General features: G+C 66.7%; 54 protein-coding genes (1 of these 54 running past the window's edge). 28 read left to right on the top strand and 26 right to left on the bottom strand.

The features are described from left to right. Positions 1-927, top strand: the 3' portion of a protein-coding gene (gene selD, locus ACUH78_RS10510; protein WP_418362648.1) for a selenide, water dikinase SelD. 114 nt of this gene lie to the left of the window's left edge; only the last 927 of its 1041 coding nucleotides appear in the window; its start codon lies beyond the left edge, outside the window; the stop codon is at positions 925-927. A 48-nt stretch (positions 928-975) separates the two neighbouring features. Here selD and ACUH78_RS10505 read toward each other — a convergent pair whose 3' ends face one another. Beyond that, a complete protein-coding gene (locus tag ACUH78_RS10505; RefSeq protein ID WP_435749804.1) occupies positions 976-1605 on the bottom strand; it encodes an arylesterase in 630 nt (209 codons plus the stop codon). Here ACUH78_RS10505 and ACUH78_RS10500 point away from each other — a divergent pair. Next, positions 1589-2296, top strand: a complete 708-nt coding sequence (locus ACUH78_RS10500; RefSeq protein WP_418363339.1) for an ABC transporter ATP-binding protein — start codon at positions 1589-1591, stop codon at positions 2294-2296. The two genes, ACUH78_RS10505 and ACUH78_RS10500, sit on opposite strands and share 17 nt — an antisense overlap. A 74-nt stretch (positions 2297-2370) precedes the next feature. Here the strand turns inward: ACUH78_RS10500 and serB are convergent, their stop codons facing one another. Together serB and ACUH78_RS10490 are read right to left on the bottom strand one after the other, a co-directional pair. Then, positions 2371-3204, bottom strand: coding sequence for a phosphoserine phosphatase SerB (serB, locus tag ACUH78_RS10495; RefSeq protein ID WP_445333433.1), 834 nt, complete (start codon positions 3202-3204; stop codon positions 2371-2373). Next, the gene (locus ACUH78_RS10490; protein WP_435749805.1) at positions 3201-4280 is read right to left on the bottom strand and encodes a 3-deoxy-7-phosphoheptulonate synthase; all 1080 of its coding nucleotides are present in this window, start codon (positions 4278-4280) and stop codon (positions 3201-3203) included. The genes serB and ACUH78_RS10490 overlap by 4 nt, the downstream gene beginning before the upstream one ends. 256 nt (positions 4281-4536) lie before the next feature. On the opposite strand from ACUH78_RS10490, the gene ACUH78_RS10485 reads away from it, so the two are divergent. The 3 genes from ACUH78_RS10485 to ACUH78_RS10475 are packed head-to-tail and all read left to right on the top strand — an operon-like array spanning position 4537 to position 6302. Next, the gene (locus tag ACUH78_RS10485) at positions 4537-4995 is read left to right on the top strand and encodes a YaiI/YqxD family protein (protein WP_445333434.1); all 459 of its coding nucleotides are present in this window, start codon (positions 4537-4539) and stop codon (positions 4993-4995) included. A gap of 44 nt (positions 4996-5039) precedes the next feature. After that, positions 5040-5627, top strand: a complete 588-nt coding sequence (locus ACUH78_RS10480; protein ID WP_445333435.1) for a DNA-3-methyladenine glycosylase I — start codon at positions 5040-5042, stop codon at positions 5625-5627. Positions 5628-5672: 45 nt separating this feature from the next. Further along, complete coding sequence (locus ACUH78_RS10475) at positions 5673-6302, top strand: LysE family translocator (protein ID WP_418362654.1); 630 nt, start codon at positions 5673-5675, stop codon at positions 6300-6302. 160 nt (positions 6303-6462) lie between these two features. Here ACUH78_RS10475 and corA read toward each other — a convergent pair whose 3' ends face one another. The 3 genes from corA to mfd all read right to left on the bottom strand — a co-directional run bounded on the left by corA (position 6463) and on the right by mfd (position 12842). Next, positions 6463-7428: a magnesium/cobalt transporter CorA gene (corA, locus tag ACUH78_RS10470; protein ID WP_445333436.1), complete on the bottom strand. Its 966-nt coding sequence runs from the start codon at positions 7426-7428 to the stop codon at positions 6463-6465. 20 nt (positions 7429-7448) lie between these two features. Further along, positions 7449-9218 (bottom strand): putative bifunctional diguanylate cyclase/phosphodiesterase, encoded by a 1770-nt coding sequence (locus ACUH78_RS10465; protein ID WP_445333437.1) that lies wholly within the window; start codon positions 9216-9218, stop codon positions 7449-7451. 171 nt (positions 9219-9389) lie between these two features. Beyond that, entirely contained in the window at positions 9390-12842 is a 3453-nt protein-coding gene (gene mfd, locus ACUH78_RS10460; RefSeq protein WP_445333438.1) for a transcription-repair coupling factor, read from the bottom strand. A 219-nt stretch (positions 12843-13061) separates the two neighbouring features. Between mfd and ACUH78_RS10455 the strand changes: the two genes are divergently transcribed. Continuing rightward, entirely contained in the window at positions 13062-13754 is a 693-nt protein-coding gene (locus ACUH78_RS10455; RefSeq protein WP_445333439.1) for a nitroreductase, read from the top strand. An 8-nt stretch (positions 13755-13762) separates the two neighbouring features. Here the strand turns inward: ACUH78_RS10455 and ACUH78_RS10450 are convergent, their stop codons facing one another. The 4 genes from ACUH78_RS10450 to amrB are packed head-to-tail and all read right to left on the bottom strand — an operon-like array spanning position 13763 to position 16932. After that, complete coding sequence (locus ACUH78_RS10450; protein ID WP_445333440.1) at positions 13763-14419, bottom strand: alpha/beta hydrolase; 657 nt, start codon at positions 14417-14419, stop codon at positions 13763-13765. Further along, the gene (gene amrS / locus ACUH78_RS10445; RefSeq protein ID WP_445333441.1) at positions 14416-15558 is read right to left on the bottom strand and encodes an AmmeMemoRadiSam system radical SAM enzyme; all 1143 of its coding nucleotides are present in this window, start codon (positions 15556-15558) and stop codon (positions 14416-14418) included. The genes ACUH78_RS10450 and amrS overlap by 4 nt, the downstream gene beginning before the upstream one ends. Next, positions 15555-16121: an AmmeMemoRadiSam system protein A gene (amrA, locus tag ACUH78_RS10440; RefSeq protein ID WP_445333442.1), complete on the bottom strand. Its 567-nt coding sequence runs from the start codon at positions 16119-16121 to the stop codon at positions 15555-15557. The genes amrS and amrA overlap by 4 nt, the downstream gene beginning before the upstream one ends. Beyond that, on the bottom strand, positions 16108-16932 hold the full coding sequence (gene amrB, locus ACUH78_RS10435) for an AmmeMemoRadiSam system protein B (protein WP_445333443.1): 825 nt from the start codon (positions 16930-16932) through the stop codon (positions 16108-16110). The genes amrA and amrB overlap by 14 nt, the downstream gene beginning before the upstream one ends. 101 nt (positions 16933-17033) lie before the next feature. On the opposite strand from amrB, the gene ispD reads away from it, so the two are divergent. Genes ispD through thpR form a run of 3 tightly spaced genes read left to right on the top strand, consistent with a single transcriptional unit; the run spans position 17034 to position 18893 of the window. Next, positions 17034-17744, top strand: coding sequence for a 2-C-methyl-D-erythritol 4-phosphate cytidylyltransferase (ispD, locus tag ACUH78_RS10430; RefSeq protein ID WP_418362663.1), 711 nt, complete (start codon positions 17034-17036; stop codon positions 17742-17744). Next, the gene (ispF, locus tag ACUH78_RS10425; RefSeq protein ID WP_418362664.1) at positions 17741-18235 is read left to right on the top strand and encodes a 2-C-methyl-D-erythritol 2,4-cyclodiphosphate synthase; all 495 of its coding nucleotides are present in this window, start codon (positions 17741-17743) and stop codon (positions 18233-18235) included. Before ispD ends, ispF begins: the two co-directional genes overlap by 4 nt. Beyond that, on the top strand, positions 18228-18893 hold the full coding sequence (gene thpR, locus ACUH78_RS10420) for an RNA 2',3'-cyclic phosphodiesterase (protein ID WP_445333444.1): 666 nt from the start codon (positions 18228-18230) through the stop codon (positions 18891-18893). Before ispF ends, thpR begins: the two co-directional genes overlap by 8 nt. Positions 18894-19089: 196 nt before the next feature. On the opposite strand, the gene ACUH78_RS10415 is transcribed toward thpR, so the two are convergent. From ACUH78_RS10415 to ACUH78_RS10405, 3 genes are all read right to left on the bottom strand, one after another. After that, positions 19090-19527, bottom strand: a complete 438-nt coding sequence (locus ACUH78_RS10415) for a host attachment protein (RefSeq protein ID WP_418362666.1) — start codon at positions 19525-19527, stop codon at positions 19090-19092. Between the two features lie 161 nt (positions 19528-19688). Continuing rightward, positions 19689-20162, bottom strand: a complete 474-nt coding sequence (locus ACUH78_RS10410) for a flavodoxin family protein (protein ID WP_445333445.1) — start codon at positions 20160-20162, stop codon at positions 19689-19691. Beyond that, the gene (locus ACUH78_RS10405; protein WP_445333462.1) at positions 20159-20932 is read right to left on the bottom strand and encodes a M90 family metallopeptidase; all 774 of its coding nucleotides are present in this window, start codon (positions 20930-20932) and stop codon (positions 20159-20161) included. The genes ACUH78_RS10410 and ACUH78_RS10405 overlap by 4 nt, the downstream gene beginning before the upstream one ends. 106 nt (positions 20933-21038) lie before the next feature. Between ACUH78_RS10405 and ACUH78_RS10400 the strand changes: the two genes are divergently transcribed. Continuing rightward, complete coding sequence (locus tag ACUH78_RS10400; protein WP_445333446.1) at positions 21039-23243, top strand: RelA/SpoT family protein; 2205 nt, start codon at positions 21039-21041, stop codon at positions 23241-23243. A gap of 54 nt (positions 23244-23297) precedes the next feature. Here the strand turns inward: ACUH78_RS10400 and ppk1 are convergent, their stop codons facing one another. Then, complete coding sequence (gene ppk1 / locus ACUH78_RS10395; RefSeq protein ID WP_445333447.1) at positions 23298-25382, bottom strand: polyphosphate kinase 1; 2085 nt, start codon at positions 25380-25382, stop codon at positions 23298-23300. A gap of 187 nt (positions 25383-25569) precedes the next feature. Between ppk1 and ppx the strand changes: the two genes are divergently transcribed. From ppx to ACUH78_RS10360, 7 genes are all read left to right on the top strand, one after another. Beyond that, on the top strand, positions 25570-27075 hold the full coding sequence (gene ppx / locus ACUH78_RS10390; RefSeq protein ID WP_418362670.1) for an exopolyphosphatase: 1506 nt from the start codon (positions 25570-25572) through the stop codon (positions 27073-27075). Positions 27076-27093: 18 nt separating this feature from the next. Then, complete coding sequence (locus ACUH78_RS10385) at positions 27094-28194, top strand: MlaE family ABC transporter permease (RefSeq protein WP_418362671.1); 1101 nt, start codon at positions 27094-27096, stop codon at positions 28192-28194. Positions 28195-28202: 8 nt separating this feature from the next. After that, entirely contained in the window at positions 28203-28979 is a 777-nt protein-coding gene (locus tag ACUH78_RS10380; RefSeq protein WP_418362672.1) for an ABC transporter ATP-binding protein, read from the top strand. Position 28980: 1 nt separating this feature from the next. Then, entirely contained in the window at positions 28981-29919 is a 939-nt protein-coding gene (locus ACUH78_RS10375) for an MlaD family protein (RefSeq protein ID WP_418362673.1), read from the top strand. Between the two features lie 52 nt (positions 29920-29971). Beyond that, a complete protein-coding gene (locus ACUH78_RS10370; protein ID WP_418362674.1) occupies positions 29972-30607 on the top strand; it encodes an ABC-type transport auxiliary lipoprotein family protein in 636 nt (211 codons plus the stop codon). A gap of 64 nt (positions 30608-30671) precedes the next feature. Continuing rightward, positions 30672-31472: an enoyl-CoA hydratase gene (locus tag ACUH78_RS10365; protein ID WP_418362675.1), complete on the top strand. Its 801-nt coding sequence runs from the start codon at positions 30672-30674 to the stop codon at positions 31470-31472. A gap of 47 nt (positions 31473-31519) precedes the next feature. Further along, complete coding sequence (locus tag ACUH78_RS10360; RefSeq protein ID WP_445333449.1) at positions 31520-32290, top strand: TatD family hydrolase; 771 nt, start codon at positions 31520-31522, stop codon at positions 32288-32290. 1 nt (position 32291) lies between these two features. On the opposite strand, the gene ACUH78_RS10355 is transcribed toward ACUH78_RS10360, so the two are convergent. After that, positions 32292-32888: a TetR/AcrR family transcriptional regulator gene (locus ACUH78_RS10355; RefSeq protein ID WP_418362677.1), complete on the bottom strand. Its 597-nt coding sequence runs from the start codon at positions 32886-32888 to the stop codon at positions 32292-32294. Positions 32889-33057: 169 nt separating this feature from the next. Here ACUH78_RS10355 and ACUH78_RS10350 point away from each other — a divergent pair, with 169 nt between their 5' ends. From ACUH78_RS10350 to ACUH78_RS10335, 4 genes are read left to right on the top strand one after another with little or no spacing between them, the layout of a single operon-like run. Then, complete coding sequence (locus ACUH78_RS10350; RefSeq protein ID WP_418362678.1) at positions 33058-33807, top strand: electron transfer flavoprotein subunit beta/FixA family protein; 750 nt, start codon at positions 33058-33060, stop codon at positions 33805-33807. Positions 33808-33811: 4 nt separating this feature from the next. Further along, on the top strand, positions 33812-34741 hold the full coding sequence (locus ACUH78_RS10345) for an electron transfer flavoprotein subunit alpha/FixB family protein (protein ID WP_418362679.1): 930 nt from the start codon (positions 33812-33814) through the stop codon (positions 34739-34741). A 22-nt stretch (positions 34742-34763) separates the two neighbouring features. Next, entirely contained in the window at positions 34764-35429 is a 666-nt protein-coding gene (locus ACUH78_RS10340; protein ID WP_418362680.1) for an energy-coupling factor ABC transporter permease, read from the top strand. Positions 35430-35463: 34 nt separating this feature from the next. Further along, positions 35464-37260, top strand: a complete 1797-nt coding sequence (locus ACUH78_RS10335; protein WP_418362681.1) for an acyl-CoA dehydrogenase — start codon at positions 35464-35466, stop codon at positions 37258-37260. A 173-nt stretch (positions 37261-37433) separates the two neighbouring features. Here the strand turns inward: ACUH78_RS10335 and ACUH78_RS10330 are convergent, their stop codons facing one another. Genes ACUH78_RS10330 through ompR form a run of 6 tightly spaced genes read right to left on the bottom strand, consistent with a single transcriptional unit; the run spans position 37434 to position 41632 of the window. After that, a complete protein-coding gene (locus ACUH78_RS10330; RefSeq protein ID WP_418362682.1) occupies positions 37434-38216 on the bottom strand; it encodes a peptidylprolyl isomerase in 783 nt (260 codons plus the stop codon). A gap of 10 nt (positions 38217-38226) precedes the next feature. Further along, the gene (locus tag ACUH78_RS10325; protein WP_435749823.1) at positions 38227-38514 is read right to left on the bottom strand and encodes a BolA family protein; all 288 of its coding nucleotides are present in this window, start codon (positions 38512-38514) and stop codon (positions 38227-38229) included. Further along, positions 38511-38810 (bottom strand): YciI family protein, encoded by a 300-nt coding sequence (locus tag ACUH78_RS10320; protein WP_445333450.1) that lies wholly within the window; start codon positions 38808-38810, stop codon positions 38511-38513. The genes ACUH78_RS10325 and ACUH78_RS10320 overlap by 4 nt, the downstream gene beginning before the upstream one ends. Further along, positions 38810-39418 (bottom strand): septation protein A, encoded by a 609-nt coding sequence (locus ACUH78_RS10315; RefSeq protein ID WP_418362685.1) that lies wholly within the window; start codon positions 39416-39418, stop codon positions 38810-38812. The genes ACUH78_RS10320 and ACUH78_RS10315 overlap by 1 nt, the downstream gene beginning before the upstream one ends. Further along, a complete protein-coding gene (locus tag ACUH78_RS10310; protein ID WP_445333451.1) occupies positions 39415-40842 on the bottom strand; it encodes an ATP-binding protein in 1428 nt (475 codons plus the stop codon). Before ACUH78_RS10310 ends, ACUH78_RS10315 begins: the two co-directional genes overlap by 4 nt. A 10-nt stretch (positions 40843-40852) precedes the next feature. Beyond that, on the bottom strand, positions 40853-41632 hold the full coding sequence (gene ompR, locus ACUH78_RS10305; protein ID WP_418362687.1) for an osmolarity response regulator transcription factor OmpR: 780 nt from the start codon (positions 41630-41632) through the stop codon (positions 40853-40855). Between the two features lie 241 nt (positions 41633-41873). On the opposite strand from ompR, the gene ACUH78_RS10300 reads away from it, so the two are divergent. From ACUH78_RS10300 to ACUH78_RS10285, 4 genes are all read left to right on the top strand, one after another. Further along, the gene (locus tag ACUH78_RS10300) at positions 41874-42245 is read left to right on the top strand and encodes a hypothetical protein (RefSeq protein ID WP_418362688.1); all 372 of its coding nucleotides are present in this window, start codon (positions 41874-41876) and stop codon (positions 42243-42245) included. A gap of 123 nt (positions 42246-42368) precedes the next feature. Next, positions 42369-43061 (top strand): tRNA (adenosine(37)-N6)-threonylcarbamoyltransferase complex dimerization subunit type 1 TsaB, encoded by a 693-nt coding sequence (gene tsaB / locus ACUH78_RS10295; protein WP_445333452.1) that lies wholly within the window; start codon positions 42369-42371, stop codon positions 43059-43061. Continuing rightward, entirely contained in the window at positions 43058-43507 is a 450-nt protein-coding gene (gene rimI / locus ACUH78_RS10290) for a ribosomal protein S18-alanine N-acetyltransferase (protein ID WP_445333453.1), read from the top strand. The genes tsaB and rimI overlap by 4 nt, the downstream gene beginning before the upstream one ends. Next, a complete protein-coding gene (locus tag ACUH78_RS10285) occupies positions 43507-44358 on the top strand; it encodes a uracil-DNA glycosylase (protein WP_445333454.1) in 852 nt (283 codons plus the stop codon). Before rimI ends, ACUH78_RS10285 begins: the two co-directional genes overlap by 1 nt. Before the next feature lie 117 nt (positions 44359-44475). On the opposite strand, the gene lplT is transcribed toward ACUH78_RS10285, so the two are convergent. Next, a complete protein-coding gene (gene lplT, locus ACUH78_RS10280) occupies positions 44476-45726 on the bottom strand; it encodes a lysophospholipid transporter LplT (protein ID WP_445333455.1) in 1251 nt (416 codons plus the stop codon). 235 nt (positions 45727-45961) lie between these two features. On the opposite strand from lplT, the gene ACUH78_RS10275 reads away from it, so the two are divergent. Genes ACUH78_RS10275 through ACUH78_RS10265 form a run of 3 tightly spaced genes read left to right on the top strand, consistent with a single transcriptional unit; the run spans position 45962 to position 50143 of the window. Continuing rightward, complete coding sequence (locus ACUH78_RS10275) at positions 45962-46879, top strand: LysR family transcriptional regulator (RefSeq protein WP_445333456.1); 918 nt, start codon at positions 45962-45964, stop codon at positions 46877-46879. 4 nt (positions 46880-46883) lie between these two features. Further along, positions 46884-48299, top strand: a complete 1416-nt coding sequence (gene radA / locus ACUH78_RS10270; protein ID WP_445333457.1) for a DNA repair protein RadA — start codon at positions 46884-46886, stop codon at positions 48297-48299. Between the two features lie 50 nt (positions 48300-48349). Beyond that, positions 48350-50143, top strand: a complete 1794-nt coding sequence (locus ACUH78_RS10265) for a M61 family metallopeptidase (protein WP_445333458.1) — start codon at positions 48350-48352, stop codon at positions 50141-50143. 27 nt (positions 50144-50170) lie between these two features. Here ACUH78_RS10265 and ACUH78_RS10260 read toward each other — a convergent pair whose 3' ends face one another. The 4 genes from ACUH78_RS10260 to lexA all read right to left on the bottom strand — a co-directional run bounded on the left by ACUH78_RS10260 (position 50171) and on the right by lexA (position 53998). After that, positions 50171-50791: a hypothetical protein gene (locus tag ACUH78_RS10260; protein ID WP_445333459.1), complete on the bottom strand. Its 621-nt coding sequence runs from the start codon at positions 50789-50791 to the stop codon at positions 50171-50173. Positions 50792-50992: 201 nt separating this feature from the next. Then, entirely contained in the window at positions 50993-52579 is a 1587-nt protein-coding gene (locus ACUH78_RS10255) for a Y-family DNA polymerase (RefSeq protein ID WP_445333460.1), read from the bottom strand. Further along, the gene (gene imuA / locus ACUH78_RS10250; protein ID WP_445333461.1) at positions 52480-53364 is read right to left on the bottom strand and encodes a translesion DNA synthesis-associated protein ImuA; all 885 of its coding nucleotides are present in this window, start codon (positions 53362-53364) and stop codon (positions 52480-52482) included. Before imuA ends, ACUH78_RS10255 begins: the two co-directional genes overlap by 100 nt. 25 nt (positions 53365-53389) lie before the next feature. Then, positions 53390-53998 carry a transcriptional repressor LexA gene (gene lexA, locus ACUH78_RS10245; RefSeq protein ID WP_418362699.1) on the bottom strand — a complete coding sequence of 203 codons (609 nt, stop codon included), beginning with the start codon at positions 53996-53998 and terminating at the stop codon, positions 53390-53392. Positions 53999-54467 lie beyond the last annotated feature (469 nt).

The following is a 54467-nucleotide window of genomic DNA, read 5'->3' as shown; positions in this document are numbered from 1 at the left end:
GAGCTGCTCGTGGGCACCGATACCGCCGACGACGCCGCGGTGTACAAGCTCAACGAGCGCCAGGCCATCGTCGCCACCACCGACTTCTTCACCCCCATCGTCGATGATCCGCGCGATTTCGGCCGCATCGCCGCCACCAACGCGCTTTCCGACGTCTACGCGATGGGCGCGACCCCCATCCTCGCGCTCGCGATCGTCGGCATGCCGCTGGACAAGCTGCCGGCGGAGGTGATCGGCGAGATCCTGAGGGGGGGCGCGGACGTGTGCCGCGACGCGGGCATCCCGCTCGCGGGCGGGCACTCGATCGATGTGCTGGAGCCGATCTACGGGCTCGTGGCGCTGGGTGTTGTCGACCCCGAGCGGGTGCGTACCAATGCGGGGGCGAAGCCGGGCGACGTGCTGATCCTCTCCAAGCCGCTTGGCATCGGCATCCTGTCCGGTGGCCTGAAGAAGGGCATGCTGTCCGCTGAGGGCTACGCGCAGATGGTGCGCTGGACGACGACGCTGAACCGCGCCGGCGGCAAGCTCGCGGACATCGATGGCGTGCATGCGGTGACCGACGTCACCGGCTTCGGACTGGCCGGTCATTTGCTCGAGATGTGCCGCGGCGCTTCCCTGACGGGCGTGGTGCGATTCGATGCGCTGCCAGTGATCGACGAGGCGCGTGCGCTGGTCATGGCGGGCGTGGCCACCGGCGCGTCGACGCGCAACTGGGCGAGCTACGGCACGGGGGTCGAACTGGCCGCGGATGCGCCGGAATGGCAGCGCAAGCTGATCACCGACCCGCAGACCTCGGGCGGACTGCTGATCGCGTGCGCGCCCGGGGCGGTCGAGGCGGTGCAGGCCGCAATCGTGGAAGCGCAGGGCGAGCCGGGGGTGGTGATCGGCGAGATGCAGGCGGGCGTGGCGCGGGTAGTGGTCCGCTGAAGGTAGCCTCGCGGCCGATGTGCCTTGGAGGCCTCCCGCGCGGCAACTTCAGCGGGCTTTCGCGTGGGGGCTAGAGAGCATCGGCTGCAATCCTGCCCAGACGGTGTCCAGGATCAGCGTCTGCGCCTCGGCCGTGGGGTGGATGCCGTCGGCCAGGAACAGCTCCGGGCGGTCGGCGAAGCCGTCCATCAGGAAGGGAACGAAGGGTACGTCCTCTTTTTTGGCCAGGTTCTGGTAGACGGCAGCAAAGCGGCGGGTATAGAAGGGGCCGTAGTTGGGGGGCATCTGCATGCCGACGAGCAGCACACGGGCGCCGGCCTCGCGTGCCTCGGTGATCATCGCGCGCAGGTTGTCCTCCAGCACTTGCGGCTGGAGGCCGCGCAGTCCGTCGTTGGCGCCGAGTTCGAGGATCAGGATGTCGGGGGCGTGCTCGGCAAGTGCGGCGGGCAGGCGCGAGCGGCCGCCGGAGGAGGTCTCGCCCGAGACGCTGCCGTTGGCGACCTGATGATTGAAACCTTTCTCGGCCAGGCGCGTCTGCAACAGGGCTGGCCACTCCTGGCCCCTTTCCAGTCCGTAGCCGGCCGACAGGCTGTCGCCCCACACGAGGATGGTCGCCGCCTGAACGGTGGCGGCGAAGAAGAACATGAACACGAAGGTAGCGATGAATCGCAGCGGCATTGAGCACTCCAGTCCGGTCATCGAGGTCGATGGCCTGAGCAAACAGGTGAGGCTGGCCGATGGCCAGGGCGACCTGCATATTCTGCAGGACATCCGGTTTGCGGTGTCCGCGGGCGAGTCGGTCGCCATCGTGGGCGCCTCCGGTTCGGGTAAGTCGACGCTGCTGGGATTGCTCGCCGGGCTGGATGTTCCCGCCCGCGGCACGGTGCGCTTGCAGGGGCAGGACCTGTTCGCGCTCGACGAGGATGCGCGCGCCGCGTTGCGCGGCGAGGCGATCGGCTTCGTGTTTCAGTCCTTTCAGCTACTGCCGGCGCTGACCGCGCTGGAGAACGTGATGCTGCCGCTGGAGCTGGCCGGTGCGGATGCGGCACGCACGGTGGCCACGCAGTGGCTCGAGCGGGTGGGCCTGGGCAGCCGGCTTCGCCACTATCCGAAGCACCTTTCCGGTGGTGAGCAGCAGCGCGTCGCCCTGGCGCGCGCCTTTGCACCCAATCCGCGCGTGCTGCTGGCCGACGAACCCACCGGCAACCTCGATGCGGAGACCGGCAAGTCGATCATCGAACTCATGTTCAGCCTCAACCGCGAGGCGGGGACCACGCTGATCCTCGTCACCCACGACGAATCGCTCGCGCGCCGCTGCGGGCGCATGCTGCGCATGCAGGCCGGGCGCTTGATGGAGGAGGGGCACTGAGGCAGGGGGGGCTGAGGCAGGGTGCGCGCTGAGGCGGATTGCGCTGCCCACGAAACGCCCGTCGCGCGCGAGCGTCAGCCGCCGAAAATGTCGAGGATGCCGTCGAGCCCGGTGTGATCCAGGCAGCAGTGCGCCACGTCACGCAGCACGGGTTTGGCGCGGAAGGCGACGCCGAAGCCCGCTGCACGCAGCATGGGGATGTCGTTGGCTCCGTCGCCCGCTGCGATCACCTGCTCGGGTTTGAGCCCGAGCTCGTCGCGTACGCGCTCCAGATGGGCCGCCTTGGCCTCGCCATCGATGATGTCGCCAACGACCTTGCCGGTGAGCTTGCCGTCGATGATCTCAAGCTCGTTGGCATAGGCGTGATCGAAGCCCAGCCGCGCCTTCAGGCGCTCGGTGAAGTAGGTGAATCCGCCCGAAACCAGTACGGTGCGGATGCCGGCGCGCTGCAAGCCCTGCAGCAGGCGCTCGGCGCCCGCGTTCAGCTGCAGACGGTGATCGAACACCTCGGCCAGCGCCGTCTCCGGCAGCCCGGCGAGCAGCGCCACGCGGCGGGTGAGTGATTCGCGGAAATCGATCTCGCCCTGCATTGCGGCCTCGGTGATCGTCGCAACCTCGTGCTTGAGACCCTGCATGTCGGCGATCTCGTCGATGCACTCGATGTTGATCAGGGTCGAGTCCATGTCGGTGACGAAGAGGCCGAAATCGCCCAGCTTGCGACCTTCGGGCAGCCACACGTGGTCCAGTCCGCCCTCGGCGCATGCGGCCACCAACCCCTCGTGGGGCTTTGCGCCCACGAGGCGGAAGGAGCGCGTGGTGATCTGCTCGACCTCGCGTGCCTCGGTGAGCTTGGCGACGTTCTTCAGCGCGGCGCTGTCGACGTCGCCGGCCAGCACGACCAGGTTCATGCGTGTCGCTCCGCGCGGGGCAGCACGTCGCGCAGTACGGCCGCGGCGTTGCGGATCATCTCTTCGGTGGTTTCCCAGCCCACGCAGGCGTCCGTGACCGAGCAACCGTACTTGAGCTGCGATAGATCAGCCGGGATGGGCTGGTTGCCCGCCTCGAGGTTGCTCTCGATCATCAGCCCGACCACGGATTGGTTGCCTTCGCGGATCTGGTGCATCACGTCTTTCATCACCAGCGGCTGGAACTCCGGTTTCTTCCACGAGTTGGCGTGCGAGCAGTCGACCACGATGTTCTTTGGCAGCTTGGCCTTGGCCAGCGCTTGCTCGGCGAGCGAGATCGACACGGTGTCGTAGTTGGGGCGGCCGCCACCGCCACGCAACACGGCGTGGCCGTACCGGTTGCCGCGGGTGCGGGTGATCGCCGACTGTCCCTTGCCGTTGATGCCGAGGAAACTGTGCGGGCTGCCCGCCGAGAGGATCGCGTTGATCGCCACCTCGAGGTCGCCGTCGGTGGCGTTCTTGAATCCGACCGGTGTCGACAGGCCCGAAGCCATCTCGCGGTGGGTCTGCGATTCCGAGGTTCGCGCGCCGATCGCGGTCCACGAGATCAGGTCGCCGTAATACTGCGGTGCGATCGGGTCGAGCGCCTCGGTGGCGGTGGGCAGGCCGATCTCGCACACGTCGAGCAGAAACCTGCGTGCGCGCTCCATGCCCACGTCGATGCGGAAGGAGTCGTCCATGAACGGATCGTTGATGAAGCCCTTCCAGCCGGTGGAGGTACGCGGCTTCTCGAAGTACACGCGCATCACCAGCAGCAGCACGTCCGAAACCTCGTCGGCCAGCTTCTTCAGCCGGCGCGCGTAGTCGAGGCCCGCCTCGGGATCATGGATCGAGCACGGGCCGACCACCACGAACACCCGCGGATCCTTGCGGTCGAGGATGTCCATGACCGCCCGCCGCCCGGCCACGACCGAAGCGGCCGCGGGCTCGGTGAGCGGCACGTGCGCCTTGATCTCGTCGGGCGAGGGCATGTGGTCGAACGCGAGGACGTTGAGGTTTTCGGTCTGGGTGAGCGGCATTGCTGAGGGCTCCGGATTGCGGCCTGGAAAGCCTGCAATTGTAGCGCCCGCGATGGGCGATGTCGTTGCGGATTTGACGCGGATTTGGCGGCGCCTCGACGCGCGCGCGAGGGTGTCCAGGTGGGTGGGCGCTGGCGGGCCGGATGCGAGGTATGTGCCTTTGGGATAAAGTTCAGCCCTCATTGGGGCGAGTGGCCGCCCTCCCGGGGCTGTGCCGGAGCGGAGCAGCCTGCCAGTCGATCATGAAGGGAATGCCGTGCATATCTGGGTAGACGCCGACGCCTGTCCCGCCGTCATCAAGGACATCCTGTTCAGGGCCGCCGAGCGCACCGGAGGTGCGCTCACTCTGGTCGCCAACCAGTACCTGCGCGTACCCGCCTTGCCCCAGGTCCGTATGATTCAGGTGCCCGGCGGCTTCGATGAGGCCGACAAGTACATCGCCGCCCACGTGCAGGCTGGCGACTTGGTGATCACGTCCGACATCCCGCTCGCTGCCGACGTCGTCGCCCGCGATGCCCACGCCCTGTCGCCCAAGGGCGAGTTGTATGGCAAGGAGAACATCCGCGAGCTGCTCGACCTGCGCAACTTCATGGACACCCTGCGCAGCACCGGGGTCGATACCGGCGGCCCCCCGCCGTTCAGCATGGCCGACCGGCAGAGCTTCGCGAACCGCCTCGATCGCCTGCTGCATGCATCGGCGCAGCGCAGGGGCTGAGCGCCCCACAGGATCGCCTCGCTTCGTTTCCGGAGAGATCTACCATGTCCCAACGCTGCGCCTGGTGTGGCACCGACCCCCTGTACGTGGCTTATCACGACGCCGAGTGGGGCGTGCCCAATCACGATGACCGCCACCTGTTCGAGATGCTGGTGCTCGAAGGGGCGCAGGCGGGGTTGAGCTGGATCACGATCCTTAAGAAGCGGGCCCACTATCGCCGGGTGTTCGACGATTTTGACGCCGAACGCGTCGCACGCTACACGGAAGAGGATGTGGCGCGGCTGCTTGCCGACCCGGGGATCGTGCGCAACCGGCTGAAGGTCGAGGCGGCGATTGCGAATGCACGGGCAACGCTCGCGGCGCGTGAGCGTTTCGGTTCGCTCGATGCGCTTCTTTGGCGCTTCGTTGATGGCGCGCCACAGGATGGTGCGCGGGAGACGCTCGCCGACGTGCCGGCCGAGACGGCCGAATCGAAAGCCATGAGCCGCGAGCTCAAGCGGATGGGCTTTCGCTTCGTCGGGCCGACCGTTTGCTACGCTTTCATGCAGGCGGTGGGCATGGTTAATGACCACGTGGTGGATTGTTTCCGCCATGGTGAGATCCGGGCGCTGCATGCCGCAGGCGAATGGTGAGCCTGTGGCCGTGCGCTATACTCCGCGGCGGATTTCCTGCTCGCCATGACCGTAGAACAGAGCCTCTTCGCCTTCACGCTTGCCGCCCTCGTGCTGGCGGCGACGCCCGGCATCGACACCGCGCTGGTATTGCGCATGTCGATTTCTGCCGGTGCGCGGCGCGGACTGGGCGCAGCGCTCGGGATCGCGGCCGGCTGCCTGCTCTGGGGGGCGGTCGTGGCGACCGGGCTGGGGGCGCTGCTGGCGGCGTCGGACACGGTGTTCACCATCGTGAAGCTGCTCGGTGCCGCCTACCTCGTGTGGCAGGGCGTGCTGCTGCTGCGGAGCCGGGGCTTGCGAGCCGACGCGCCTGCGCTTGCGGCAAGCGGTGAGACCGTGGGCTCGGCCTTCGCCAAGGGTTTCCTGACCAATGCGCTCAATCCCAAGGTCGGCATTTTCTATCTGACCCTGCTGCCGCAGTTCGTGCCGGCAGGGGCAGGTATGGCTGGGTTCAGCTTCCTGCTCGCGGCGATCCATGTGGCGATGTCGGTGCTGTGGTTCGTGCTGCTGATTGCACTTGCACGGCGCTCGGTCCGCTTCCTGCAGAAGCCTGCCGTAGTTGCCGCGCTCGATCGGCTCGCCGGCGTCGTGTTCCTCGGCTTCGGGCTCAAGCTGGCGGTGTCTCAGCCAGGCTAGTGTTTCGTACCCCGTGCGCCAGGGCGCATGACGAAGTGCCCCAGGCCGAGAATGTCCGACTTGCGTACTTGTTGGTGTGTAGCCCAAGGCATGGCCTCGGCGTTGAGCAAGCGCCCCACGCATCAAGGAAGGCAACTCGGCGTGCAGCGCTGCGGTCTTTCTACAGCCACTTCGCCTTGCGGAAGCGCCACCAGAGAAATCCGCTTGCGCTGGCGATGATGCCAAGGCCGAACAGGTAGCCGTATCTCCACTCAAGCTCGGGCATGTGGGCGAAGTTCATGCCCCAGATGCCGGCGAAGGCCGTGGCGACCGCGAAGATGCCGGCCCAGGCTGCGAGCCGCTTGCTGATCTCGGTCTGGTCGATCGTGACCATGGACAGGTTCACCTGGATTGCGGTGCCGATGGTCTCGCGGATGCTTTCGAGCGAGGCGTTGATGCGGGCGAGGTGGTCGTACACGTCGCGGAAATAGTGCCGGCTCTTGGCGCAGACTTCGGGTACGCGCCCGCTGTGCAGCTTGCCGGCGGCTTCCAGCAGCGGCATCACCGCATGCTTGAGCATCGTGACCTTGCGCTTGAGCCGGTACAGGCGCCGGATGTTGGAGCGGGCCGCGCCCTTGGTGAAGATCCGGTCCTCCAGTGTCTCGACCTCGGTCTCGAGCCTTTCGATGAGCGGGAAATAGCCGTCGACCACGGCGTCCATCAGCGCGTAAAGCACGTAGCCGGGGCCCTTGGCGAGCATCTTTGGTTCGCGCTCGCAGCGCGCCCGCACGCCGAGGAAGTCGCGCGCATGGTTGTTGCGCACTGAAAGGACGTAGTTGGCGCCGACGAAGACGTGCACCTCGCCGACCTCGAGCTTGCCTTCCTTCTCCTCGATCAGATGCATGACCGCGAACAGTTCGTCGTCGTACTCCTCGACCTTGGGGCGCTGGTGGCGGTGGTTTGCATCCTCGATGGCGAGTTCGTGCAGGCCGAACTCTTCCTTCATCCGCGCAAGCTCTTCCGGCGTGGCGTCCTTGAGCGCGACCCAGACAAAGGTGTCGCCCTGCTGGAGGGTTTCGCGGATGGCTTCGACCGGGATGTCGGCGAGCTTGTGGCCGCGCTGGTAGGCGGTACAGTTGATGAGCATCTGTCGGGTGTGCGCGTGTGTCAGGCTGGGGCGGCGCACCCTGGGTGAGATGCGCCCGTTTGTGGCGGGCAACTCTCCGGGAGAAAGTGACCAGGGTGCTTGAGGTCCTGAAGGATCAGCATCTCGGCCTGGGAGGCCGTGACCGGGCGCGAGTACATGAAGCCTTGGACATGGCTTGTGCCGAGCGCGTGCAGGAGGGTTTCCTGCTCGACGCGCTCGACGCCTTCGCAGATCACCTCGAGGTTGAGCTGCCGGGCAAGACTGAGGATGGTCTCGACGAAGCTGCGATCGGTGGGGCGGGTGTCGATGTGCTCGATGAAGGAACGGTCGATCTTCAGCGCATCGATCGGCAGTCGGTGAAGGTAGGACAGCGAGGAATACCCGGTGCCGAAATCGTCGAGCAACAACTTCAAGCGCGAACGCTTGAGCGCAACGAAGAGTTCGATGGCACGCTCGGCGTCATCCATCATCGCGCTTTCGGTGATCTCCAGCTTCAGATGGCGCGGTGCGAGCCCGCTTTGGCGCAGACTCTGGCGGATGTCCTTGAGCAGGTCGGGATAGGCAATCTGGCGTGCGGCAAGGTTCACGCTGACGGTCAGCGCCGGGCGGCGAGGATGCGCGCTCTGCCAGCGCTTGAGGTCGGTACAGGCGCGCTCCAGGATCCAGCGCCCGATCGGTACGATGAGGCCGCTTTCCTCGGCCAGCGGGATGAAGCGGGCCGGCGCGATGAGGCCTCTTTCGGGGTGGTTCCAGCGTGCCAGGGCCTCGAAGCCCACCAGCCGCCGGTCTCTCACCCGTACGATGGGCTGGTAATACACCTCGATCTGGTTGCGCTCCAGGGCGCGTCGCAGATCGAGTTCGAGATCCAGCCGGTTGAACGCCTCTTCATGCAGCTTGCGATCGAAGATCACATGGGCGCCACCTCCTTGCGTCTTGGCGCGCTTGAGGGCCATGCCCGCGTCGCGCAGCATTGCATCGGCCTCCTCATACTCCGGTGCGGACAGGGTCATGCCCGCCGACAGGCTGGCGACGACCTCCTGCGCGTGGAGTTCGAAGGGCAGCGTGCACTGCGCTTGCAGGCGCTTGATCACGCGGATGGGCGAGGTCTCGTCGCGGATGTCCTCCAGCAGGATGCCGAACTCGTCGCCACCCAGCCGGGCCACCATGTCGGTGGGACGAGTGGAGCGCCGCAGCAGGTTCGCGAGTTCGACCAGCAGCAGATCGCCGATGCGGTTGCCCAGGCTGTGATTGATGACGCTGAAGCGGTCGATGCCGCAATGGATGACTGCAAACCGGGAGTCGTTGTCCCGCCGGGCACGCTGGATGGCGTGTCCGATGCGATCGACGAAGAGCCCACGGTTGGGAAGCCCTGTGAGGCCGTCGATCAGCACCTCCGGCAGACCGCCCGCATCGGTGCTCAGGCGCACGCCGGTTTCGTGCGCGGAGACATAGTAGAGACGGTGTTCGCGGTCGAGATTGACGCTCCAGGCGAGACCGACGTAGTGGCCATCGGCGTGGCGGCAACGGCAGGAGAAACGCAGGGTGGTCTTGTTCTCGTCGAGTTGCGAGAGGCGGTCACGGACGCCGTTGCGGTCAGCGTCGTGGATGAGTGCGGCAAATGGGCGCCAGCGCAGGGCCGTCTGATCGATTCCGAGGACATCGTTCCAGGCCTCACTCATCATCTGAACGTTCCAGTCCTCGTCCAGGACCATCAGCAAGGTGCCGGGCAGGCGGAAGAAGGCGCTTTCTGTAGGGAAGGCTTGAGGTGGTTTGCGGTAGACCTTGATCATCGGGGGCGCACCGGTGCGCAACGAAACGGTAACGCCGCGATGTTAAGCGCTTCCCGCCGGGTCCGGCTAGCGAATGGTGTCAGAGAGCGTGGCTCTGGGAAGGAGGGCGGGTCCGATGCGCGCCCTCATCCGCAGTGTCTGCCAGGCGCCAGACCGGCGCCTGCGCCCGGGCTATCCCGCCTTCACCGCATCCAGCAGGTCCTTCACCGCCTTCACCCGCTCCTTGAGGTTGGGCAGGCTCACGCGACGCACCAGCTTTTCGGGGCCGGCCATCTTGGTGCTGCGGTCCTTCTGGATCAGGAAGATGACTTTGACCGGGTCGATCGGTGCGTCCTTGGCGAACTGCACGCTGATCTGCGCGTCCGAGGCGTCCAGCTTGTTCACCCCGTAGTCCTTCACCAGCATGCGCAGGCGGTGGGTCTCGATGAGTGCGGCGGTCTGGGGCGGCAACTCGCCGAAGCGGTCGATGAGTTCCTCCTGCAGCGCGCGCAGGTCTTCTTCCAGCTCGCAGTTGGCCAGGCGCTTGTAGAGCGTCAGGCGCTCCTGCACGTCGGGGCAGTAGTCGGTGGGGAGCAGGGCGGGGGTGTGCAGGTTGATCTCGGACACCACCTCCAGCGGCTGCGACAGGTCGGGCTCCTTGCCGGCCTGCAGGTCCTTGACCGCGCGCTTGAGCATTTCGGTGTACAGGCTGAAGCCGACCTGCTGGATCTCACCCGACTGGTTCTCGCCCAGCACCTCGCCGGCGCCGCGGATCTCGAGGTCGTGCATCGCCAGGTAGAAGCCCGAGCCGAGGTCTTCCATCATCGCGATCGCCTCCAGCCGTTTTTGCGCCTGCGCGGTGGGCTTGGCGCCCGGCATGGTCAGCAGGTAGGCGTAAGCCTGGTGATGGCTGCGGCCGACGCGGCCGCGCAGCTGGTGCAATTGCGCCAGGCCGAAGCGGTCGGCGCGGTTGATGAGGATGGTGTTGGCGGTGGGGATGTTGATGCCGGTCTCGATGATGGTGGTGCACAGCAGCAGGTTGGCGCGCTGCTGGGTGAAGTCCCGCATCACACGCTCGAGCTCGCGCTCGGGGAGCTGGCCGTGGCCGACGACGATGCGCGCCTCGGGCAGCAACTCCTCGAGGTCGTCCTTCATGTTGTCGATGGTGTCGACCTCGTTGTGCAGGAAGTACACCTGCCCGCCGCGCTTGAACTCGCGCAGCACCGCCTCGCGGATCACGCCGCGGCTGGACGGCTGCACGAAGGTCTTGATCGACAGCCGCTTCTGCGGCGGTGTGGCGATTACCGAGAACTCGCGCAGGCCCTCCATCGCCAGGCCCAGCGTGCGCGGGATCGGGGTGGCGGTGAGGGTAAGGATGTCGACCTCGGAGCGCAGCTGCTTCAAGGCCTCCTTCTGGCGCACGCCGAAGCGGTGCTCCTCGTCGATGATCACCAGTCCGAGGCGCTTGAAGAGGACGTCCTTCTGCAGCAGGCGGTGGGTCCCGATGATGATGTCGACCTTGCCTTCGGACAGTTGCTGCAGGGCTTCGGCCTGTTCCTTGGCGGACTTGAAGCGCGACAGCTCGGCGAGCTTGATCGGCCAGTCGGCGAAGCGGTCGGCGAAGGTCTGGTAGTGCTGCTCGGCGAGCAGGGTGGTCGGGCACAGCACCACCACCTGCTTGCCGTCGGCGACCGCGATGAAGGCGGCGCGCAACGCGACCTCGGTCTTGCCGAACCCGACGTCGCCGCACACCAGGCGGTCCATCGGGCGGCCGGACTTCATGTCGCTCACCACCGCGTCGATGGCCGACTGCTGGTCGGGTGTGGTCTCGAAGCCGAAGCCCTCGGCGAAGGCCTCCAGGTCGTGCTGCTTGAAGTCGAAGCGGTGGCCCGGGCGCGCGGCGCGCTGGGCGTAGAGCGCGAGCAGCTCGGCGGCGGTGTCGCGCACCTGCATCGCCGCCTTCTTCTTCGCCTTCTCCCACTGGCCCGAGCCGAGGCGGTGCAGGTCCACGGCCTCTGGGTCGGCGCCGGCGTAGCGGGTGATCACGTGCAGCTGCGACACCGGTACGTAGAGCTTGTCGCCGCCGTTGTATTCCAGGTGCAGGAACTCGGTGTCGCCCTCGCCCAGGTTCATGTGGAGGAGGCCGAGGTAGCGGCCGATGCCGTGCGAGACGTGCACCACAGGGTCGCCGACCTTCAGCTCCGACAGGTCGCGCAGCCAGCCCTCCATGGTGGCGGCCTTGCGCGCGTCGCGGCGCACGCGGTTGCGCGCGGTGGCGGCGTAGAGCTCGGTCTCGGTCAGCACCGCGAGCTTGGCAGCCGGCAGTACGAAGCCGCGCGCGAGCGGCGCGACGCCGAGCGCGAGGCGGGCGTCGCCATCGAGGAAGGCGCCGAAATCGGTGCTGGCCTCGGGCTTGACGCCGTATTCGGCAAAGAACTCGGCCATGGTCTCGCGCCGGCCGGGCGAGTCCGATAGCAGCAGCACGCGGCCGTCGAAGCCGTCGAGGAAGGTCTTCAACTTGTGCAGCGGGTCGGTGGCCTTGCGCTCGACCGCGACCGCGGGCGGGGGCAGGGCGAGCGCATCGGGGGTTTCGGCGCTCGCCTCGGCACCGATGCTCAGGCGCGAAAGGTTCTTCAGCGCGACGAAGAACGCCTCGTCGGTGAGGAAGAGCTGCTCGGGTGCCAGCACAGGGCGGGTACGGTCGCCCTTCAGCAGGTCGTGGCGCGAGCGCGTGTCCTTCCAGAACTCGGCGATCGCCGCCGGTACGTCGCCGTGCAGCAGCACCGGTGTCTCGGCGGGCAGGTAGTCGAGCAGGGTCGCAGTCTCGTCGAAGAACAGCGGCAGGTAATACTCGATGCCGGCGGGCGCGATGCCGTTGGAGACGTCCTTGTAGATCGAGGCGCGCGTCGGATCGCCCTCGAAGGTCTCGCGGAAGCGGCTGCGAAAGCGCGTGCGGCCCTTGTCGTCGAGCGGGAACTCACGCGCCGGCAGCAGGCGGATCTCCTTGGTCGGGTAGACCGTGCGCTGGGTGTCGGGGTCGAAGGTCTTGATGCTCTCGACCTCGTCGTCGAAGAGGTCGATGCGGAAGGGCAAGGGCGAGCCCATCGGGAAGAGGTCCACCAGCCCGCCGCGCACCGAGAACTCGCCCGGGCTCACCACCTGCGTCACGTGTGCATAGCCGGCGAGCGCCATCTGTGCCTTGAACTGCTCCACATCCAGCCGCTCGCCCTGCTTGAGGAAGAAGGTGTAGGCGGCCAGATAGTTCGGCGGCGCCATGCGGTAGAGCGCGGTCGAGGCCGGCACCAGCACGAGGTCGGTCTCGCCGCGGCTGATCGCGTAGAGCGTCGACAGGCGCTCGGAGATCAGGTCCTGGTGAGGGGAGAAATTGTCATAGGGCAGGGTCTCCCAGTCGGGCAGCAGGTGCGCGCGCAGGCCAGGGGCGACCCAGGCGATCTCGTCTTGCAGGCGCTGGGCGTCGAGCGGGTTGGCGGTGATCACCACCAGCATGCGGCCGCGGCTGGCGAGCTGGGCGATCGCGAGCGCGTCGGCGGAGCCTGCGAGCGGAGCAAGGTCCAGGCGGGCGCCCGGCTTGGGCAGCTTGTCGGTGGCGAGGCGTGACAGGAGAGAGTCGAGGGTGTTGGGCATGAGGGCTGCGTCTAAAGCACGGCACGACGCCCGCGTAGGGCGTGGGGGTCGTGCGATCGGAATGCGTAATTATAGGAGAGCCACAGCTCGTTCATGCGCGATTGCGCGTCCCGCCCTCCGCCTCACGCTCACGTTGACGTGAACGGCATGTGGACACACCATAGGTCTTCGCGCCAAGAAGGCTTTCATTCATCACAGGCTCAACGAGAGATTGCAATCATGACCACTCCGCTTCAGTCCGCCGTCGACCAGGTCATCGACAGCCGCCATTCCTGCCGCGCCTTCCTGCCGCGCACCGTTCCGAAAGAAACCATCGCCGAGATTCTTGCCGTGGCCTCGCGTGCGCCCTCGGGCACCAACATCCAGCCCTGGAAGGCCTGGGTGCTGACGGGCGACGCCAAGGCGAGGGTCACGGCCAGACTGCTCGCGGCCTTCGACGACCCTGAAGAGGCGGCCACCCACACCGATCCGTACCAGTACTACCCGAAGCAGTGGATCTCCCCCTACATCGACCGTCGGCGCAAGGTCGGCCTCGATCTGTATGGCTTGCTCGGGATCCAGAAGGGGGATGCGAAGCGGATGCACGAGCAGTTCGCGCGCAACTACAAGTTTTTCGATGCGCCGGTCGGGCTGATCTTCACGGTCGATCGTGTCATGGAACAGGGTTCCTGGCTCGACTACGGCATGTTCCTGCAGAACGTGATGCTGGCTGCCAAGGCGCGCGGCCTCGATACCTGCCCGCAGGCGGCGTTGATCCAGTTCCACCGCATCCTTCGCCCGGAACTCGGAATTCCCGACAACGAAACCCTGATCTGCGGGATGTCCCTGGGCTACGCGGACCCGGACGCGCCCGAGAACAGGCTCAGAACCGAGCGTGCGCCGCTTGAGGAGTGGGTGGTGTTCCGCGACTGAGGTCCGGCTCAGTCCGGGGCGGCACCTTCCTCCGGAGGCAGGTGCTGCCGCAGCCAGGCCGCGGCTGCTCTTGCGGCAAACAGCTCCTGCTCGTGTGCATCTCGTGCCGGTGGAAGGGCGAGCCAGTGGTGGGCGCCCTTCATCAAAGGGTAGGCCGTTTCCAGGATGCTCGCCTCCGCGCTGCCGGGGCGGATGATCAGGCGCACGGGCGTGCGCACCGCGCGCAGGGGCTCTGCACCGGCCAGATCGGCGCGGCCATCCAGGCAGGAGATCGCGATGAAGGCGTCCGGGGCGCGCACCGCAGCGCGTACCGCGGCGGCGCAGCCTGTGCCGCTGGCCACCAGGCCGAGCGGTAGGCTGACCAGGGGCGGCTGATGCGCAGCCCATTCGACCGCGGAGAGGATGCGATCGGTGAGGCGGGGGATGTTGTAGGGGGCATCCGCGTCGCGCATCGCCTCCTGCCGTGTGAGCAGATCCACCGTCATGGTGGCAAAACCCGCTGCCTGCAGCGCAAGTTCGAGCGGGCGCGGCGGCGCATCGGGCGAAGGGTGGCCGAGGGAATGGATGCACAGCGCGAGTCCGCGAACGTCCGGCGCATGGGCGAGCACGCCGTCGAGCCAGGCGCCGTTCGATGAAATGCTGACCGGGGTGTGGCGAAGTTTCACGAAAGCTGCCTGCCAGCGCTGGGCTGGCGGTGGATGGAGACGGGGATGCGGCGGGCGCCGAAGGCTTCGTCTATCGCTGCGCCGACCGGGCCGAACCGGCCTGCGAGCCGCTCGCCGCAGCGCGGACAGGCGCCCTGCGCGTTCAGGCGGTAGCTGCGAATCTCGTACCAGTCGCGCACGATCACGGGCTCACCGCAGGCGGCACAGCGAGTGGTGTCGCCCTCCGTGTCATGGACGTTGCCGGTGTAGACATGGCGAAGGCCGGCATCGAGCGCGATCTGCCGCGCCCTGCGCAGGGTTGCGGGTGGCGTGGGGGGAAGGTCGACCATCTTGAAGTCGGGGTGGAAGGCGCTGAAGTGTAGTGGCACCTCGGCCCCGAGTTCGTCGTACACCCAGTTCGACAACGCCCGCAACTCGGTATCGGAATCGTTCTGTCCCGGAATCAGCAGGGTGGTCAGTTCCACCCACACGTCGGTCTCGTGACGCAGCCAGACCAGCGTGTCGAGCACCGGCTGCAGGTGCGCGCCGCACAGCTTCACGTAGAAGTCGTCGGTGAAGCCCTTGAGGTCGACGTTGGCTGCGTCCATACGCGAGAAAAAATCCTTGCGTGCGCATTCGCTGATGTAGCCTGCCGTCACGGCTACGGTCTGCAGCCCGACCGCATGGCAGGCGTCGGCTACATCCATGGCGTACTCGGCGAAGATCACCGGGTCGTTATAGGTAAAGGCGACGCTGTGGCAGCCCCAGTGAAGCGCGGTATCGACGATCTCCTGCGGTGAGGCCTGGTCCATCAGTGTGTCCATGTCGCGAGACTTGGAGATGTCCCAGTTCTGACAGAACTTGCACGCCAGGTTGCAGCCCGCCGTGCCGAAGGAGAAGACCTTGCTGCCGGGGTAGAAGTGGTTGAGCGGTTTCTTCTCGATCGGGTCGATGCAGAAGCCCGAGCTGCGGCCGTAGGTGGTGAGCAACATCTCGTCGCCTACGCGCATGCGCACGAAGCAGGCACCGCGCTGGCCGTCGTGCAGCTTGCACAGGCGCGGGCACAGGTCGCACTGGAAGCGGCCGTCGTCCAGACGTTGCCAGTAGCGCGCAGGAAAACGGCTGCCGATCACGTTGGCAGGCTCGGGCTGGGTGTTCATGAGGCCTCCTGTTCGGTCTCCTTCCATTTCTGTACGTGGTAGCGCGCGGCCATCAGCTCGACCACCTCGCGGTCCATCGGCAGACCGGCCTTGTGCTTGAGCGCAGCGAGGAACTGGCGTGGCTCGGGCAGTTGATCCCACACCTGTGGCAGGAAGGTCGCGCTGCGGCAGCCGGAGAAGATGATCAGGCCGTCTTCGCCTGGGCGCAGTTGGGCGAGGAGTTCCTCTTCACCGAAGAAATCGAGGAACTCCGGCTCGGACAGGACCGACACCTCGATCGTGATGGCGCTGAACTCGTCCGTGCCGAGCGGCCCGAAGCGCGTGTCTTCCATGGCGGCGGCTACCGCGTTGGCGATCACGTCCTCCCCCAGTTCGCGCGAGCGGCGCAGGCTGCCAATGCAGCCGCGCAGTTCGCCGTCCTTGAGCAGGGTGATGAAGGTGGCGCCTTTCTCGTGCAGGCGCGGATCTTCGGGGCCTGCCGGCGCGGGACCAAGCCCCAGGCGGTGTGCGATGGCCGCGCGGGCAAGTCGCAGCAGGATGGAGCCGAAATCAGTGTCGGGCATGGCTGGGGGGTTCCAGTTCACAAAAGGCGATGCTGGTGTAGCCGACGACCTGGGAGCGGTCGCCGGCCGTGTCGCCGGAGTTGCGCAGGTCCAGCAGATGGGCCTGCAGGGGATGGCTGTGTGCTGCGAGCAGCAAGCCGTTGATCGGGGTGGCGCCGCAGGCCTGTTGGTGGTCGAGCCCGGGTCGTAGTGCCAGCACTTGCTCGACGGCGGCACGGTCGGATGCCTGCGCTTCGCGGTAGCCGAGATAGTGGGAGAGATCGGAGCTGATGAGGATCAGCGTCTCGGGACCGCCCCAAAGGCTGTCGAGCACGCTGGCGGTCGCCTCGGTGCTGGCGTCGCCCACCAGTATCGGAACAATCTCGAAGCGCTCGAGCACCATCTGCAGGAAGGGCAGCTGTACCTCGAGACAGTGCTCGAAGGCGTGCGGGCGGTCGTCCACGATCACGTCGCGCCGGGCTTGCAGCGCGAGCCATGCCTGGCGAGAGAGCGGCACTTCGCCGAGCGGGGTGGCGAATACCTGCGCGGCGGGCAGGGCGAAGCCTGGCACGGCCATGCGGTGCGTGGGGCCGAGCATGACGACGCGGCGGATACGCTCGCGCAACGGCGTGAGCAGCGCGTACGCGCTTGCTGCGACCGGGCCGGAATAGATGTAGCCCGCGTGCGGCACGATGATCGCCTTGGGTGCGCCGGGAGCGTCCAGCCCCACTGCAGTGTTGAGCAGTTCGGCGAGCTGGGTGCGCAGCACGCGTTCGTCACGGGGGTAGAACTGGCCGGCCACCGCCGGCGGCCGGATCGCTGCGAGCGCCATGATGGATCCTGCGGAAGGTTGCCTGAATGAAAACGGGGTGTTCGTGCCCATTATAGGCGCGCCGCGCGCGATCGCTCGCGTGCGCGGCTAGAATGCGCGCCATGCAGAATCATCGCCCCCGCCACTACGCCATTGTGCCTGCCGCCGGTAACGGTTCGCGCATGGGCTCGCCGCAGCCGAAGCAGTATCTCGAACTGCTCGGCCGCCCGCTCATCCATCACACCCTTTCGGTGCTGTGCGAGGCGCCGGAGATCGACGTGGTCTACGTCGTGCTCTCGGTCGATGACGCGCAATGGGCCCACTACGACTGGTCGGCGCTCGGATCCAAGCTCAGGCCGTTGTTCTGCGGCGGCGCCACGCGTGCCGACAGCGTGCTGGGCGGCTTGCGCGCGATTGCCGCCGAGGCCGCGCCGGGTGACTGGGTGCTGGTCCATGATGCGGCGCGCCCCTGCCTGGCCGCCTGGCACGTGGACAAGCTGATACGAGAACTCGCGCACGAGGAGGTCGGCGGGCTGCTCGCCGTGCCGGTGGCCGATACGCTCAAGCGCGCCGATGCGCATCGGCACGTGCTCGAGACCGTGGCGCGCGACAGCCTGTGGCAGGCGCAGACGCCGCAGATGTTCCGCTATGTGATGCTGCGTCGGGCGCTGGAGGCGCACAAGGACGTGACCGACGAGGCGAGCGCGATCGAAGCTGCCGGCCTGCGCCCGCGACTCGTCCAGGGCGATGCGACCAACCTGAAGGTGACTTATCCCCTCGACCTGCATCTGGCCGAGTGGATTCTCCAGAACCGAAGAGGTGATACCCCATGAATGTTCCATTCCGGGTCGGACAAGGTTTCGACGTGCATGCCTTGGTGCCGGGGCGCGCGCTGATCGTCGGTGGGGTGACCATCCCCTTCGAGCGTGGCCTGCTGGGCCACTCGGATGCGGACGTGCTGCTGCATGCGCTGACCGATGCCATTCTCGGCGCGGCCGGGCTGGGCGACATCGGGCGCCTGTTTCCGGACACCGATCCCGCGCATGCGGGTGCGGACAGCCGGGTGCTGCTGCGTGAGGCGTTTGCGCGCGTGCGCGATGCAGGCTGGAAGGTGGTCAACGTGGACGCCACGCTGATCTGCAAGGCCCCGCGCATCCTCCCCCATGCACCGGCCATGGTCGCGAACATCGCGGCCGACCTCGCCATGGATGCCGCAGCGATCAACATCAAGGGCAAGACCACCGAGAAGCTCGGTTTTACCGGGCGGGGCGAAGGCATCGCAGCCCAGGTGGTCGCCTTGCTTGCCCGCACGCAGGATGCCTGAGGGCGGCGCCGGCAAGGCGTCCCGGACCAGACGGGAGGCCGCGCCGGCAGCGCAGGCATCCGAGCGGGAGCGGCCGGGCGTCCGCCCTGTCTCCGCACGCCTGCGGCTTTTCCTCGCGCTGTGGCCCGCCGCCGCCACCGCCGCTGCGCTCTACGCACGCGGATGCGGCCTGCAGGAGGACTGCGGCGGACGGCTGATGCGCCGCGACACCCTGCATCTGACCCTGGCCTTCCTGGGCGACGTACCCGCGGATTCGGTCATGCGCATCGAGGCGGCGGTCTCGGGCGTGCGGGGAGAGTGCTTTGCGATCGAACTCGATTGCGTCGGAAGCTGGCACGGACATCGCGTACTGTGGACCGGCACGTCCCGCACACCCGCGGCGCTTGCGAAGCTGGCAGACGATCTCGCTGGCCGCCTGCGCGCCGCCGGCTTTTCCCTTGAGGCGCGCGGGTTCGCGCCTCATGTGACGCTGGTCCGCAATGCCCGTCGCGCTCCGGTGACCGAAGTGGTGGCGGGCTTGCGCTGGCCGGTCGACAGTTTCGTGCTGGTGTCCTCCGAGCGGCTGCCCAGCGGGGCGCACTACCGCGTCCTGCAGCGCTGGCCGCTTTCCTCCTCCAGCGGTGGGGAGGCTTCGTCGGAGCAAGGTGTAAACGGGTGACGGGGCGCCCAGCGCCCCGTCCGGATCGGCCCGATCGGCCGGTGTCTCACGAGTGGAGACATGATCACCCTTCAGGTGTTGTTCACTTCAGTGAAGATTCAGCCTCTGCGCTACCTTCAAACACGTCCTCCTTTGCACCGGCCCGTGGCCTGCAGCATGTGGTCCATGAAGTTCGAAGCGTTCGCGAGTCCCTCCCTCACAGAAAAATGGTGGAACCAAGGTGCTTCCCGAGTTCTCCTTCGGGCGTCTTGGTGTAGTCCTTTTCGAAACGGTCGGTGACCATCTGCGCGGTCGGGCCGTCGAGGACGGCGTTGAGCAGCCCCATAAATGCGGGCGGTGCGATCAGGATGGCACGCTTGAATGCATTGGCGGTACGGCCGTCGTAGAGCGTTTGGGCAATCTCCTGTGCAAAGACCTTGGCCTCGTGCTGCTTGGGTAGCGTCTGCGGCTGCATCGAGCCGCCGCCTCCGTTACCGGCCATCGCGCCTGCGCGGTCTGAGACGAGATCGCCGTTTTTCTGCCTGCTTTCCGGGTGGATCAGTTCCTTCACCAGCTGCAACCCCTTGTTGGGGCCGTGATTCGCATAGAGCTTCGCCAGGCTGGCGTTGGCAACCAGAATCCAGGTGATGGCCATAAGACCTCCTTCGTTGCTGAAAGACCGTTGCATTCGACCTCGGGTGCCGCCCGGGGACGAATACGGTTCAAGCTTAGGCCAGCGATGTCCGGTGTGCAAAGGCGAATTGTGACGAACCGGTGACGACGGTCGTCCGAGGTGTGCGCCGCGGGGGCTGGCCCTCAGAACACACCCATCGCCAGTCCTGCCGCCATCGCCTCGCCGAGCGCCTCGGCCTGCAGCAGATCCCCGGTGCTGACGCCCTTGCGCACGATCAGCGGCTCGGCGACCGTCTTCCAGCCATACCCCCGGGCGATCCGGTCGATCTCGCGCACGGCGCCGGTGCCGTCGTTGCCTGCGCTGACGAAAACCGCGTAAGGCAAGCCGGTGAGGCGGCCTTCGCAGGGGTAGTAGGTGCGGTCGAAGAAATCCTTGAGCGCGCCCGACATGTAGCCGAAGTTCTCCGGGGTTCCCAGGAGCAGGCCGTCGCACGCCAGCAGGTCGTCGGTGCCGGTGTCGAAGGCGCGCTTGAGCTGCGATTCACATTCCTCGACCCGTTGCGCACCACGCAGCACGGCCTCGGCGAGCCGACCAGTGTTGCCTGACTGAGTGTGATGGACGATCAGCAGGCGTTTGCGTGCAGGTTGGAGGCTCATGGGCGCGCGTGGTCCAAGGTGCGTGCTGCGGGATCGAGGCCGTACAAGAGCGCGAGCTGTGAATGGACCTGTGGGAAGCGGTCGCGGAGTACTTCCGGTGCTTCGAAGAAGACTTCGGACGCAACCGCGAAGAACTCGCCAGGGTCTTCCGCAGCATAGGGGTCGATGGCCGTGTCGACACCGCGTTCGACCTCGGCGCAGAACGCATCGTAGGCGCTGGCGAAGGCGCTTGCCCAAGCCTTGCGGGCCATGCCGGGGCGCAGTCGGGGCAGGCCGTCGACGCCGCCGTTCTCCATGTCGAGCTTGTGCGCGAATTCGTGGATCACGACGTTCACGCCCTGCGGCCCGTCGTCCTCTTCGAACCAGGACAGCAGGACCGGGCCGCCCTCCCAGGCCTCCCCGAGCACCTCGTCGTCGTACTCGTGCAGTATGCCGGCTTCGTCCACCTCCTGGCGGGGGATCACGAAGTCGCCGGGATAGATGATCACGCCCACCCAGCCGTCGTAGGCCTGCAGTCCGATGTTGAGCACTGGCAGGCAGGCTTGCAGGGCAATCGACAGCAGCATGTCGTCTTTCAGCGCCAGACCCTGGGCGCCGTGAAACTCCTTGCGCTGGAGAAACTCGAGCGCCATCGTGCGCAAGCGTTCCCGCTCGTCCGCTGTCAGGCGGGCGAGGAAGGGCAGGCGGGCCTCGACCCGCGCCCATTGGTCGGAGCAGACCTCGGGCGGGGCAGGCCGCAAGCCGAGCAGGGAGCGGAGCATCTTCAGCATCATGCGGGCGGGCCGTCGGCAGGCACGAATCCGGGAAAGGTTCCGAGTGGCTGACCGGTATGCTACCGCAGCGCTTCCGGATGCCCAATGTGGGATAATCGGCGCCATGGTTTCCGTGACGCATGCCATCGCCCAGGGCGATACCGCACCGCCCATTGACAAGCTCGCCGACGGCCTCGCGCCGATCGAGCGTGACCGCCTTGAATCCGCATTGGAGTGGATTGCCGAACTGTACGAGGGCAAGGTCCTCGGTACCGGCGAATCGACCTGGACGCATGCGATCGGGGCAGCCCTGATCGCCGCGTCGCTGCGCCTCGATGCGGAGACGCGGCTGGCGGCGCTGCTGTTTGCGGCGTGGGAGGAGCTCGATGAGCCCGCCGAGGAGATCGGCGCGCGCTTCGGCAGTGCGGTTGCCGATCTGGTGCGTGGCCTGCACCGGCTGAACGGCTTGCGGGTGCTGACCCGGCTCACGACCAATGCCACCGCACCCGAGATCCGCGCACAGACCGAAGTGCTGCGCAAGATGCTGCTGGCGATGGTCGAGGATATCCGCGTGGTGCTGGTTCGCCTGGCCTCGCGCACGCAGACGCTGCGCTTCCACACCGATCTGCCGGGGGACGCCCGGGTCGAGATTGCGCGTGAAAGCCTCGATATCTATGCGCCGCTCGCCAACCGGCTCGGGGTGTGGCAGCTCAAGTGGGAGCTCGAGGATCTGTCCTTCCGCTTCATCGAGCCAGAGACCTACAAGCGCATCGCGAAGATGCTCGACGAGCGCCGCATCGAACGCGAGCAGTTCATCCAGGATGCGATCGAGCGCCTGCGCAGCGAGCTCGCCGGCGTCGGCATCCAGGCCGAGATCACCGGGCGCGCCAAACACATCTACAGCATCTACAACAAGATGCGGAAGAAGCGGCTCGATTTCTCGCAGGTGTTCGACATCCGCGCGCTGCGGGTGCTGGTGGACGACATCAAGGACTGCTACACGGTGCTGGGCATCGTGCATCAGATCTGGCAGCCGATCGCCAAGGAATTCGACGACTACATCACCAAGCCCAAGGGCAACAACTACCAGTCGCTGCATACCGCGGTGCTGGCGGGCGACGGTCGGGCGCTCGAGGTGCAGATCCGTACCTATGACATGCACCGTCATGCAGAGCTCGGTGTGGCCGCGCACTGGCGCTACAAGGAAGGTGCGAAGGAGGGGGGTGACTACGACGAGAAGATCGCCCTGCTGCGCAACCTGCTTTCGTGGCGCGACGAGGTCACGGACTCCGCGCACTGGATGGAGCAGTTCAAGCGTGCCTCGCTGGACGACACGCTGTACGTGCTGACCCCGCAGGGCAAGGTGATCGACATGCCGCGTGGCGCGACCCCGGTCGATTTCGCCTACCGGCTGCACACCGACCTCGGTCATCACTGTCGTGGCGCCAGGGTCGATGGCCACCTGGTGCCGCTGAACACGCAGCTCGAGAGCGGACAGACGGTCGAGATCGTCGCCGCCAAGGAAGGCGGCCCGTCGCGCGACTGGCTCGATGTGCGCCAGGCCTATGTCGCCACCTCGCGTGCGCGCAACAAGATCAAGCAGTATTTTGCCCAGCTCGACGAGGAAGAGCTGCTGTCGCGCGGGCGCAGCTTCGTGACCCGCGAGATGCAGCGCGACGGCCACGGACAGGCCAATATCGACGGCCTGGCCGAGCGCCTGGGCTTCAAGAACGCAGAGGCGCTGTATCTCGCCGCCGGACGTGGAGAGGTGGGCCCGAGGGCGGTGCAGACCGCGCTGCGCGAGGGCAGCGCACCCGAAACTCCGGCCGGGAACGAGCCGGAGTTCGTCGTCAGCCGCAGCCGTTCCGGCGACAACCAGGACAAGATCCTGATCGTGGGCGTGGGCAAGCTGATGACTTCGCTCTCGCGCTGCTGCAAGCCCGCGCCGCCGGATGCAATCGAAGGCTTCGTCACGCGCGGGCGTGGCATCTCCATCCACCGTGTCGATTGCGCCGACTTCCAGACACTCGCCCGCCAGCACCCGGAACGGGTGATTCCGGCCGAGTGGGGCGAGAAGGCGAACGACACCCGGACTGCGCTGTACCAGGTCGACATCAACGTGCAGGCGGGGGACCGCCAGGGCCTGCTGCGCGACATCTCCGAGGTGCTGTCGCGCGAGAAGCTGAACGTGATCGCCGTCAACACCCTGACCAAGAAGGGCACGGCCTACATGCGCTTCACCATGGAAGTGGGGGGCATCAAGCAGGCGCAGCGGGCGATCACGCTGATCCGCGAAGTGCCGGGGGTGATCGACGCGCAGCGCAAATGAGCCGCGCGCCCACCGGACTCGCTGTTGCGGCGGGCCCGGCCTGCGGTGCCGCGCTCAGCTGCTGGCGGCGAGTTCGTTGAGCAGGATCAGCTGCGCGGAGCGGCGCACGGTGCGCGCGTGCTTGCGCCGGTACTTGCCGTCCGGCAGCATCTCCCAGGCTTGGCAGTTGTCGCCGAGGTAGGGGCGCAGGCCTTCCTTCATCACGCGACGCTTCAGGCGCGGATCGAGCACCGGGAAGGCGATCTCGATGCGGCGGAAGAAGTTGCGGTCCATCCAGTCGGCGCTCGACAGATACATCAGATCCTTGCCGTCGGCATGGAAGTGGAAGATGCGGTGGTGTTCGAGGAAGCGGCCGACCACCGAGCGCACGCGAATGTTCTCCGACAGGCCCGGCACGCCTGGACGCAGCGCGCAAGGCCCGCGGATGATCAGGTCGATTTCCACGCCTGCCTGTGAGGCCTCGTACAGCGCTTCGATGGTTTCCGGCTCGAGCAGCGCGTTCATCTTGGCGATGACGCGCCCGCGCCGCCCCTCGCGCGCGATCTCCGCCTCGCGGCGGATCGCCTCCACCACCCTGGGCTGGAGCGCGAACGGCGCCTGCCAGAGGTGACGGAGTTCGCTCGCCCTGCCCAGTCCGGTGAGCTGCTTGAACACCGTCGCCACCTCGTCGCCGATTTCGGCGTTGCAGGTCATCAGGCCGAAGTCGGTGTAGAAGCGGGTCGTGCGCGGGTGGTAGTTGCCGGTGCCCATGTGCACATAGCGCCGCAGCCCGTCTTCCTCGCGGCGCACGACCATGAGCAGCTTGGCGTGGGTCTTGTAACCGAAGACGCCGTACACCACGTGCGCGCCGACCTCCTCGAGCCGGTTGGCGAGCGTGATGTTCGCCTCCTCGTCGAAGCGCGCCATGAGCTCAAGCACGACGGTGACTTCCTTGCCCTTCTGTGCGGCGCGCGCGAGGTGCTCCATCAGCACCGAGTCGGTGCCGGTGCGATACACCGTCATCTTGATCGCGAGCACCTGTGGGTCGTCTGCGGCGGTGCGCAGCAGGTCGATGACCGGTGCGAAGCTCTGGAAGGGGTGATGAAGCAGGATGTCGCCACTGCGGATCGCGGTGAAGATGTTGCGCCGCTTGTCGAGCGTCTTGGGCAGGCCCGGCACGAAGGGCGTGTATTTGAGGACGGGGCGATCCACCCAGTCCGGTACCTGGATCAGGCGCACGAGGTTCACAATGCCCGGGGTGCGGTACAGGTCGTCGGGGGTCAGATGGAAGTGCTGCAGCAGGAAGCTCGCCATCTCATCGGAGCAGTTGTCGGCGACCTCGAGCCGCACCGCATCACCGAAGTGGCGCTGCTGCAGTTCGCCCTTGAGCGATGCGCGTAGATCCTTGACCTCCTCCTCGTCCACGAAAAGGTCCGAGTTGCGGGTGACGCGGAACTGGTAGCAGCCGAGCACGCGCATGCCGGTGAAGAGCTCGCTGACGTGAGCATGCAGCACGGACGACAGGAAGACGAAGCAGTATTCCTGCTCGCAGAGTTCGCGGGGCAGGCGGATGACACGGGGCAGGGCGCGTGGTGCCTGCACGATCGCGGCGCCGGAGTCGCGCCCGAAGGCGTCGCGCCCCTCCAGTTCTACGGCGAAGTTCAGGCTCTTGTTGAGCACGCGCGGGAAGGGGTGGGCGGGGTCCAGTCCGATCGGCGTGAGCACCGGCATCACCTCGCGCATGAAGTAATCGCGGATCCACGCACGCTGTGCCTCCGACCACAGGCTGCGGCGGAGGAATACGACACCTTCCTGCTCCAGTGCGGGAAGGATGTCGTCATTCAGCATCTCATACTGGTCGGAGATGATCTCATGCACCTCATCGGAAACGCGGGCGAGCAGTTCGGTGGGGGTGATGCCGTCTTCGCCCGATTTCCGGCTGCCGACGCGGATCTGCTCCTTGATGCCCGAGACGCGAATTTCGAAGAATTCGTCGAGGTTGCTCGAAACGATGCAGACGAAACGCAGGCGCTCGAGTAGCGGCACGTCGGGGTCGGCAGCCTGCGCCAGAACCCGGCGCTGGAACTGCAGCAGCGAGAGTTCGCGGTTGAGGAAGTGTTCGGCGGGGTGGGTAAGCAGCGTGTTTCGGGCGATGTTCATGGCGTTTTCCGGGGCGGTGCGTGCTTCGGGATTATGTGACACTTTCGTTGCATCTTCATGACGATGATTTCCGCTCCAGGCGAGATCGGGCGCGGCTTCGAAGAAGTTTTGCACGCAACGATCCAGCGGCCCGCGGTGATAGAATCCGGGCCTCGCGTCCCTGGGGACGCCTGCAGACGGGATAACGATGCGAGATCTGATTGCAGCGATCGATTTGGGTTCGAACAGCTTCCGCCTGCAGGTGGGGCGTATCGTCAACGACCAGATCTATCCGCTCGACGGGCTGAAGGAGGCCGTTCGCCTCGCCGCCGGTCTATCGCCCGACAAGAAGCTCGACCTTGCCTCGCAGCAGCGCGGCGTGCTTGCCCTGCAGCGCTTCCACGAGCGCCTGCGCGATTTCCCCCCCGGGCGCGTGCGTGCGGTGGCAACCAATACCCTGCGGGTGGCGAAGAACGCACCCGAGTTCCTGATCCGCGCCGAGGCGGCGCTCGGCTTCCCGATCGAGGTCATCGCCGGGCGCGAGGAGGCGCGGCTGATCTATGTCGGCGTTGCGCACACGCTGCCCGATCCGCACAAGCAGCAGCTGGTGGTCGACATCGGCGGCGGCTCGACCGAGTTCATCGTCGGCAAGAGCTTCGAGCCGCTGCTGCTGGAGTCGCGCTACATGGGCTGCGTCGGCTTCAGCCTCAGGTTTTTCCCCGATGGGCGCATCGACAAGCGCGGAATGAAGGAGGCGGAACTTGCGGCGCGGCGTGAACTGCAGACGATCTCTGCCGCCTATCGCGAAGCGGGCTGGGAGGAGGCCGTCGGTTCGAGCGGCACCGCCAAGGCGCTGGCCGAGATTCTGGAGCAGAACGGTTTGTCGTCCGGCGGGATCACGCGCGAGGGCCTCGAGAAGCTCAAGGCCCTGCTGTTGCGCGCGGGCAGCATCGACGCGCTCGATCTGGCCGGGCTCAAGGGCGACCGGTTGCCGGTGATCCTCGGCGGCTTCGCCATCATGAGCGCGGTGTTCAAGGAGTTCGCGCTCGAGCAGATGGTGTTCTCCGAAGGCGCCTTGCGCCTCGGCGTGCTTTACGACCTGCTCGGACGTTACCACCACCATGACCTTCGCGACGCGACGATCAGCGCCTTCGTGCGCCGCTATGGCGTCGATGTGCGGCAGGCGCAGCAGGTTGCAGACACCGCTTGTCATCTGCTTGCGCAGCTCGAGCCCGGAATGAGCGACCCGGAAGGGGACGACCAACGCTTCCTGCGCTGGGCGGCGATGGTGCACGAGATCGGCATTTCGGTTGCGCACTCCAGCTATCACAAGCACAGCGCCTACATCGTCGGCAATGCCGACATGCCGGGCTTCTCGCGCATGGACCAGGCGCGCCTGGCCCGGCTCGTGCTGGCGCATCGGGGCAAGCTGGAGCGCGTGGCCTCGGCGATCGATCCGGGCAGTGTGGACTGGCTGTTGATCGCCTGTCTGCGCCTCGCGGTGGTGATCCACCGGGCGCGCGACGCACGGGGCTTGCCGCCAGTGACCTTCTTGCGCGAGGGCAGGGGGTTCAGCCTGACCGCCGCGCCAGGCTGGCTGCAGAAACTTCCCCTGACCGCGGTGGCGCTGGAAGAGGAGCGCCGCCAGTGGCAGGGCGTAGGGCGCTCGCTCTACATCCGCGCACTGAGCCTGCGCACCCCGGTCGCCCCCTGAACGGCCGCGGGCACGCGCATGAACCGGGTGCTCGTGGTCGATGAGACGGGTGCCCGCCTCCGGGGCGACTGGACCCTGCGCGGCCTTGCGCCACATCTGCCTGCGCTGCGCCAGCGCCTGGCCTCCGTTCCTCGAGGCACGGCCTGGTCCTTGCTGGAGCTTGCACGCCTGGACAGCTTCGGTGCCACGCTGATCTGGCAGGCTTGGGGGCGCGCCTGGCCTGCGCGCCTGCAGGCGAGCGAGGCTCAGCGTACGATCATCGCTCGCATCGCCCAGGCGGATGCACACCCTCTACCCGTGGCGAGGCGAGGCGGTCCCGTAGAGGCGATACGCCTGCTCGGGGAGACGCTGATCGCATTCCTCGCGCACCTGCGTGCATTCCTAGCACTGCTCGGGACGCTGTTTCTCGATTTGCTGCATCTGCTGCAACACCCACGCCAGTGGCCGCTGCTGGAGATCTCGGCGACGGTGCACAAGGTCGGCGTGAAAGCGATGCCGGTGTCCGCGCTGGTGGGCTTCCTGATCGGGGTAGTGCTGTCCTACCTGTCCTCGCTGCAACTCAGGACCTTCGGTGCAGATGCCTTCATCGTGGATATCCTCGGGATGGGTATCATCCGTGAGCTTGGACCGGTGCTGGTGTCCGTGCTCGTGGCCGGGCGCTCCGGCTCCGCGATGACGGCCCAACTCGGTGTGATGCGGGTGACGGAGGAGATCGACGCGCTTGCCGCGATGGGCGTGTCGCGCTCGCTGCGGTTGGTGCTGCCAAAGGTGCTCGGGCTCACCCTCGCCATGCCGCTGCTGGTGTTGTGGACCTCGGCCATGGCCTTGCTGGGCGGCTGGGTGTCCGCATGGGTTGAGCTTGACCTCAGTTTCCAGTATTTCGTCACCGCGCTGCCCGATGCGGTGCCGGTGGCGAACCTGTACATCGGGTTGGCGAAGGGCGCGGTGTTCGGGCTGCTGATCGCGCTCATCGCCTGCCACTTCGGCCTGCGCGTGCAGCCCAACACCGAAAGCCTGTCTTCGCACACCACGGCCTCGGTGGTGTCGGCGATCACGGTGGTGATCCTGGTCGATGCCGTGTTCGCGATCGCCACCCGGTCGATCGGCCTTCCGGTATGAGGGCGGCAATGAGCGAGCGGGTCGTATCCCTGCGCGGCATCCTTACCCGCTTCGGGCGCAACGTGGTGCACGAGGCCCTGGACCTCGACATCCGACGTGGCGAGATCGTTGCGCTGGTCGGCGGGTCGGGTAGCGGCAAGACCACGCTGCTGCGCCACATCATCGGGCTCACCCGGCCCCAATCGGGCGAGGTCGAACTGTTCGGCGAACCCCTGCACGCGGGCAGCGAGGCCGAACGCCTGGCACGGCGCCAGCGCTTCGGTGTGCTCTTTCAGCAGGGGGCGCTGTTCTCGGCCTTCACGGTGTTCGAGAACATTGCCTTTCCCCTGCGTGAACTTGGTATGGTCAGTGAGGCCGAAATCCGCGATCTGGTCGCGCTCAAGCTTGCGATGGTGGAGATGGAGCCCGAGCACGCCCTGCTGATGCCAGCCGAACTCTCCGGCGGCATGGTCAAGCGGACCGCGCTGGCACGGGCGCTGGCGCTGGAGCCGGAGCTGCTGTTGCTCGACGAACCCACGGCCGGGCTCGATCCCGATCGCAGTGTGGCCTTCGTGCGCCTGATCCGCTCGCTGCATGCGGAGCTGGGGCTGACCGTGGTGCTGGTCACGCACGACCTCGACACCCTGGCCGCCATGGCGACCCGGGTCGCCGTGCTGGCCGAGCGCCGCATCGTGAGCTTTGCCACGCTGGAAGAGACGTTGAAGGTGGATCATCCTTTCGTGCAGCGCTTCTTCCTGGGCGAGAATGGACGCCGGGCGCTGGAGCGCGTCAGGGGAGTGCATTGAGATGGAAAACCGGGCATACGCCTTCGCTGCCGGTCTGTTTGCCCTCGTGCTGGGGGCAGGGGTGGTGTTCGCGGTGTGGTGGTTCTCCCAGGAACGGGAGGCGACGCGGGAGTTCGTGCTCGTGGCGCGAGGGGACATCAACGGGCTGGCCGAGCAGTCGCGGGTGCGCTTTCGCGGTCTTGCGGTCGGCAATGTGCGCGCCATCCACATCGACCCGGAGGATCCAGGCAATCTGATCATCCGTGTGCGCGTGCGCGCAGACGTCCCCGTCACCCGCGGCACCACGGCCTCGCTCGGCACCATGGGGGTGACCGGCCTGGCCTTCGTCCAGCTCGATGATCGGGGGGACGATCCGCGGCCGCTCGCTGAAGGAGAGGGTGCGGATGCCCGCATTACCCTGCGCCCCGGTCTGGTCGACGTGCTCGGGGTGCGCGCGATCGCCGCCCTGGAGCAGATGCAGACGCTGGGCGAACGCATCAATGCGCTGCTGGACGACGAGAACAGCGCGCGCCTGCGCAATACCTTGGCGAGGCTCGAATCGGCTGCAGTTGGCCTCGATCGTAGTGTCGGCGAACTGCCGGAGACGCTCGCCTCCCTGCGGCGCGTGCTGAGCGAGGACAACGTCGCCCGGCTTTCATCGCTGCTGTTGCGGGCGGATGCTGCGGCCGCAGAGGTGAGTCCGGCGCTGGCCGACCTGCGCCGCCTGATGCAGCGCCTCGAGGTGGTTTCCTCCAGTCTGGACGAGGCCGCCACCTCGACTGCGCAGGGGCTGGCGGGTGAGACGCTGCCGCAGTTGAACACCTTGCTCCGTGAGCTCGTGGGCACTGCGCATCGGCTCGGGCGTTTTGCCGAGGAGATCGAAACCTCCCCGCAGATCCTGCTCACTGGCCGTGCTGCGGCCTTGCCGGGGCCGGGCGAGCCGGGGTTCGAAGGACGGTGATGATGTCAGTCTGCGTGCCTTCGTGTTCCGACCGAATTGCTATCAGGAACGCATGATGAATCTTCCCGCTCCGCTGGCTCGCACCCTGCTGGTCGCGCTCTTCGCCTGGCTGCTCGGTGCCTGTTCCGCAATCGTGCCCAAGCCGGCAGTCATGGCGCAGTACGATCTCGGACCTTTCGCCCCGCGCGGTCTGGATGAGGCGTTTGCGCCCGTCCGGATCGAGGTGACGGCGGCGCCCTGGCTTGCGTCGTCTGCCATGCAGTACCGGCTCGATGCCTCCGATCCGGCCCAACGGCGGGTTTATGTGCATAGCCGCTGGGTGTCTTCGCCGCCGGCGATGCTGCGCCAGGCCCTTGCCCGCAGCCTGGGTTCGCTCGAGGGCAACGGCGGGTGCCGCCTGCGCATCGAACTCGATGAGTTCATTCAGCGCTTTGACGGTGCAGGCATGAGCCGGGTGGAGGTTCTTGTGCGGGCCAGTCTGCTGCCCGCGCGTGGAGATCGCGTCCTTGCTGCGCGTGCCTTCGAGCTTGCGGCGCCCGCACCGAGCGCCGATGCAGCAGGGGGGGTGCTGGCCCATCGCGAGGCGGTGGGCGGGCTCGTCCAGAGGCTTGGGGAGTGGATGCAGATCCTTGGCCGCGACATGACAGGCGAGACAGGATGCGAGGGGCTGGTGCAACGGGGCAATTGACGTTAACGTTAACTTCCATCGGAGCGAAGGCTCCGGGACCGACACCTTACGGAGGAGACCCGTCATGACTGCACACGAAGAGCGTCCGAACGAACCCATCCTGCTGCGCCGCGACGAAGGCGGCATCGCCACGCTCACTCTGAACCGGCCGCAGCAGTTCAACTCGCTGTCGATGGCGATGCTCGAAGCGCTGATTGGCGCCATCGACGACATCGCGCGGGACGAGAGCGTGCGTGCGGTCGTGATCGCGGGCGAGGGCAAGGCCTTCTGCGCGGGCCACGACCTCAAGGAAATGCGCTCGAACCACGCGCTCGCCTTCCACCAGCAACTCTTCCGCCTGTGCGGCAAGTTCATGATGAAGCTGACCGAGATGCCGCAGCCGGTGATCGCCCGGGTGCACAGCATCGCCACCGCGGCTGGCTGCCAGCTGGTGTCGATGTGCGATCTGGCGGTGGCGTCCGAGAATGCGCGCTTCGCGGTGTCCGGGATCAACGTGGGCCTGTTCTGCGCTACGCCCAGCGTTGGCCTGTCGCGCAACGTCGGGCGCAAGGAGGCCTTCGAGATGCTCGTCACCGGCGACTTCATCGATGCTCGCGAGGCGCAGCGCCGTGGGCTGGTGAACCGTGTGGTGCCGCCCGATGAGCTCGATGCCGAGGTCGAGCGGCTGTGCGCATCCATCCTCGCCAAGTCGCCGCTGGCGATCCGCATGGGCAAGCAGATGTTCTACAAGCAGCTCGAGATGGGACTCGATGCAGCCTATCAGCTCGCCTCCGAGACCATGGCGTGCAACATGATGTGCGAGGATGCGGGCGAGGGGATCGACGCCTTCGTGGCGAAGCGCAAACCCGAATTCCGCGGGCGCTGAAGGCGCAGCGTCGCGCAAGGGCCAGCCCGCTCCGGAGGGGGCAGTCGATGCTGATCGATTCGCACATCCACCTCGATGCTGCCGAGTTCGACCCGGACCGCACCGTGCTCATCGAGCGTGCGCGTGCGGTCGGGGTGCGCGGCTTCGTGGTGCCCGGCGTGGCGCGGGAAGGTTTCGCCGGGCTGCTGTCCCTGGCCGCCGCCCGCCGGGATGTGTGTGTCGCGCTCGGGATCCATCCTCTGTATGTGATGCGGGCCGCGATGGAAGACCTCGAGATCCTCGACACCCACCTGGCCGCGGGCGAGGCGCATGCGGTGGGGGAGATCGGTCTCGATCACTTCGTCGCCGATGTCGACCCGGTGCGCCAGCTGGAATTCTTTCGTGCGCAGCTGCGTCTTGCACGCAGGCACGGACTGCCGGTCATCCTGCATGTGCGGCGGGCGGTGGACCCGATTCTGCGCGAGCTGCGCCGTGCGGGCATCTGCGGCGGCATCGCGCACGCCTTCAACGGCAGCCGGCAGCAGGCGGAGATCTTCATTTCGCTGGGCTTCAAGCTCGGTTTCGGCGGGGCGATGAGCTATGAGGGCTCCAGCCGGATTCGCGCGCTGGCGCGCACGCTGCCCTTGTCCTCGATCGTGCTCGAGACCGATGCGCCCGATATTCCGCCAGCGTGGGCGCCTGGCCAGCGCAATCTGCCGGAAAACCTTGCCCGCTATGCACAGGTGCTCGCCGGGCTGCGGGACATCACGGAGGAGGAGGTAGTCGAGACCACCGGGCGCAACGTGCAGGAGACGCTGGGTGGCTGGCGCCCGCGCTGAGTCAACCTGTCTGGCGACAGGCGCTGGAGCGTGCGATGAGGTCGGCGATGTCGCGCTTGAGCCGCCCGACGTCACTGTCGAATTTATCGTAGATCATCAGCGAAACGCCGAACACATAGGCGTAGAGCAGCATGCAGCGGCTGGAGGCTTCTTCCATCGGCACCCCGCAGGCGAGGAAGAGGTCGCGCGCGCAGCGCAGGCGCACGTCGTCCACCTCGGCCACGATCGCCCCGGCTTCGGCGTCCCTGCGCGCCCAGTCACGGACAGCGAGTTCGATCATCATGCCGCGCCGGCTGCGGCTGGCGCTATACACGTCGATCACGTGGTAGATCTGCTCCAGCTCGCGACCAGGCTGCGCCCGTGTCTGCTTGATGATGTCGCGGATGCGCCCGTCCTTCCAGTGCGTGAGTACGGCCATCAGCAGGTCGCGGCGGTCGGTGAAGTGCCAGTAGAAGCTGCCTTTGGTGACCTTCAGCCGTTTTGCCAGCACCTCCACGCGCAGGCCGGCGATGCCTTCCTCGGCGAGCACTTCGGTCGCGCCCGCGATCCACGCGTCGCGGTCGAGCTGGGTACGGGGTTTCTTGGCGCTTGTTTCCATACGCCGTAGTATTGACGATTCCGGGGCCATACGCTACCGTATGCGCGATACTTTTCCGTATGGCGATGTTGCCCTGCAGCAGTGCCATCGGTGGAGCGCGGTGACATAATCGATTCGTCCGGTCTGCAGAGCCGGTGTCCAGTCAGAAATCAGAGAGGAGTGCGGCAGAGTGAAAGTTCTCGTACCCGTCAAGCGTGTCGTGGATTACAACGTCAAGGTGCGCGTCAAGGCCGATGGCAGTGGCGTGGATCTGGCCAATGTGAAGATGAGCATGAACCCCTTCGACGAAATTGCCGTCGAGGAGGCCGTGCGCCTGAAGGAGGCCGGTGTCGCCAGCGAGGTCGTGGCGGTCAGCTGCGGCGTGGGCGCCTGCCAGGAGACGCTGCGCGCGGCGATGGCCATCGGTGCCGATCGCGGCATCCTGGTCGAGACCGACGTCGAGTTGCAGCCGCTGGCTGTCGCCAAGCTGTTGAAGGCGGTGTGCGACAAGGAGCAGCCGAGCCTGGTCGTGTGCGGCAAGCAGGCCATCGACGACGATGCCAATCAGACCGGTCAGATGCTGGCGGCGCTCGCGGGCTGGCCGCAGGCCACCTTTGCTTCGAAGGTCGCGATCGCCGACGGCAAGGCCTCGGTGACGCGCGAGATCGACGGTGGCCTGGAGACCTTGTCGGTCAAGCTGCCGGCGGTGGTGACCACCGATCTGCGTCTGAACGAGCCGCGTTACGCCACGCTGCCCAACATTATGAAGGCGAAGAAGAAGCCGCTGGAGACCGTCAAGCCCGAGGATCTGGGCGTGGATGTGGCGCCCCGGCTGAGCACGCTGAAGGTGTCCGAGCCGCCCAAGCGCAGCGCGGGCGAACGCGTGGCGGACGTCGCGCAGCTGGTCGACAAACTCAAGAACGTTGCGAAGGTGATCTGAAATCATGACCATTCTCGTCATTGCCGAACACGACAACCAATCGATCAAGGCGGCCACCCTCAACACCGTGACCGCTGCCTCCCGGCTGGGGGGCGACCTTCACGTGCTGGTGGCCGGTGCGGGCTGCGGCGCGGCGGCCGAAGCCGCGGCCAAGATCGCCGGTGTGGCCAAGGTGCTGGTGTGCGATGCGCCGCAGTACGAAGCGCAGACGGCCGAGAACGTGGCCGAGCTGGTGAAGGGCCTCGCCGCTGGCTACAGCCATGTCCTCGCCCCGGCCACGCCGGCGGGCAAGAACATGCTGCCGCGCGTGGCTGCGCTGCTCGATGTGGCGCAGATCAGCGACATCGTCGCGGTGGAATCTGCCGATACCTTCGTGCGCCCGATCTACGCCGGCAACGCGCTGGCCACGGTCAAGAGCGCCGATGCGGTCAAGGTCATCACCGTGCGCACCACCGCCTTCGACGCGGCGGGCGACGGCAATGCCGCGCCGGTCGAGGCCGTCGCCGCTGCGGCGGACCTGGGCGTGACTGCGCTCGTGGGGCGCGAGATCGTCAAGAGCGCGCGCCCGGAGCTGGGTGCGGCCAAGGTCATCGTATCGGGTGGTCGCGGCCTGGGCAGCGGTGAGAACTACCACCAGCTGCTCGAGCCGCTGGCGGACAAGCTCGGCGCGGCACTGGGCGCGAGCCGCGCGGCGGTCGATGCGGGCTACTGCCCGAACGACTACCAGGTCGGGCAGACCGGCAAGATCGTGGCGCCCCAGCTCTACATCGCGGTGGGCATCTCGGGCGCGATCCAGCACCTGGCCGGCATGAAGGACTCCAAGGTGATCGTCGCGATCAACAAGGATCCGGACGCGCCGATCTTCCAGGTGGCCGATTATGGCCTGGTGGGCGACCTGTTCCAGGTGGTGCCGGAACTGACCGGCGCGCTCTGAGCGGGTCCGCAGGGCAATCAGCATGGACCTCCCGGCCTCCCTCTATCCGGCGGCGTGGCAGGGGGGGCTGCTGATTATCGCGATGCTCGGTCTGTACCTGACCGCGCGTCGTGCGCCATGGAGCAGGCTGGGCGAAGCCACGAAGCTGCATCTGGTGCTGGGCTTCGCGGTGGCGCTGACATTGGTGTGGAGTATGAAGGCAGGGGTTCAGCCGGGGCTGAACCTGCATCTGCTCGGCGCCATGGCGGCAACCCTGGTCCTGGGCGCGTGGCTTGCCGTCGTGAGCATGAGCCTGGCGCTGCTGGGGGTGCTCGCCAACGGTGGCATCGGGCTTGCGGACTGGCCCGTGAATTTCGTTCTGATGGCGCTGCTGCCCGTGCTCATCGCGAATGGGATCCGGTACCTGGCCGAACGGGTGTTGCCCGCGCATTTCTTCATCTTCGTGTTCGTGGTCGGCTTCGCCGGCGCTGCGTTGACGGTGATGCTGCAGGGTGGGATCGCTGCGGCCTCGCTCGCCCTTGCAGGCGCGTACCCGGCGGGATTCCTGCTCGAAGAGTACCTGCCCTTCTTCCTGCTGCTCGGGTTTTCCGAGGGCTGGATCAGCGGCGCGGTGATCACGCTGATGGTGGTGTATCGGCCGGAGTGGGTCGCTGCGTTCGACGATCGACGCTATCTGCTCAACAAGTAAGGCTTTCTAAACAATTTCGGAGCGCCAAAAAATCATGAGTCAATATAACGCCCCCATCCGCGACATGCAGTTCGTCATGCAAGAGCTTGCCGGACTGGACGAAGTGGTGAAGCTGCCGGGTAACGAGGAAGTCTCGGCAGATCTGGTCGATGCGATCCTCGAAGAGGCCGACAAGTTCGCCAGCGGCGTGCTGGCGCCCCTGAACTGGACGGGTGACCAGGAAGGCGCGAAGTGGAACGACGGCGAAGTGGCCACTGCACCGGGCTGGAAGGACGCCTACAAGCAGTTTGCCGAATCCGGCTGGACTGCGCTTGCCTGCGAGCCCGAGTACGGCGGTCAGGGCCTGCCGAAGTTGCTCGCCACGGCGGTCATGGAGATGTGGAAGTCGGCCAACATGGCCTTCTCGCTGTGCCCGATGCTTACCAACGGTGCGATCGAAGCACTGATGCTGCGCGGAAATGTCGAGCAGAAGAACATGTACCTGCCGAAGATGATCTCGGGTGAGTGGACCGGCACGATGAACCTGACCGAGCCCAACGCAGGCTCGGATCTCGCTGCGGTACGCACCCGCGCCGAGCCGCAGGGGGATGGCACCTACAAGATCTTCGGGCAGAAGATCTTCATCACCTACGGCGAGCACGACCTCACCGACAACATCATTCACCTCGTGCTGGCGCGGTTGCCGGACGCCCCCGAGGGCGTCAAGGGCATCTCGCTGTTCGTGGTGCCCAAGTTCATGGTGAACGCCGATGGGCTCCCGGGCGCCCGTAACGACGTGCACTGCGTGTCGATCGAGCACAAGCTCGGCATTCACGCCAGCCCGACCGCGGTGCTCGCGTTCGGTGACAACGGTGGCGCGATCGGCACCCTGGTGGGTGAGCCGAACCGCGGCCTCGAGTACATGTTCATCATGATGAACGAAGCCCGCTTCGCGGTCGGCATGGAAGGTCTTGCACTCTCCGAGCGCGCCTACCAGCATGCGCTGCAGTACGCAAAGGAGCGCATCCAGGGAACCGAGGCCGGCGTGCGCGGTGGCCCCAAGGTCAGCATCCTCCACCACGCTGACGTCCGCCGCCTGCTCATGAACATGAAGAGCCGGACCGAGGCCATGCGTGCGCTCGCGTACGTGGTCGGCGCCGCAACCGATAAGGCACACAGCCACCCGGACGAAGCGGTGCGTGTCCAGAGCCAGGCTTTCGTTGATCTGATGATTCCGGTGGTGAAGGGCTGGTGCACCGAAAATTCGATCGACGTCACTTCGGACGGCGTGCAGGTTCATGGCGGGATGGGCTTCATCGAGGAAACCGGAGCGGCCCAGTTTTTCCGCGACTCCCGCATCACCACCATCTACGAAGGCACGACCGCGATCCAGGCCAATGACCTGATCGGACGAAAGATCGCTCGCGAGAACGGCGCCACCGTCGGAGCCGTGGTGCAGATGATGCGCGCCGTGGAAGCCGAACTCGAGGGCGTTCAGGATGCGTCCTTCGCCGCCATCGCGCGCTCGCTCAAGACGGGCATCTCCGCGGTAGAAGAGGCGGTGGCCTACATCCTTGCAACCTACGCCAAGGACATCAAGGCCGCTTCGGTCGGCTCGGTGCCGTTCCTGAAGCTGCTCGGTATCGTCACCGGCGGCTGGCAGATGGCCCGCGCTGCGCTGGTCGCCAAGCGCAAGCTCGAAGCGGGTGAGGGCGATGCGGGCTTCTACACGGCCAAGATCGTCACCGCACGCTTCTATGCGGATCATGTGCTGTCGCAGGCTTCGGGCCTGGCCTACACGGTGGTGAATGGTGCTGCAGGCGCGCTCGAGTTGAGCGAAGAACAGTTCTGATCCGCAGGGCCCCGGTCCTACCGGGGCCTTCGGTCGGATCGCTACCTGCAGAAGGGGCAAAAGGAAACGCCCGTCCGGCATGTACCGGGCGGGCGTTTCCTTTCCTGACCTAGGGGCAGGTTTCCCCGCCCCACAGCGTCATCTGCCAGCCCCGAAAGGGGCTGCCAGCGTACTTACTCGACCTTCGCCTTCTCGCGCAGTTCGAGAACGTGGCGCTCGACTTTCTGCTGTTGCAGGCGCTGCTCGAGTTGGGCCTTCACTTCCTCGAAGGGAGGCGCCTGTACGTCGCGGACATCGTCGAGCTGAATCACGTGGTAGCCGAAGTCGCTCTTGACCGGAGTGCTGGTGTACTTGCCCTTCTCCAGCTTGACCATGGCTTCGGAGAACGGCTGCACGTACATGCCGGGGTTGCTCCAGCCCAGGTCGCCGCCGCGCTCACGCGAACCGGGGTCGCGCGAATCCTTGGCGACTTCCTCAAACGGCGTGCCGTTCTGCAGGCGGGCGATGATGGCCTTGGCTTCGTTCTCGGTTTCGACCAGGACGTGGCGCGGCTTATATTCCTTGTCGCCCATGCGGCCCTTGATCGCCTCGTATTCCTTCTTCAGGTCGGCTTCGCTGACCGGGTTGGTGCGCACGTATTCCTGCAGGTATGCGCGGATCAGGATGGCCTGGCGTGCCAACTCCATCTGCGCATTCACGTCTGCCTTCTTGTCCAGACCCTTTTTGCCCGCTTCCTGGCTCAGTACCTCGCGGCGGATGAGTTCCTCGCGCACCGCATTGCGGAGCTGCTCTCCCTCGGGAGCGCCCTGGGCACGCTGTTCGGCGAGCATGGCCTCAGCGCGGGCAGCGGGGATCGTGGCCCCGTTCACCTTGGCGACAGAGTCGGCAGCGACGGCGGGAAGGGCGAGGAAGCCGGCGAGCAGGGTGATGGCGAGACGGCTCGGAAAATGTTTCATGGAGATTCCTTCAGTTTGCTTGTGAGTTGGCCTCGGTGGCCGAAAGCGCGCGAATGGCGAGGGCATGGACATCCCTCTTCATCATGTCGCCAAGCGCGTCGTAGATCATACGCTGTCGGAGCACTCTGCTACAGCCTTCGAATGCTTCCGACACGATGAAAACCCGGTAATGCCCACCTCCGTCGCGCGCGCCAGCATGCCCGGCGTGGAGGGCGCTGTCATCCAGGATCTCGAGTTGCTGCGGCGACAACCGCTCGGCCAGGATCGTGTGGATGCGTGCAGCGGTCTCCGCGCTCATGGGAGGACCTTGCGGAAGGGGTGCACGCGCGTACGTGCGAATACGCCCTCGCGTACATAGGGGTCTTCGGCGAGCCAGGCTTCGGCGCTGGCGAGCGAGTCGAACTCCGCCACGACCAGGCTGCCGGCAAATCCGGCCGGGCCTGGGTCGGGGCTGTCGATCGCCGGCATCGGGCCGGCCAGCAGCAGGCGGCCCGCGTCGCGCAGCGCTTCGAGCCTGGCGAGGTGCTCGGGGCGAACCGCCAGGCGTGTCTCCAGCGCCCCGGGCGCATCCTCTCCGATCAGAGCGTAGTACATCAGTTGGTTTCCTCTTCCATGTAGCGGGACAGATAAAAGCCCTGGCCGAGCACGAAGGCAAGCATCAGCCCCATGCCGCCGAACATCTTGAAATTGACCCAGGTTTCCTCACTGAAACTGTAGGCGACATACAGGTTCAGCAGGCCCATCGCGATGAAGAAACCGGCCCAGGCGAGATTCAGGCGTCCCCAGATTTCGTCGGGCAGCTTGATCTGCGCTTCGAGCATCTTGCGGATGAGGTTGCGCTGCAGCAGCGTGGCCGAGCCGAGCAGCACCGTGCCGAACATCCAGTACAGGGCGGTCGGCTTCCACTTGATGAAGGTCGGGTTGTGGAAGAACAGCGTCGCACCGCCGAAGACGACGATGATCGCGAGGCTGACCCAGAGCATGGTGTCGACCTTGCGGTGCTTGAGCCAAACGATCGCAATCTGCAGGAAGGTGGCGAGGATGGCCACGAAGGTTGCAATGAGGATCGGTGCCTGGGTGGGGGCGATGCCGTCGCCAAGCCAGCCGCTCGCGATGGCATGGGTGGCTTCGGGGTTTGCGCCACCGATTTTGTAGGCGGCGAAGAAGAGGATGACCGGTAGCAGGTCGAAGAGGAATTTCATGATTTCTGACGATCGCCGTTCGTGACAGGGTGCATTCTATCGTGTTCGCCGACGCTCTCCGGCAGCGGCAGGCACAGGACGGCGCGCAGGCCGCCTCCCGGGCGCGCCAGCAGGTCGAGCCGCCCGCGGTGGGCACGCATCACCCGGTCCACGATGGCCAGCCCCAAACCGGCGCCCTTGGTGTTCGAGCGCGCCTGTTCGAGCCGGGTGAAGGGTTGTCGCAGACGTTCGACCTCATGCTCCGGAATGCCAGGTCCACGGTCGGCGAGCTCGATGCATGCAAAGCCGTCGGCGCGGTCGACCTTCAGATCCAGGCCGGTGTTCCCTTCCGCGTAGCGCAACGCATTGTCGATCAGATTGGCTAGGGCGCGGCGGATCGAGAGGGCCCGCGCCGGGGCGAAGACCGGCTCCGGCGCATCGAGACGGATGTTGACGCCACGCAGGCGATAGGGCTCGCTGACTTCGCGTGCGAGCTGGGCGAGGTCGGTCGGGTGCGGGCTCTCCTGAGGGTCGCCACGGCCGAAGTCGAGGAACTGCCCGATGATCCGGTCCATTTCCTCGATGTCGGTCACCATCGCGCTCACCTCGCTCTCCGGCGCGCCGGACATTTCGATGCCCAGACGCAGGCGGGCGAGGGGGGTGCGCAGATCGTGCGACACGCCGGCGAGGATCAGGGCCCGGTCTTCGTCCATGCGCGCGAGGTTCCCTGCCATCTGGTTGAAGGCGCGGGCCACGACCGCGATCTCTTCGGCGCCATTGTCCAGGAGCGGAGGGGGGCGTTCCCCTTGTCCTACAAGGCGCGCCGCACCTGCGAGCTGTCGCAACGGTGCGCTGATGTGGGCCACGATCAGGTACGCGCCGACCAGTGCAGCAAGCAAGGCGCCGCTGCCCCATCCAAGCCAGTCGAGGTTGTCTGGGCTGTCGATGCGCTCCGGAGGCAGCATGACCCAGTATTCGTCATGAGCGTCGTCCGGATCGAGCCGGAAGCTCACCCAGAAGCCGTCAAGCGACTTCCATCGGGTTGCAAATCGGGTGTGCTCGCCCAGTTGGCGGCGCACGTCCGCAGTCAGCAGCCGCATCGGGCGCGTATCGGGAAGCGGCATCAACTCGTCGCTGGCCTCGGCGGGGTAGATGCGGATTCCTTCCAGCGCGGCGAGCTCGATCAGCAGGTCCATGCGCCGTTCGAGGTCGGCGTTGATCAGCGCGGTGCGGGTGAGGTTCACCACCGATACGACCATCTGCGCCACATCGCGCGCGCGCGCGGGTTCCTGGAAATAGCGGAAGATCTGCGACCAGATACCGAGGGTGAGGATCAGCAGCAGCGCAATCAGCAGGAAGGTCTGGCCGAGCAGGGTCCGTGGCCGCGGACCGGGGCGGCGCTCGCCCGCCGTGCCCTGCGCGGTGGCAGCCTTGTGCCGGACCATTGCTGCCGGCTCAGCCTGCGGCCGAATCTTCGGCCTGGCCGGTGTCGGCGTCCTGCTCCTTCGTGCCCGCTTTCGGGTCGTCGGGCACGAAAACGTAACCGAAACCCCAGACGGTCTGGATGTAGCGCGGTTTGGCCGGGTCGTCCTCGACCAGCTTGCGCAGGCGCGAAACCTGTACGTCGATGGCGCGATCGAAGACGCCGTATTCCCGGCCGCGGGCCAGTTCCATCAGCTTGTCGCGCGACAGGGGCTGGCGCGGGTGGGTGAGCAGGACCTTCAGCAAGGAGAATTCGCCCGTCGTGAGCTGGATTGCCTCACCGTCACGCACCAGGATGCGAGTGCCCAGATTCACTGCCACGCGGCCGAAGGAGACCACCTCGTCTTCGGCAGCAGGGGCGCCCGGCAGCGTCTGTGGTTGCCTGCGCATGACGGCCTGGATGCGGGCGACGAGTTCTCGCGGGTTGAATGGCTTGGCGATGTAGTCATCCGCGCCCATCTCGAGGCCAACGATGCGGTCCACATCATCGCCCTTGGCGGTCAGCATGATGATCGGGATCTGGTTTTCCGCCGCGCGCAAGCGCCGGCAGATGGCCAGCCCGTCCTCGCCGGGCAGCATCAGGTCGAGCACGATCAGGTCGTAGTGCTCGCGGTGCAGCGCACGATCCATCATCGGCGCGTCTCCGACGGCCTTCACGGCGAATCCCTGTTCCTGGAGATAGCGCGAAAGCAGCTCGCGCAGGCGCGCGTCGTCGTCGACGACCAGGATGCGGTAGCGGTTTTTCAGGTTCATGCGTGAAATCCTAGCCTGACTCGCAGGGCCATGCCAGCACATCGCGCGGGTTGTGCTCCGTGCAGGCGGTAAGGCTTCGTAAGCCATGCACATGGCGGCAATATCACCTTACAAAAGTTCCTCTGGGAGGTGCCCGCGGGCTTCCTGCAGCCACCGTATTCCCGTATGTTCGGGGCTGGACAGAAAACCACCCCGGTGGGGACGGACAGCCGCTTCGGCGCCGTCCGCACGGACACAGATCATGCGTCTTGCCGCCTTGCCCTCCCTGCGATCCAGCCCGCTGCCCTTTTCCGGCCGGTCGCGTCTTTGCAGCATCGCCGGGTTTGTCCTGCTCCTTGGCGTGAGCATGGGCGTTGACGCCCAGCCGGACGTGCCTGCCCGTTTCGCGCAGACGGCTGTTGATCCGTTGCCGCTGGAGCGCGTGGAGAAGCGGCCGGACTGGCGCCAGGTGCTGGATGGGCAGGCGTCCGATGGCGAGGCGGCCGAGTGGCAGAGCTCGCCGCAGCGGCGCCGCATGAGCCGCGAAGAGCGCGATCATCTGCGCAAGCATGTTCGCGATGCTGCGCGGGACGCCTACCCGGACGCCCCAGCGCGCGGCGCCAAGGGGCGCTGAGCGCGCGCTGCTGCTCGCCGGGCTGCCGTCGTAGTGAAACGGTCGGCCGGGCTGCGGCACAGGACGCCGGCGCAGGAGATTCTCCGCGCTCATCCTGCCACGTGTCGGTAGAATACCGGCCTCATGAAAGTCCTTTCCATCGAAACTGCCACCGAGCGCGGAAGCGTCGCCGTCCTGCACGACGGGGAACTCCTGGCGCGCCGCGTCGAGGGTGCAGCCAACCACTCCGAAGCCATCCTGCGCGATGTGCGCGCACTGCTCGCCGAGGCGGGCCTGGGCGTGGGCGATCTCGACGCCGTGGCCTTCGGCGCGGGGCCAGGAGCGTTTACTGGCGTGCGGCTGGCGTGTGGGATCGCGCAGGGCATTGCGCTCGCTGCGGATGTCGGGGTGGCCGCAGTCGGCAGCTTGCAGGCGCTTGCCCTGCAGACTGGTGCGGCGCGCGCCTTCGTGGCGACGGACGCGCGCATGGGTGAGATCTACTGCGGCGCGTTCGAGGCCGACACCGAAGGCGTGCCGGTACAGATTGGCGCCCTGCGTTGTGCAACGCCGGTCGAAATCGATCTGCCGGCTGGGAACTGGTTTGTAGTGGGTTCCGCGTTCAAGGTGTGGCCGGAGGTGCTGCAGGAGCGCTTCATGGGACGTCTGCTCGGCTGCGCACCCGAACACATGCCGCGGGCCGAGGAGGTTGCCCGCCTCGCGGCGGTGGCCGCGGCGCGTGGGGAACTCCTCGCGGCGGAACACGCTGCACCCCTCTATGTACGCGACAAGGTCGCCTTCACCACGGCGGAGCGGCTCGCGCGCGGAGGGCGGGCGTGAGGCCGCTGCTGCGCTTCATCGCCCTCGATGCCGGTCACCTGGACTGGGTGGTGGAGCAGGAGCAAGCCTTGCAGGCACACCCGTGGACGCGCGGCAACTTCGAGGACTCGCTCGCTGCCGGACACGAAGCCTGGGGGCTGCTGGTCGATGACGCCCTGGCCGGATACGCGATCGTGTTGCGCGTGCTCGATGAGGCGCACTTGCTGACGATCGGCATCGCCCCTGGCTTCCAGGGGCAGGGGCTCGGCACGCAGTTTGTGGAACGCTTGAGCGTGCATGCGCGGGACGATGGGGCGGCAAGCTTCTACCTCGAGGTGCGTCCCTCCAACACGGCAGCACTTGCGCTGTATACGCGTTCCGGGTTCGTGGAGATCGGCCGGCGCAGGAGGTATTACCCGGCGCAGGACGGCCGGGAAGATGCAATCGTGATGAGACGCACGCTCTGATGGCTGTTCGGACCTCGAGTTGGCCGGAGGCAGCGCTGCGCGAGATGAGGCTGGGGCCGCTCTGGCGCCTGCGCGCGCGGGCGGCGGCCGGCGCCGATGCGCCGCTGGCGGCAGCGGGGCCGGAAGAGGTATCGGCAGAGGTGTCGGAAGTGGCTGCAATCTGTCCGCCCACCGCTTCGCAGGTCGTGCCCGGCAGGCCGCTTGTGCAGAAGTCCGAAGGTTTCGCGCGTTCGCCGAGCCCGTCGCTGCAGGCCCGGGATGATGGGCGCGCGAACCGGATCGCAACACTGGGGTGGGAAGCGCTTGAAGAGGACATCGGTGCCTGCCGTGCCTGCCCGTTGTGCGAGCGGCGCAGGCAGGCAGTGCCGGGGGTGGGCGATCGAAGCGCGCGCTGGATGCTGGTCGGAGAAGGGCCCGGCGCCGAAGAGGACCAGCGCGGAGAACCATTCGTGGGTCAGGCGGGCCGCTTGCTGGACAGCATGCTTGCGACGATCGGGCTGGCGCGCGGCGAGGACGTCTACATCGCGAACGCGGTGAAGTGCCGCCCGCCGCACAATCGCACGCCCGAGCGCAGCGAGATCGCTTCATGCCTGCCGTATCTGGAAAGACAGATTGCGCTGGTGCAGCCGCGCCTGCTGGTCGCGCTCGGGAGGCCGGCTGCACAGGCGCTCTTGCAGCGCGAGCTTGCGATTACTTCGGCGCGTGGCAAGCGTTTCGAGCACAACGGTGTCGCAGTCGTCGTCACCTATCACCCCGCCTATCTGCTACGCAATCCGCAGGACAAGGCGAAGGCCTGGGAAGATCTGTGCTTCGCGCGCCGCCTCATGGCCGAGCTGGGCGATCGGGTCTGAACGTTCTCAGAGCCTCGCTGCCTCGAGTGCGGGGCACGATCCGGCTGCCGGAAATCGGTGCTGGCCGGGGGCGGTGGCCGGAAGAAGTTCAGCCGGCGCTTGAGCGGAGTGGGGTGCTCAGTGCGTGCGGTCCTCGAGCAGGGCGACGTTGTCGAATTCGCGCTGATTGGCGTCGTGCCTGCGCATCACCAGCAGCATCGTTCCAGCGACGAAGGCCCCGAACATGACGATCACGGTGTTGATCGAAAGGCCCGACATGATCAGCAGCGCGTAGGTGCCGGTCATGACCAGGATCGACAGGTTCTCGTTGAAGTTCTGCACCGCGATCGAGTGGCCCGCACCCATCAGGATGTGGCCGCGGTGCTGCAGCAGTGCATTCATGGGCACGACGAAGAATCCCGCCAGTCCGCCAACCACGACCATCAGCGCCATCGCGATCCAGGCCTCGGTGACGCCGATCATGCTCATCACCACCACGCCCATAGCGATGCCGAGCGGGATCACCTGCACCGAGCGACGCAGCGAGACGTAGCGTGCTGCAAGCACCGAGCCGGTGGCCACGCCTAGCGCGACCACGCCTTGCAGCATCGATGCTTGGGAGAGGTTCAGGCCGAGGTTGTGTTCGGCCCACTTGATCACGATGAATTGCAGGGTCGCGCCTGCGCCCCAGAACAGCGTCGTCACCGCAAGCGAGATCTGGCCCAGCTTGTCGCGCCAGAGCAGGCGCAGGCAATGGTTGAAGTCGTGGATCAGGTAAAGGGGATTGCGCTTGAGCGGCTTGTGATCGACGCCGGTGTCCGGGATGTAGAAATTGAATGCCGCCGCGAGCAGGTATAGCGTGCCCACGAACAGCACTGCGGCCGCGAATGGCGTGTGGGCGAAAGGCAGGCCCAGCCCGCCGAGCAGGCCGGCCACGTCCTCACGGATCATGACGCCGCCGAGCACCGTGCCGGCGATGATGGCTGCCACGGTCAGTCCCTCGATCCAGCCGTTGGCCACGACCAGCAGCCGGTGCGGCAGGTATTCGGTGAGGATGCCGTATTTCGCCGGGGAGTAGGATGCCGCGCCCAGGCCGATGATCGCGTAGGCAAAAAGCGGATGCGTGCCGAGAAAGAGCAGCAGGCAACCGCCGATCTTGATCGTGTTGCTGATCAGCATCACCCGCCATTTCGGCATCGAGTCGGCGAATGCGCCGACGAAGGCTGCGAGCAGCACGTAGGAGAGCGTGAAGAACAGCTTGAGCAGCGGCTCGAATTCAGAGGGGGCAGCCATGTCCCGCAGCATGGCGATCGCGATGATCAGCAGGGCGTTGTCGGCCAGCGCGGAGAAGAACTGCGCCGCCATGATGATGTAGAAACCGAGCGGCATCGGTGATCGGATCACGGGACTGGAGCGCGGGTTATATCACGAACGCCGGTACAGGGTGATGACTGCGCGCAAGGCGGCGGAGCACGCTCTCGCAGGCGCTACGCGGCGTGTATGCCATGCGTGTCGGAGGCAGGGCGGATCCGTACCGTGGACGCGGCCTTACGGGGTGCTGTGAGTCCCCCGAAAGGACCGCTTTGTGCTTTAATTCGCAAAATAAGTCATTCTTATACACACCATGGCAGATCGCAGACTTCAGGTATTCCACGCGGTGGCAAAGCACGGCTCGTTCACGCGCGCAGCCGAGCATCTCCACATGACGCAGCCCGCCGTCACTTTCCAGATCAAGCAGCTCGAGGAGCACTTCGATACCCGCCTGCTGGATCGCGGCCATGGAAAGATCAACTTGACGCCTGCAGGGGAGTTGGTGCTTGCCTACGCAGAGCGCATCCTCGGCTTGTCGGCGGAGCTCGATTCCCGGGTGTCGGAGCTGACAGACGAACTGGCCGGCCAGCTCAAGATCGGCACCAGCACGACCATTGCCGCGTACTGGCTGCCGGAACTGCTCGAGGGATTCAAGCGGCGTTACCCGGGGGTCTTGCCGCGGGTGGTGGTGGGTACCTCGAAACTGACGGAGGACCGGGTCGCGGCGCGTGATCTCGACATCGGTCTCATCGAGATCGCCACCGAGCAGAACACCATCGAGCGCCGCAGTGCCGCGCGCGATGAGCTGCTGGTGATCTGCAGGCCTGACCATGCGCTGGCGAAGTTCGCTGAACTGACGGCCAAGGATCTGGTCGGGCATCCCTTCATCGACCGGGATCCGGGTAATGGCATTCGTCAGATCGCGGATGAGTTCTTCGAAGCGGCCGGGATCGCGGGCAGCGAGATCACGCTGTGCGCCGAGCTGGGCAGCCTGGCGACCGTGAAGCAGCTCGCGGCGGCTGGGCTGGGCTTCGCGATCGCCTCGCGGCGCGCGATCCTGCGCGATGTGGAAGAACGGCGACTGGTGGCCATCCCGCTCAAGCCGCGCCTGTACACCCCGCTCGAAGTCATCCTGCCGCGTGACAAGTTCCGCTCGAGGCTGATCAACGCCTTTGCCGAATTCGTGTGCGAGGAGTTCGCGCGTATGGCCCGCGAGCGCGGCGAGGGCTGAGTCTTTGGCACGCAGCAAGACGGCTTTCGTGTGCACCGAGTGCGGTGCGCAGACCGTACGCTGGCAGGGGCAGTGTCCGCAGTGCCAGGCCTGGAACACCATGGTCGAAACCGTGCTCGAACCGGCAGCGCCGGCTGCGGGCAGCCGCTTTGCCGCCCTGGCCGGTGAAACCAGTCGGCTGCAGGTGCTCTCGACGCTCGAGCCGCGCGAAGAGCCGCGCCTGGCTACCGGCCTGGACGAGTTCGACCGCGTGCTCGGCGGCGGCCTGGTTTCCGGTGGCGTGGTGCTGATCGGGGGCGACCCAGGCATTGGTAAATCGACCCTGCTGCTGCAGGCCCTCGCCAACCTGGCGGGCATGGCTGTGGCGCCGGGCGCCGGTGCATCCCCTGCAAAGCAGGGTTCAGGCGTGGTGTATGTCAGCGGTGAGGAGTCCGGTGAGCAGGTCGCGTTGCGCGCTCAGCGCCTGCAGCTTGCGGCGACGCCGCTGCAGATGCTTGCCGAGATCAATCTCGAACGCATCCTCCACACCCTGCGCGAAGCACGCCCACGGGTGGCGGTGATCGACTCCATCCAGACCGTCTACTCCGAAGCCCTGCAGTCGGCACCGGGCTCGGTCGCCCAGGTGCGCGAATGCGCCGCCCAGCTCACCCGCTTCGCAAAGCAGAGCGGCACCAGCCTGATCCTCGTCGGCCACGTCACGAAGGACGGTACGCTCGCCGGTCCGCGGGTACTTGAGCACATCGTGGACACCGTGCTGTACTTCGAGGGCGACACGCACTCCAGCTTCCGCCTGATCCGCGCCTTCAAGAACCGCTTCGGCGCGGTCAACGAACTCGGTGTCTTCGCCATGACCGAGCGTGGCCTGCGCGGCGTCTCCAACCCCTCGGCCATCTTCCTGTCGCAGCACGCGCAGCAGGTCGCCGGCAGTTGTGTGCTGATCACCCAGGAAGGAACCCGCCCGCTGCTGGTGGAGGTGCAGGCCCTGGTCGATTCCTCGCAGAGCCCCAACCCGCGGCGCCTGTCGGTGGGCCTGGAGCAGAACCGGCTGGCTATGCTGCTCGCGGTCATGCACCGCCATGCAGGTGTGGTGTGCTTCGATCAGGACGTGTTCGTCAATGCGGTGGGGGGCGTCAAGATCACCGAGCCGGCCGCCGACCTCGCGATCCTGTTCGCGATCGTCTCTTCCCTGCGCGATCGCCCGCTCAAGCGCGGCCTTGCAGTGTTTGGCGAGGTGGGCCTTGCCGGCGAGATCCGCCCTGCGCCGCGCGGACAGGAGCGTCTCAAGGAAGCCGCCAAGCTCGGTTTCGACACCGCGATCGTGCCGCGTGCAAACGCGCCGAAGCAACCGATCGAAGGCATGGCGGTGATTCCGGTCGGGCGTGTGGATGAGGCGCTCGAAGCCCTGCGCACCCTTGAATGAACCTGCCGGTGCAATCCGCCGGTAACCCGTACGGTCCCAAGAGCGTCCTCATGAAACCTCCCGTCGAGTACCGTATCCGTCCGTCCAGGCCCGGCGCGCACCTGTTCGAGGTGAGCTGCACGGTGTTGGATCCCGATCCGGGCGGGCAGGGCTTCAGCCTGCCGGCGTGGATTCCGGGCAGCTACATGATCCGAGAGTTTGCGCGCAACATCGTCCGCATCGAGGCGCTGGCCGATGACAAGCCCTGCGTGCTGGAAAAGGTCGACAAACACAGCTGGCGCACGTCACCCTTGCGCGGGGTGAAGAAGCTGGTGGTGCGGTGCGAGATCTACGCCTGGGATCTTTCGGTGCGTACCGCCCACCTGGATACGACGCACGGCTTCTTCAACGGCACGAGCGTCTTCCTCGCGGTGGAAGGACGCACCGATGCGCCCTGCGCCGTCACGATCGATCGCCCCGAGGGCGGGCAGTACGCGGACTGGGCCCTCATCACCACGCTGCCGCCTGCAGAGGGCGTACCCACCGGGCGCTGCGATTTCGGGCGTTTTGTTGCCCCGGACTACGATGCATTGATCGATCACCCTGTGGAGATGGGCCGTTTCGCGCGGGCGCGCTTCGAAGCCGGCGGGGTGACACACGAGATTGCGCTCACCGGGCGGCAGGATTGCGATGTCGAGCGCCTGTGCAGCGATCTGGCGCGCATCTGTGCCTGGCAGCTCGAGCTGTTCGGCGCGCCCGCGCCGGTGACGTACTATGCGTTCCTGGTCATGGTGGTGGGCGAGGGCTATGGCGGGCTCGAACACCGCGCCTCCACCGCGCTGCTGTGCAGCCGGGCCGATCTGCCGTGGAAAGGCATGGTAGGCCTGTCCGATGGCTACAAGAGCTTCCTGGGTCTGTGCAGCCACGAGTATTTCCACACCTGGAACGTGAAGCGCATCAAGCCGGCAGCGTTCACCCCCTACGATCTGACGCGCGAGAATCATACCCGTCTGCTGTGGGCCTTCGAAGGCTTCACTTCCTACTATGACGACCTGGCGCTGGTGCGTAGCGGCGTGATCGGGGTGGACGACTACCTGGCCCTGCTGGGCAAGAACCTCTCCGCGGTGATGCGTGGCAGCGGCCGGCTCAAGCAGAGCGTTGCCGAGTCCTCCTTCGATGCGTGGACGAAGTATTACCGCCAGGACGAGAACGCGCCCAACGCGATCGTCAGCTACTACGCCAAGGGCGCCTTGATCGCGCTCGCGCTCGACGTGCAGCTACGTGCCGGAAGCGCGGGTCGCTGCAGTCTGGACGACGTCATGCGCCTGCTGTGGCAGCGCCATGGCTGCACGGGCGTGGGCGTGCCCGAGGACGGCATCTTTGCCGCGGTACGCGAGGTCGGCGGCGAAGGACTGGGCACGCGGCTGGCGCGCTGGCTGCGGCAGGCGGTGGAGGGCTGCGAGGATCTGCCCCTGGCCAAGCTGCTCAAACCCATGGGCGTGGTGCTCGAGGCGACGCCTGCGGGCGCGGCGCCGGTGCTGGGCCTGAAGCTGGCTGCGGGCGCGGGCGAGCCAAGAGTGGCGAATGTATACGACGACGGTGCGGCGCAAACGGCGGGGGTATCGGCGGGCGACGTGCTGCTTGCGCTGGACGGGATTCGCATCGCCAGTGCCAAGGCACTGGACGACCTGCTGGCGCGCCGCCTCGCGGGGGAGCAGGCGAGGCTGCACGTGTTCCGGCGGGACGAGCTGATGGCGTTCACGCTCGAACTGGGCGAAGCGCCTGCGGACAAGTACGTGCTCTCACTGGCGCCCAGGGCTGGCGCGGCGGCCGTCGCGCTACGCCGGGGCTGGCTGGGCAGCTGAGCCTGGCGGATGCCGGGCGTGGGGGGCTCAGGGCTCGGCGGCCGGGCGGGCGAACAGCTTGCCACGCCAGTAGCGCCAGGCGAGAAACCCGAACAGGCCCGCCATGATCAGCCAGAAGCCCACACCCTGCCAGTAGGCAATCGGATCGGTGGCAAGGAAGTAGTCCCGCGGCGGGCGGACGAAATGGATGCTGCCGGTGGCGAGCGCATGCGCCGCCTTGTATACCGCCGCCAGCGCTGGCAAGAACCAGACCAGCAGTGCGGCTGCGATGATCAGCCGGTCGAGCCCGGGGGAAGGACGACTGCGCGCACTGTAGACGCTGCGCACGCCGAACCACACGGCGAGCAGCAGACCGATCACCACCGCGAGGGGACCGATCGCCATGGTGGCGCCCAGCAGGGTGGCTGCGGCGAGGAAAGGGATGCCTTCGAGTTGCACGATCTCGGGCCACAGGCGTTCGAGCTGGGAGAACAGGAGCCAGGATGCGGGCAGCGCCACGAGGCTGACAAGCAGGCTGAAGAATGCACGCCTGCGCGCCACATCGCCGGGCGGATGCGCGCTCGGCAGCGCTGTGCTGGAGAAAGCGCCGCCCGGGGACGACGGGTTGGATGCGGGGGTATCGAGGGAAGCTGAGGGGCGTTGGGACATGGCAGAGCAGCGGGGCGCTGTGGAGAGGCAGGGGCTCGGGTGGTTGGGGGATTCAGGCAGGCGCAAGCGCCTGCTTGGGGACGCAGTTTTGGACGCAGTGTACTACCTGGGCGCGGCGTACGTGGGCGCGCTTTCCGTGCGCGGGCGCTTTTGCGGAGCGGATTCTGGCCGTGGATGCCGGGGTTGAGGCCTTTTAGGGGCTCATGCGAAGTATCCATGCAGGAACCAACGCCCGCCCCGATCCAGATCGCTGAAAATCCAGCACAGCACATGCCCGGGGTCGCGCGCGCGGTAATAGTCCCTGCGCACAGGCTGGCCGTCCCACCAGCCTGTTTCGATGCGCTCTGCGCAGCCGAGCAGAGTGAACCGCTCCGCGAGGATCGGGCGCGGTACGGGCAGCAACCACAGCGGACGCTCACGCGCGTGTGCAGCGGGGGGCAGGTGCGCCGTGGCGCGGTATGCGGGAACTGGCTCCCGGGCGGAGTGGGTGCGATCCGGCGCGTGCACCTGCAGGGCTGCCTCCGGGCGGTGCTCGGGCCGGGTGCCCAGCCGGATTACGCCGGAATCGCCCAAGCGTGCGCGCAGTCGGGCGAGGAGCAGAAAGGCGTCTGCCGCCTCCTGTCCGGTGTCGCCAAACAGGTCGCCGCTGGGTGTACTGGCTTGCATGGTGCGATCTGCCCGCACACGCAGTGCGCAGACCTCGGCGGGCAGGGGCAGCGAAGCCAGGCGTTCGCGTGCGATCAGCGCAAAACGCTGGGCGTCCGCCGACGGCTGGCCGAAAAGAAGTTCGAGCACGGTGGCCGGTTCGTGCTCGTACTCCAGGCTCAGGGTGCAGGCATCGAGGGCGGCATGGCGCGCCTGCAGCCATGCGGCAAGGCTGGCGAACAGCCTCCGGGCGGCGAAATTCAGCGCTTCGGCATGGTGTGTCGGCGCGGGGAGCGTCAGCGCATGGTCGAAGCCCTGCGGGGGGGCGAACCAGGGGCGCAGGTCGGCGAGTGTGCCGCGTGCGCGTGCGAGCGCTTCGCTGACCGCTTGCGCCTGGCGGCGGGCCAGGCCTGCGGCAGGCAGTGCTTGCACCTGGGCGAGGGTCTGCATGCCGAGACCGGCGAGAAGCTCGCAGGTCGCGGCGTCGCAGCCACTGTCCGCGAGCACGCTCGCGGGGAGTTCGTCCAGGTGCCGCAGCCAGTCCTCCTGCTCATCGTCCGCATCCACTAGCCGGCCTGCGGCGCTGCGGGCGAACCAGTGGGCGGCGAGAGGCGTTGGCGCACAAGCGAGCCGTGCCTCGAACCCGAGCGTGCGCAGTCCCTGCTCCAGTTCGTGTGCGATCCGGTGTGTACCACCGAACAGGCGTAGTGTTGTGGACACCTCGAGCAGCACGGCATCCGGTGGTGCCAGGCTGATGCGTGGGGTGAAGCGTGCAGCCCAGAGGGCGATCTCTTCCAGCGCGGCACGCTCGCATGCCGGCGCGCGCGCGCGTAGCGAAAGCCCGGGAAGCAGGCTCAGCGCACTGGCCTGGCGCAGCCCCGGCACGATGCCGAGCGCACGCGCAGGGGCATTCGCGGCGATCAGCTGCGCACGCGGCGGCGGGGAGGCGACTGCGAGCGGCTGCGGCGAGGACATGGCGCGGGTGAAGACCTGCAAGGGCAACTCGGGCAGTACGATGGCGAGCCACAGCATGGCGCGCAGGCTCAGCGGACCAGGGCCAGGGGGGACGAAGTGGGGGCAGCCACCCCCGGCGACCCTGCGGTAGCCCGGGGCGGCCCGTTCCCAGGTGACTCGTTCGCCCATGCTTCAGGTGCGGTCCCGGTGATCGGAGCGGCGGCAGGCGGCTCCGACCCGCCGGCGACATGCAGGTTCAACAGCAACGGCTCCGCGAGAGGCGGGCCGCGCCGCTTGAGCACATGGATCTGCAGGCCCTGATCATGTGCGGCAAGCGCCAGGCGCAGTGGCGCGGGCGATGAATGCTGCGCCGTGCTGTGCGGACGGAAAAGAAAAATGGGGGTGGCGCTTTCCTCGGCTGCGAGCTGCAGGCGCCTGAGGGCGGTGTTATCTCCCTGCAGGGCCCATGCAAGCACGCATGCGCAGTTGCCCGAAGCGGCCGCTTGGCGTGCGGCCCAGAGCAGATTCTGGCGGCTGCGGGTGCGCACCAGCAGCAGGCGTGACAGGGGTACGCCTGCGTGTGCCAGTGCAGGGGCGTAAGGCAGCAGGGGCGGAGCAATCCAGATCACCCATTGGGTCTGTGTCACGCGGCGCAACAGGGGCAGGAGCAGGGAGAGCTCCCCGACGCCGGGGCGGTCGCACAGCAGTTCGATCAGTGCGCCGGCTGGCCAGCCGCCACCCGGCAGCGCCGCATCGAGCTCGGCGAAGCCGCTCGGAAGCACCCGTGTCTGCCCCTGTGCAAGCTGACTTGCTTGCCAGACACTGCCGGCTGGCAGCTTGGCGAGCGCATTGGTGAGCGCATCCGTGCCGGCGGACAGGGAAAGGGGCGAGGATGCAGAAGGGCACACAGAGGGGGGCGCAGGCAGGGAAGCATGCTGCGGCGCGTCCCCGGCGTGGCGAAGCGGGATGGCCATGGTGGTCGCGCCATCGGAATCGACGTCAGTGATCCTTGCGGATCAGCCCGACCATGATGCCTTCGATCACCACGGGCGCCTGGCGGGTGTCGACGACGATGGGAGTGTAGTCCGGGTTTGCCGGCAGGAGTTCGACCACCGGGCCCTTGCGCTGCAAGGTTTTGACCGTGACGTCGTCGTCGACGCGAGCGACCACGATCTGGCCGTTGCGCGCCTCGGTGCTGCGGTGCACGGCGATGAGGTCGCCGTCGAGGATGCCGGCATCGCGCATGCTCATGCCGCGCACGCGCAGCAGGTAGTGGGCCTTGGGCGAGAAGAGGGCAGGGTCGAGTTGGAAGCGCGCTTCGACATGCTCGGCGGCGAGGATTGGACTGCCCGCGGCAACCCGGCCAACCAGCGGCAGTCCGAGCGCCTCGGCGAGGCGGATGCCGCGGGCACGGCCTTCCTCGAGCAGGATGGCGCCCTTGGCGGCGAGTGCGCGCAGATGGGTCTCGGCGGCGTTGGGCGAGCGGAAGCCGAAGGCGGTGCACACTTCGGCGCGCGTGGGCGGTCGGCCCTCGGATTCGACGGTGGCACGGATGAAGTCGAGGATTTCCTGCTGGCGTGCGGTAAGGTTTTCGCTACGGGCGCTCATGTCAGCCTCCAATGGATGGCTGTAATTTTAAACAGTTGTGCGCCGAGAGCAAGCGGTAAGGCAGAAACCAGAAACCGCAGTGGGCGCAATTCCAGCCCCCCGGGCGGTCCAGCACCATCGCGCACATGGTCTCTCGGGCAGGTTCCGGAAAGAGCGGTGCGGAGCGGTTTCCAGCATGGTGCGGTCCTCCTGGTTGTTCGAGGCAATGATGCGCTGCATCTTGAGCCTGCGCCCGATATGGGCTATTGCTTCAGTCTCGGGCGTGGCTGCAGGTGCGCACCGAAACGAACCATACGAAAAGGGACGCGTCTGCCTGCCCGGCTGGCGCAGTTTCCGGAAGCTGTCCTGGCCAGCGTCGGTAGTGTTGGCCGGGGCTCTCGGCTAGAATCCGCCCCTCATCACGGAGAACACATGCCTGAATCCGTGTTGTCTTCAGCGCGTACCCGCTCCGCGAGCCCCAGCGCATGAT

The organism is Thauera sp. ZXT1-4 (assembly GCF_052598215.2).
Note: the sequence above shows the minus strand (reverse complement) of the source record. Positions and strands in the feature narration are given on the sequence as shown.

Bases quoted from the DNA above. Each gene is read 5' to 3' on its own strand.
- ACUH78_RS10500 (WP_418363339.1), top strand. From the start codon at position 1,589: ATGAATCGCAGCGGCATTGAGCACTCCAGTCCGGTCATCGAGGTCGAT.
- ACUH78_RS10505 (WP_435749804.1), bottom strand. From the start codon at position 1,605: ATGCCGCTGCGATTCATCGCTACCTTCGTGTTCATGTTCTTCTTCGCC.
- serB (WP_445333433.1), bottom strand. From the start codon at position 3,204: ATGAACCTGGTCGTGCTGGCCGGCGACGTCGACAGCGCCGCGCTGAAG.
- ACUH78_RS10490 (WP_435749805.1), bottom strand. From the start codon at position 4,280: ATGCCGCTCACCCAGACCGAAAACCTCAACGTCCTCGCGTTCGACCAC.
- ACUH78_RS10480 (WP_445333435.1), top strand. From the start codon at position 5,040: ATGTCCCAACGCTGCGCCTGGTGTGGCACCGACCCCCTGTACGTGGCT.
- ACUH78_RS10475 (WP_418362654.1), top strand. From the start codon at position 5,673: ATGACCGTAGAACAGAGCCTCTTCGCCTTCACGCTTGCCGCCCTCGTG.
- corA (WP_445333436.1), bottom strand. From the start codon at position 7,428: ATGCTCATCAACTGTACCGCCTACCAGCGCGGCCACAAGCTCGCCGAC.
- ACUH78_RS10465 (WP_445333437.1), bottom strand. From the start codon at position 9,218: ATGATCAAGGTCTACCGCAAACCACCTCAAGCCTTCCCTACAGAAAGC.
- mfd (WP_445333438.1), bottom strand. From the start codon at position 12,842: ATGCCCAACACCCTCGACTCTCTCCTGTCACGCCTCGCCACCGACAAG.
- ACUH78_RS10455 (WP_445333439.1), top strand. From the start codon at position 13,062: ATGACCACTCCGCTTCAGTCCGCCGTCGACCAGGTCATCGACAGCCGC.
- amrS (WP_445333441.1), bottom strand. From the start codon at position 15,558: ATGAACACCCAGCCCGAGCCTGCCAACGTGATCGGCAGCCGTTTTCCT.
- amrA (WP_445333442.1), bottom strand. From the start codon at position 16,121: ATGCCCGACACTGATTTCGGCTCCATCCTGCTGCGACTTGCCCGCGCG.
- amrB (WP_445333443.1), bottom strand. From the start codon at position 16,932: ATGGCGCTCGCAGCGATCCGGCCGCCGGCGGTGGCCGGCCAGTTCTAC.
- ispD (WP_418362663.1), top strand. From the start codon at position 17,034: ATGCAGAATCATCGCCCCCGCCACTACGCCATTGTGCCTGCCGCCGGT.
- ispF (WP_418362664.1), top strand. From the start codon at position 17,741: ATGAATGTTCCATTCCGGGTCGGACAAGGTTTCGACGTGCATGCCTTG.
- thpR (WP_445333444.1), top strand. From the start codon at position 18,228: ATGCCTGAGGGCGGCGCCGGCAAGGCGTCCCGGACCAGACGGGAGGCC.
- ACUH78_RS10415 (WP_418362666.1), bottom strand. From the start codon at position 19,527: ATGGCCATCACCTGGATTCTGGTTGCCAACGCCAGCCTGGCGAAGCTC.
- ACUH78_RS10410 (WP_445333445.1), bottom strand. From the start codon at position 20,162: ATGAGCCTCCAACCTGCACGCAAACGCCTGCTGATCGTCCATCACACT.
- ACUH78_RS10405 (WP_445333462.1), bottom strand. From the start codon at position 20,932: ATGCTGAAGATGCTCCGCTCCCTGCTCGGCTTGCGGCCTGCCCCGCCC.
- ACUH78_RS10400 (WP_445333446.1), top strand. From the start codon at position 21,039: ATGGTTTCCGTGACGCATGCCATCGCCCAGGGCGATACCGCACCGCCC.
- ppk1 (WP_445333447.1), bottom strand. From the start codon at position 25,382: ATGAACATCGCCCGAAACACGCTGCTTACCCACCCCGCCGAACACTTC.
- ppx (WP_418362670.1), top strand. From the start codon at position 25,570: ATGCGAGATCTGATTGCAGCGATCGATTTGGGTTCGAACAGCTTCCGC.
- ACUH78_RS10385 (WP_418362671.1), top strand. From the start codon at position 27,094: ATGAACCGGGTGCTCGTGGTCGATGAGACGGGTGCCCGCCTCCGGGGC.
- ACUH78_RS10380 (WP_418362672.1), top strand. From the start codon at position 28,203: ATGAGCGAGCGGGTCGTATCCCTGCGCGGCATCCTTACCCGCTTCGGG.
- ACUH78_RS10375 (WP_418362673.1), top strand. From the start codon at position 28,981: ATGGAAAACCGGGCATACGCCTTCGCTGCCGGTCTGTTTGCCCTCGTG.
- ACUH78_RS10370 (WP_418362674.1), top strand. From the start codon at position 29,972: ATGATGAATCTTCCCGCTCCGCTGGCTCGCACCCTGCTGGTCGCGCTC.
- ACUH78_RS10365 (WP_418362675.1), top strand. From the start codon at position 30,672: ATGACTGCACACGAAGAGCGTCCGAACGAACCCATCCTGCTGCGCCGC.
- ACUH78_RS10360 (WP_445333449.1), top strand. From the start codon at position 31,520: ATGCTGATCGATTCGCACATCCACCTCGATGCTGCCGAGTTCGACCCG.
- ACUH78_RS10355 (WP_418362677.1), bottom strand. From the start codon at position 32,888: ATGGAAACAAGCGCCAAGAAACCCCGTACCCAGCTCGACCGCGACGCG.
- ACUH78_RS10345 (WP_418362679.1), top strand. From the start codon at position 33,812: ATGACCATTCTCGTCATTGCCGAACACGACAACCAATCGATCAAGGCG.
- ACUH78_RS10340 (WP_418362680.1), top strand. From the start codon at position 34,764: ATGGACCTCCCGGCCTCCCTCTATCCGGCGGCGTGGCAGGGGGGGCTG.
- ACUH78_RS10335 (WP_418362681.1), top strand. From the start codon at position 35,464: ATGAGTCAATATAACGCCCCCATCCGCGACATGCAGTTCGTCATGCAA.
- ACUH78_RS10330 (WP_418362682.1), bottom strand. From the start codon at position 38,216: ATGAAACATTTTCCGAGCCGTCTCGCCATCACCCTGCTCGCCGGCTTC.
- ACUH78_RS10325 (WP_435749823.1), bottom strand. From the start codon at position 38,514: ATGAGCGCGGAGACCGCTGCACGCATCCACACGATCCTGGCCGAGCGG.
- ACUH78_RS10320 (WP_445333450.1), bottom strand. From the start codon at position 38,810: ATGTACTACGCTCTGATCGGAGAGGATGCGCCCGGGGCGCTGGAGACA.
- ACUH78_RS10315 (WP_418362685.1), bottom strand. From the start codon at position 39,418: ATGAAATTCCTCTTCGACCTGCTACCGGTCATCCTCTTCTTCGCCGCC.
- ACUH78_RS10310 (WP_445333451.1), bottom strand. From the start codon at position 40,842: ATGGTCCGGCACAAGGCTGCCACCGCGCAGGGCACGGCGGGCGAGCGC.
- ompR (WP_418362687.1), bottom strand. From the start codon at position 41,632: ATGAACCTGAAAAACCGCTACCGCATCCTGGTCGTCGACGACGACGCG.
- ACUH78_RS10300 (WP_418362688.1), top strand. From the start codon at position 41,874: ATGCGTCTTGCCGCCTTGCCCTCCCTGCGATCCAGCCCGCTGCCCTTT.
- tsaB (WP_445333452.1), top strand. From the start codon at position 42,369: ATGAAAGTCCTTTCCATCGAAACTGCCACCGAGCGCGGAAGCGTCGCC.
- ACUH78_RS10285 (WP_445333454.1), top strand. From the start codon at position 43,507: ATGGCTGTTCGGACCTCGAGTTGGCCGGAGGCAGCGCTGCGCGAGATG.
- lplT (WP_445333455.1), bottom strand. From the start codon at position 45,726: ATGCCGCTCGGTTTCTACATCATCATGGCGGCGCAGTTCTTCTCCGCG.
- ACUH78_RS10275 (WP_445333456.1), top strand. From the start codon at position 45,962: ATGGCAGATCGCAGACTTCAGGTATTCCACGCGGTGGCAAAGCACGGC.
- ACUH78_RS10265 (WP_445333458.1), top strand. From the start codon at position 48,350: ATGAAACCTCCCGTCGAGTACCGTATCCGTCCGTCCAGGCCCGGCGCG.
- ACUH78_RS10260 (WP_445333459.1), bottom strand. From the start codon at position 50,791: ATGTCCCAACGCCCCTCAGCTTCCCTCGATACCCCCGCATCCAACCCG.
- ACUH78_RS10255 (WP_445333460.1), bottom strand. From the start codon at position 52,579: ATGGGCGAACGAGTCACCTGGGAACGGGCCGCCCCGGGCTACCGCAGG.
- imuA (WP_445333461.1), bottom strand. From the start codon at position 53,364: ATGGCCATCCCGCTTCGCCACGCCGGGGACGCGCCGCAGCATGCTTCC.
- lexA (WP_418362699.1), bottom strand. From the start codon at position 53,998: ATGAGCGCCCGTAGCGAAAACCTTACCGCACGCCAGCAGGAAATCCTC.